General features: G+C 50.6%; 54 protein-coding genes and 4 tRNA genes. 41 read left to right on the top strand and 17 right to left on the bottom strand.

Going from position 1 to position 55,255, the window contains the following annotated elements; genetic code table 11:
* The first annotated feature begins 436 nt into the window (after nucleotides 1-436).
* On the top strand, nucleotides 437-1,000 hold the full coding sequence (ahpC, locus tag KE531_00290; protein ID MBR9952078.1) for a peroxiredoxin: 564 nt from the start codon (nucleotides 437-439) through the stop codon (nucleotides 998-1,000).
* Nucleotides 1,001-1,004: 4 nt separating this feature from the next.
* Nucleotides 1,005-2,645 (top strand): FAD-dependent oxidoreductase, encoded by a 1,641-nt coding sequence (locus KE531_00285; protein ID MBR9952077.1) that lies wholly within the window; start codon nucleotides 1,005-1,007, stop codon nucleotides 2,643-2,645.
* A gap of 138 nt (nucleotides 2,646-2,783) precedes the next feature.
* On the opposite strand, the gene KE531_00280 is transcribed toward KE531_00285, so the two are convergent.
* Nucleotides 2,784-3,290 (bottom strand): hypothetical protein, encoded by a 507-nt coding sequence (locus KE531_00280; protein ID MBR9952076.1) that lies wholly within the window; start codon nucleotides 3,288-3,290, stop codon nucleotides 2,784-2,786.
* 126 nt (nucleotides 3,291-3,416) lie between these two features.
* Between KE531_00280 and KE531_00275 the strand changes: the two genes are divergently transcribed.
* The 3 genes from KE531_00275 to KE531_00265 all read left to right on the top strand — a co-directional run bounded on the left by KE531_00275 (nucleotide 3,417) and on the right by KE531_00265 (nucleotide 7,280).
* Complete coding sequence (locus tag KE531_00275; protein MBR9952075.1) at nucleotides 3,417-4,421, top strand: aspartate--ammonia ligase; 1,005 nt, start codon at nucleotides 3,417-3,419, stop codon at nucleotides 4,419-4,421.
* A gap of 85 nt (nucleotides 4,422-4,506) precedes the next feature.
* Nucleotides 4,507-6,306: an aminopeptidase P family protein gene (locus KE531_00270; protein ID MBR9952074.1), complete on the top strand. Its 1,800-nt coding sequence runs from the start codon at nucleotides 4,507-4,509 to the stop codon at nucleotides 6,304-6,306.
* Nucleotides 6,306-7,280: a D-2-hydroxyacid dehydrogenase gene (locus KE531_00265; GenBank protein MBR9952073.1), complete on the top strand. Its 975-nt coding sequence runs from the start codon at nucleotides 6,306-6,308 to the stop codon at nucleotides 7,278-7,280. The genes KE531_00270 and KE531_00265 overlap by 1 nt, the downstream gene beginning before the upstream one ends.
* Before the next feature lie 97 nt (nucleotides 7,281-7,377).
* On the opposite strand, the gene KE531_00260 is transcribed toward KE531_00265, so the two are convergent.
* The gene (locus KE531_00260; GenBank protein ID MBR9952072.1) at nucleotides 7,378-8,034 is read right to left on the bottom strand and encodes a phosphoesterase; all 657 of its coding nucleotides are present in this window, start codon (nucleotides 8,032-8,034) and stop codon (nucleotides 7,378-7,380) included.
* Nucleotides 8,035-8,313: 279 nt separating this feature from the next.
* Here KE531_00260 and KE531_00255 point away from each other — a divergent pair, with 279 nt between their 5' ends.
* The 5 genes from KE531_00255 (at nucleotide 8,314) to KE531_00235 (ending at nucleotide 12,987) form a co-directional block, all read left to right on the top strand.
* Nucleotides 8,314-8,922: a cyclodeaminase/cyclohydrolase family protein gene (locus KE531_00255; protein MBR9952071.1), complete on the top strand. Its 609-nt coding sequence runs from the start codon at nucleotides 8,314-8,316 to the stop codon at nucleotides 8,920-8,922.
* A gap of 19 nt (nucleotides 8,923-8,941) precedes the next feature.
* Complete coding sequence (locus tag KE531_00250; protein ID MBR9952070.1) at nucleotides 8,942-9,808, top strand: bifunctional 5,10-methylenetetrahydrofolate dehydrogenase/5,10-methenyltetrahydrofolate cyclohydrolase; 867 nt, start codon at nucleotides 8,942-8,944, stop codon at nucleotides 9,806-9,808.
* Nucleotides 9,805-10,428 (top strand): formate/nitrite transporter family protein, encoded by a 624-nt coding sequence (locus KE531_00245; GenBank protein MBR9952069.1) that lies wholly within the window; start codon nucleotides 9,805-9,807, stop codon nucleotides 10,426-10,428. The genes KE531_00250 and KE531_00245 overlap by 4 nt, the downstream gene beginning before the upstream one ends.
* Before the next feature lie 288 nt (nucleotides 10,429-10,716).
* Nucleotides 10,717-11,769 carry an L-threonine 3-dehydrogenase gene (tdh, locus tag KE531_00240; GenBank protein MBR9952068.1) on the top strand — a complete coding sequence of 351 codons (1,053 nt, stop codon included), beginning with the start codon at nucleotides 10,717-10,719 and terminating at the stop codon, nucleotides 11,767-11,769.
* Nucleotides 11,770-11,781: 12 nt separating this feature from the next.
* Nucleotides 11,782-12,987, top strand: a complete 1,206-nt coding sequence (locus tag KE531_00235; GenBank protein ID MBR9952067.1) for a glycine C-acetyltransferase — start codon at nucleotides 11,782-11,784, stop codon at nucleotides 12,985-12,987.
* Nucleotides 12,988-13,088: 101 nt separating this feature from the next.
* On the opposite strand, the gene mutM is transcribed toward KE531_00235, so the two are convergent.
* From mutM to KE531_00215, 4 genes are all read right to left on the bottom strand, one after another.
* Complete coding sequence (mutM, locus tag KE531_00230; GenBank protein MBR9952066.1) at nucleotides 13,089-13,922, bottom strand: bifunctional DNA-formamidopyrimidine glycosylase/DNA-(apurinic or apyrimidinic site) lyase; 834 nt, start codon at nucleotides 13,920-13,922, stop codon at nucleotides 13,089-13,091.
* A gap of 5 nt (nucleotides 13,923-13,927) precedes the next feature.
* The gene (locus KE531_00225; GenBank protein ID MBR9952065.1) at nucleotides 13,928-14,812 is read right to left on the bottom strand and encodes a radical SAM mobile pair protein B; all 885 of its coding nucleotides are present in this window, start codon (nucleotides 14,810-14,812) and stop codon (nucleotides 13,928-13,930) included.
* A gap of 18 nt (nucleotides 14,813-14,830) precedes the next feature.
* Entirely contained in the window at nucleotides 14,831-15,763 is a 933-nt protein-coding gene (locus KE531_00220) for a DUF1848 domain-containing protein (protein ID MBR9952064.1), read from the bottom strand.
* Nucleotides 15,764-16,219: 456 nt separating this feature from the next.
* The gene (locus KE531_00215; protein MBR9952063.1) at nucleotides 16,220-17,047 is read right to left on the bottom strand and encodes a hypothetical protein; all 828 of its coding nucleotides are present in this window, start codon (nucleotides 17,045-17,047) and stop codon (nucleotides 16,220-16,222) included.
* Between the two features lie 110 nt (nucleotides 17,048-17,157).
* Here KE531_00215 and KE531_00210 point away from each other — a divergent pair, with 110 nt between their 5' ends.
* The 6 genes from KE531_00210 to KE531_00185 all read left to right on the top strand — a co-directional run bounded on the left by KE531_00210 (nucleotide 17,158) and on the right by KE531_00185 (nucleotide 22,030).
* Nucleotides 17,158-17,313, top strand: a complete 156-nt coding sequence (locus tag KE531_00210) for a toxin-antitoxin system protein (GenBank protein ID MBR9952062.1) — start codon at nucleotides 17,158-17,160, stop codon at nucleotides 17,311-17,313.
* 394 nt (nucleotides 17,314-17,707) lie between these two features.
* Nucleotides 17,708-17,959 (top strand): hypothetical protein, encoded by a 252-nt coding sequence (locus KE531_00205; GenBank protein ID MBR9952061.1) that lies wholly within the window; start codon nucleotides 17,708-17,710, stop codon nucleotides 17,957-17,959.
* Nucleotides 17,960-18,013: 54 nt separating this feature from the next.
* On the top strand, nucleotides 18,014-18,757 hold the full coding sequence (locus tag KE531_00200; GenBank protein ID MBR9952060.1) for a hypothetical protein: 744 nt from the start codon (nucleotides 18,014-18,016) through the stop codon (nucleotides 18,755-18,757).
* Nucleotides 18,758-18,759: 2 nt separating this feature from the next.
* Nucleotides 18,760-19,470, top strand: coding sequence for a DUF87 domain-containing protein (locus KE531_00195; GenBank protein MBR9952059.1), 711 nt, complete (start codon nucleotides 18,760-18,762; stop codon nucleotides 19,468-19,470).
* A gap of 371 nt (nucleotides 19,471-19,841) precedes the next feature.
* Entirely contained in the window at nucleotides 19,842-20,501 is a 660-nt protein-coding gene (locus KE531_00190; protein MBR9952058.1) for a hypothetical protein, read from the top strand.
* Nucleotides 20,502-20,716: 215 nt separating this feature from the next.
* Complete coding sequence (locus KE531_00185; protein MBR9952057.1) at nucleotides 20,717-22,030, top strand: tyrosine-type recombinase/integrase; 1,314 nt, start codon at nucleotides 20,717-20,719, stop codon at nucleotides 22,028-22,030.
* 63 nt (nucleotides 22,031-22,093) lie between these two features.
* Here the strand turns inward: KE531_00185 and KE531_00180 are convergent.
* The 5 genes from KE531_00180 to KE531_00160 form a co-directional block, all read right to left on the bottom strand.
* Nucleotides 22,094-22,167, bottom strand: a tRNA-Met gene (locus KE531_00180).
* A gap of 284 nt (nucleotides 22,168-22,451) precedes the next feature.
* Nucleotides 22,452-23,987, bottom strand: a complete 1,536-nt coding sequence (locus KE531_00175) for an IS1182 family transposase (GenBank protein MBR9952056.1) — start codon at nucleotides 23,985-23,987, stop codon at nucleotides 22,452-22,454.
* A 142-nt stretch (nucleotides 23,988-24,129) separates the two neighbouring features.
* Nucleotides 24,130-24,324, bottom strand: a complete 195-nt coding sequence (locus KE531_00170; protein ID MBR9952055.1) for a hypothetical protein — start codon at nucleotides 24,322-24,324, stop codon at nucleotides 24,130-24,132.
* Nucleotides 24,325-24,328: 4 nt separating this feature from the next.
* Nucleotides 24,329-24,763 carry a zinc ribbon domain-containing protein gene (locus KE531_00165; protein MBR9952054.1) on the bottom strand — a complete coding sequence of 145 codons (435 nt, stop codon included), beginning with the start codon at nucleotides 24,761-24,763 and terminating at the stop codon, nucleotides 24,329-24,331.
* Nucleotides 24,763-25,284: a hypothetical protein gene (locus KE531_00160; GenBank protein ID MBR9952053.1), complete on the bottom strand. Its 522-nt coding sequence runs from the start codon at nucleotides 25,282-25,284 to the stop codon at nucleotides 24,763-24,765. The genes KE531_00165 and KE531_00160 overlap by 1 nt, the downstream gene beginning before the upstream one ends.
* Nucleotides 25,285-25,425: 141 nt before the next feature.
* Between KE531_00160 and KE531_00155 the strand changes: the two genes are divergently transcribed.
* The gene (locus KE531_00155; protein MBR9952052.1) at nucleotides 25,426-25,668 is read left to right on the top strand and encodes a helix-turn-helix transcriptional regulator; all 243 of its coding nucleotides are present in this window, start codon (nucleotides 25,426-25,428) and stop codon (nucleotides 25,666-25,668) included.
* Nucleotides 25,669-25,749: 81 nt separating this feature from the next.
* Here the strand turns inward: KE531_00155 and KE531_00150 are convergent.
* Nucleotides 25,750-25,823: transfer RNA gene (locus KE531_00150), tRNA-Met, on the bottom strand.
* Between the two features lie 23 nt (nucleotides 25,824-25,846).
* A tRNA-Val gene (locus tag KE531_00145) sits at nucleotides 25,847-25,919 on the bottom strand.
* 159 nt (nucleotides 25,920-26,078) lie between these two features.
* On the opposite strand from KE531_00145, the gene KE531_00140 reads away from it, so the two are divergent.
* The 5 genes from KE531_00140 to rlmB are packed head-to-tail and all read left to right on the top strand — an operon-like array spanning nucleotide 26,079 to nucleotide 30,197.
* Nucleotides 26,079-27,014, top strand: coding sequence for a diacylglycerol kinase family lipid kinase (locus KE531_00140; GenBank protein ID MBR9952051.1), 936 nt, complete (start codon nucleotides 26,079-26,081; stop codon nucleotides 27,012-27,014).
* Between the two features lie 20 nt (nucleotides 27,015-27,034).
* Complete coding sequence (locus KE531_00135; GenBank protein MBR9952050.1) at nucleotides 27,035-27,580, top strand: 2-C-methyl-D-erythritol 2,4-cyclodiphosphate synthase; 546 nt, start codon at nucleotides 27,035-27,037, stop codon at nucleotides 27,578-27,580.
* A 37-nt stretch (nucleotides 27,581-27,617) separates the two neighbouring features.
* A complete protein-coding gene (gene cysS, locus KE531_00130) occupies nucleotides 27,618-29,027 on the top strand; it encodes a cysteine--tRNA ligase (protein MBR9952049.1) in 1,410 nt (469 codons plus the stop codon).
* Nucleotides 29,012-29,464, top strand: a complete 453-nt coding sequence (locus KE531_00125) for a ribonuclease III (protein ID MBR9952048.1) — start codon at nucleotides 29,012-29,014, stop codon at nucleotides 29,462-29,464. The genes cysS and KE531_00125 overlap by 16 nt, the downstream gene beginning before the upstream one ends.
* Nucleotides 29,454-30,197: a 23S rRNA (guanosine(2251)-2'-O)-methyltransferase RlmB gene (rlmB, locus tag KE531_00120; protein MBR9952047.1), complete on the top strand. Its 744-nt coding sequence runs from the start codon at nucleotides 29,454-29,456 to the stop codon at nucleotides 30,195-30,197. Before KE531_00125 ends, rlmB begins: the two co-directional genes overlap by 11 nt.
* 133 nt (nucleotides 30,198-30,330) lie before the next feature.
* Here the strand turns inward: rlmB and KE531_00115 are convergent, their stop codons facing one another.
* Nucleotides 30,331-31,257, bottom strand: coding sequence for a DUF4397 domain-containing protein (locus KE531_00115; protein MBR9952046.1), 927 nt, complete (start codon nucleotides 31,255-31,257; stop codon nucleotides 30,331-30,333).
* A 107-nt stretch (nucleotides 31,258-31,364) separates the two neighbouring features.
* Between KE531_00115 and KE531_00110 the strand changes: the two genes are divergently transcribed.
* A tRNA-Thr gene (locus KE531_00110) sits at nucleotides 31,365-31,437 on the top strand.
* A 159-nt stretch (nucleotides 31,438-31,596) separates the two neighbouring features.
* Here KE531_00110 and KE531_00105 read toward each other — a convergent pair.
* On the bottom strand, nucleotides 31,597-33,201 hold the full coding sequence (locus KE531_00105; GenBank protein ID MBR9952045.1) for an IS1182 family transposase: 1,605 nt from the start codon (nucleotides 33,199-33,201) through the stop codon (nucleotides 31,597-31,599).
* Nucleotides 33,202-33,356: 155 nt separating this feature from the next.
* Between KE531_00105 and KE531_00100 the strand changes: the two genes are divergently transcribed.
* Nucleotides 33,357-34,706: an MATE family efflux transporter gene (locus KE531_00100; GenBank protein ID MBR9952044.1), complete on the top strand. Its 1,350-nt coding sequence runs from the start codon at nucleotides 33,357-33,359 to the stop codon at nucleotides 34,704-34,706.
* A gap of 99 nt (nucleotides 34,707-34,805) precedes the next feature.
* On the opposite strand, the gene KE531_00095 is transcribed toward KE531_00100, so the two are convergent.
* Entirely contained in the window at nucleotides 34,806-35,735 is a 930-nt protein-coding gene (locus KE531_00095) for an IS3 family transposase (protein ID MBR9952043.1), read from the bottom strand.
* Complete coding sequence (locus KE531_00090; protein MBR9952042.1) at nucleotides 35,705-36,376, bottom strand: transposase; 672 nt, start codon at nucleotides 36,374-36,376, stop codon at nucleotides 35,705-35,707. The genes KE531_00095 and KE531_00090 overlap by 31 nt, the downstream gene beginning before the upstream one ends.
* Before the next feature lie 157 nt (nucleotides 36,377-36,533).
* Between KE531_00090 and KE531_00085 the strand changes: the two genes are divergently transcribed.
* From KE531_00085 to KE531_00005, 17 genes are all read left to right on the top strand, one after another.
* A complete protein-coding gene (locus KE531_00085) occupies nucleotides 36,534-37,034 on the top strand; it encodes a MarR family transcriptional regulator (protein ID MBR9952041.1) in 501 nt (166 codons plus the stop codon).
* Nucleotides 37,031-38,797, top strand: a complete 1,767-nt coding sequence (locus KE531_00080) for an ABC transporter ATP-binding protein (GenBank protein ID MBR9952040.1) — start codon at nucleotides 37,031-37,033, stop codon at nucleotides 38,795-38,797. The genes KE531_00085 and KE531_00080 overlap by 4 nt, the downstream gene beginning before the upstream one ends.
* Nucleotides 38,794-40,671 carry an ABC transporter ATP-binding protein gene (locus KE531_00075; protein MBR9952039.1) on the top strand — a complete coding sequence of 626 codons (1,878 nt, stop codon included), beginning with the start codon at nucleotides 38,794-38,796 and terminating at the stop codon, nucleotides 40,669-40,671. The genes KE531_00080 and KE531_00075 overlap by 4 nt, the downstream gene beginning before the upstream one ends.
* Before the next feature lie 207 nt (nucleotides 40,672-40,878).
* Complete coding sequence (rsxC, locus tag KE531_00070; GenBank protein ID MBR9952038.1) at nucleotides 40,879-42,207, top strand: electron transport complex subunit RsxC; 1,329 nt, start codon at nucleotides 40,879-40,881, stop codon at nucleotides 42,205-42,207.
* Between the two features lie 12 nt (nucleotides 42,208-42,219).
* Nucleotides 42,220-43,164, top strand: coding sequence for an RnfABCDGE type electron transport complex subunit D (locus KE531_00065; GenBank protein MBR9952037.1), 945 nt, complete (start codon nucleotides 42,220-42,222; stop codon nucleotides 43,162-43,164).
* Complete coding sequence (locus tag KE531_00060; GenBank protein MBR9952036.1) at nucleotides 43,151-43,774, top strand: RnfABCDGE type electron transport complex subunit G; 624 nt, start codon at nucleotides 43,151-43,153, stop codon at nucleotides 43,772-43,774. Before KE531_00065 ends, KE531_00060 begins: the two co-directional genes overlap by 14 nt.
* A 14-nt stretch (nucleotides 43,775-43,788) precedes the next feature.
* Complete coding sequence (locus KE531_00055) at nucleotides 43,789-44,595, top strand: electron transport complex subunit E (GenBank protein MBR9952035.1); 807 nt, start codon at nucleotides 43,789-43,791, stop codon at nucleotides 44,593-44,595.
* A gap of 15 nt (nucleotides 44,596-44,610) precedes the next feature.
* Nucleotides 44,611-45,204, top strand: coding sequence for an electron transport complex subunit RsxA (gene rsxA / locus KE531_00050; GenBank protein ID MBR9952034.1), 594 nt, complete (start codon nucleotides 44,611-44,613; stop codon nucleotides 45,202-45,204).
* Nucleotides 45,205-45,219: 15 nt separating this feature from the next.
* On the top strand, nucleotides 45,220-46,011 hold the full coding sequence (locus KE531_00045) for an RnfABCDGE type electron transport complex subunit B (protein ID MBR9952033.1): 792 nt from the start codon (nucleotides 45,220-45,222) through the stop codon (nucleotides 46,009-46,011).
* Between the two features lie 12 nt (nucleotides 46,012-46,023).
* Nucleotides 46,024-46,503: a hypothetical protein gene (locus KE531_00040; GenBank protein ID MBR9952032.1), complete on the top strand. Its 480-nt coding sequence runs from the start codon at nucleotides 46,024-46,026 to the stop codon at nucleotides 46,501-46,503.
* Between the two features lie 221 nt (nucleotides 46,504-46,724).
* Nucleotides 46,725-47,456, top strand: a complete 732-nt coding sequence (gene rpsB, locus KE531_00035; GenBank protein ID MBR9952031.1) for a 30S ribosomal protein S2 — start codon at nucleotides 46,725-46,727, stop codon at nucleotides 47,454-47,456.
* Between the two features lie 70 nt (nucleotides 47,457-47,526).
* Entirely contained in the window at nucleotides 47,527-48,465 is a 939-nt protein-coding gene (locus KE531_00030; GenBank protein ID MBR9952030.1) for an elongation factor Ts, read from the top strand.
* A 96-nt stretch (nucleotides 48,466-48,561) separates the two neighbouring features.
* Nucleotides 48,562-49,233, top strand: coding sequence for a transposase (locus KE531_00025; GenBank protein MBR9952029.1), 672 nt, complete (start codon nucleotides 48,562-48,564; stop codon nucleotides 49,231-49,233).
* Nucleotides 49,203-50,132, top strand: coding sequence for an IS3 family transposase (locus tag KE531_00020; protein ID MBR9952028.1), 930 nt, complete (start codon nucleotides 49,203-49,205; stop codon nucleotides 50,130-50,132). The genes KE531_00025 and KE531_00020 overlap by 31 nt, the downstream gene beginning before the upstream one ends.
* A gap of 268 nt (nucleotides 50,133-50,400) precedes the next feature.
* Entirely contained in the window at nucleotides 50,401-51,225 is an 825-nt protein-coding gene (locus KE531_00015) for an EFR1 family ferrodoxin (GenBank protein MBR9952027.1), read from the top strand.
* A gap of 210 nt (nucleotides 51,226-51,435) precedes the next feature.
* Complete coding sequence (locus tag KE531_00010; GenBank protein MBR9952026.1) at nucleotides 51,436-53,058, top strand: recombinase family protein; 1,623 nt, start codon at nucleotides 51,436-51,438, stop codon at nucleotides 53,056-53,058.
* Nucleotides 53,051-55,126 (top strand): recombinase family protein, encoded by a 2,076-nt coding sequence (locus tag KE531_00005; GenBank protein MBR9952025.1) that lies wholly within the window; start codon nucleotides 53,051-53,053, stop codon nucleotides 55,124-55,126. The genes KE531_00010 and KE531_00005 overlap by 8 nt, the downstream gene beginning before the upstream one ends.
* Nucleotides 55,127-55,255 lie beyond the last annotated feature (129 nt).

Raw genomic sequence — 55,255 nt, 5'->3', positions numbered from 1 at the left:
CCTACTGCTGTGCCTGGGGTATAATCTGAATAAATTGCATGCTAAGATCCAAAATGGCCGGACAGGAAGCCATCTGTTTGAAGTAAAAACTGCATAGAAAAATCATAAAACCGAAAGGTTTTATTAAAGTACGGCAAAAATCCGGCGATCTGCTCTGAAACCATAGGGAGCGCCGGATTTTTTGCTGTAACAAGCAGAAGTGCCGCTCAATCATCTATTTTGATGATTTTGCGACACTCCCTTTTGCCGTATTTTAAAAACTTTTTTGCAGGAATGTTAAAAATTACCATGCATAAAATATGGACTTGCTGATGATAATAATAAAAATTATCAATATCATTTCTTGACTTTTCTTCCTGTCAGATGGTATGATAACACACAAGTTAGAATTAACTAACTCAAAAACAGGAAGATATCATTTAAGGAGGAACCAAGCATGTCCATGATTAACAAAGAAGTCAGTGATTTTACCGTACAGGCCTTTCAAGACGGCGCCTTTCAGACTGTGACAAAGAGCGATATCCTCGGAAAATGGAGCGTATTCTTTTTCTACCCGGCCGATTTCACCTTTGTGTGCCCGACGGAGTTAGAGGATCTGGCTGATAAATATGAAGAATTCCAGGCAGCAGGCTGTGAAATCTACTCCGTGTCCTGCGATTCCCATTTCGTCCACAAGGCATGGCACGATGTCTCCGACAGGATCAAAAAGCTGAAATTCCCGATGTTAGCCGATCCGACCCATGCGCTTTCCAAAGATTTTGAGGTTTATATTGAGGCCGACGGCATGTCGGAGCGGGGAAGCTTCATTGTGAATCCGGAGGGAAAGATCGTAGCGTATGAGGTGACGGCAGGCAACGTGGGGCGCAACGCCGACGAGCTGTTCCGCAGGCTCCAGGCCAGCCAGTTCGTCCATGAGCACGGCGACGAGGTTTGCCCGGCCAAGTGGAAACCGGGCGAGAAGACGTTAAAACCGAGCCTTGACCTGGTGGGGCAGTTATAAGCCTATGGAAGGGGCAAAGATGGAAAACCTCTACGACGCAGTGGTGATCGGCGGCGGCCCGGCAGGGCTGACTGCCGCGCTGTACCTGGCGAGGGCCCGCTACCGTGTTGTCGTCGTGGAGAAGGAGCGGTTCGGCGGGCAGATTACGATTACCTCGGAGGTCGTCAATTATCCCGGCGTCGGGGCGACGAACGGCGCAGAGCTGACGGAAACCATGAGGCGGCAGGCGCAGGCCTTCGGCGCGGAGTTCCTTTCGGCGGAGGTCACAGGCCTCTCCATGGAGGGGGACATCAAATCCGTGGAGACAAGCCGCGGGACGCTTTCCTGCTTCGGCGTCCTTCTGGCGTCCGGTGCCCATCCCAGGATGGTGGGATTCCGGGGCGAAAAAGAGTTCCGCGGCCACGGCGTCGCCTACTGTGCCACATGTGACGGCGAGTTTTTCACGGGCATGGACGTATTTGTGGTCGGCGGCGGCTTTGCCGCGGCGGAAGAGAGCGTGTTCCTGACGAAATATGCGAGGCATGTGACAATCCTGATCCGCGGAGAAGATTTCACCTGTGCGAAGGCGTCGGCAGACCCGGCGAGAAACAACGAAAAAATCACGATTCTCACCAACACCGAGGTGGTGGAGGCCGACGGCGATTCGGCCCTGCGGCTTCTCCGCTATAAAAACCGCATCACCGGCGAGGTCACGGAGTACCGGCCGCCGGAAGGCGAGACCTTCGGCATTTTCGTGTTTGCAGGCTATGAGCCGGCCACGGAGCTTGTGAAGGGGCTGGCCGAATTGGATGAGCACGGCTATGTGATCACAGACCGGGGACAGAAGACGAGTGTGGACGGGCTGTACGCCGCCGGCGATATCTGTGTGAAAAACCTGCGCCAGGTGGTGACGGCCGTGGGAGACGGCGCCGTTGCGGCCACGGAGCTGGAGCGGTATGCGGCAGGCCTCCAGAAGAAGACCGGCCTGCGGCCGAAGCAGCCGGTAACGCGGCTTCCCAAAGTTCAAAAGGAACAAGAAGAAAAAGAAGGAAAACAGCAGGAAGGCCTGTTTTCGGAAGAAATGCTGTCCCAGCTCCATACGGTTTTTGAAAAAATGGCACAGCCGCTGGTTTTAAAGCTGTTCCTCGATGGCCGCCCGGTATCGGAGGAGCTTAAGGAATATATGGAAGCCCTGGCCGGCCTTACGGATAAGCTTTCCGTGGAAGTCCACATGGAGGACGGCGCGGAGGCGCCCTGCGTAAGCATCTGCAAACAGGACGGAAGCGAGACGGGGCTCGCCTTTCACGGCGTTCCCGGCGGTCACGAATTTACGTCGTTTATCCTCGGCCTCTACAACGCGGCCGGGCCGGGACAGGCCATCGACGAAGACGTGCGGGAGCGGATTGCCGCCATGGAAACGCCGGTGGATATGAAAATCCTGGTGTCTTTATCCTGCACCATGTGCCCGGAGCTTGTGACGGCCGCCCAGCGGATTGCTGCGGAACGCCAGTCTGTGACGGCAGAGGTCTACGACTTGAACCATTTCCCGGCGTATAAAGATAAATACCAGGTCATGAGCGTCCCCTGCCTTCTGATAAACGGGAAACAGCCAAGCTTTGGGAAAAAGAACATCCGCCAGATCCTCGACCTCATCGGACAGTCATAAAAGAAAGGCCCATCGGTCAAAAAAGACCAGGGCCTTTTTTCAGCGCAAAAACATGGAATGCGGCCGTGTACGATGATCGGGCAGGGAAATGTTCCCCTGCCCGGCGGCATGGACGCGCCGTCCGCGTCTGCGGTTCGGTTATGTGTCCTGCATATCCTGGCAGAACACGACGATCTGTTCCGGCGTCGTCTGGGCCGGAATGCTGCGCGTCGAGGAGGTATAGAGGACGAGCAGCGTCTTTCCTGCCAGATAGCCGACGAAAAGCTGGCCGTTTGGAAGGACAGTCTTAGTGGTTTTGGAGGACATGTTTAAGCGGATCGTCCCATCAGAATTGGTGAGCTGATTGTTAAAGGTGTCCAGGACGGCAGTCGTCCCGGCTGGCGTATGTGCGGCGGCAACGGCCCGGTAAAGGGGCGGGTAAATGAGCGGGACTGCGACATTGTTTTCGTAAAAGCAGGTGATCCGGTCGCCGACGGCAAACTGCCTGGCGTTCAGCACATAGGCCGAGGAGGGCAGGGTGAAGTTCACGATCCCCTGATCCCCGGTCTGGAGCGTGAGCGTCATGGTACAGCCCATGGAGGCCCGGCTGCCTTCGGGCCAGCTTATGCGGGTCAGCGTCCCGGTTACGGGAATATACATTGGCATGGCATCTCCTGTATCAGGTTCTTATCACTATTACCATATGAAATCCCACTGGAAAAATTCCTGTTTACATTTAAAAGGAAAAGTGGTATAGTTGTCTAATTATTAAATAGAAAGGTGGGATCTGACATGAAATTTTACGTTCCGGCAGGGTATGAGCCCAAAATTGATCTTCGGGAAACCCAGACTGCAATCAAAATTGTCAAAGATTTTTTTCAGAAAGAGCTGACAAGACAGTTAAATCTGACGCGTGTTTCGGCGCCGCTTTTTGTCACTCCGGAGTCTGGCCTCAACGACAACTTAAACGGCGTGGAGCGGCCGGTGGGATTTGATATCAAGGAAGGAAGCCGTCAGGCGGAGATCGTCCATTCTCTCGCAAAATGGAAACGGTACGCGTTAAAGAAGTACGGTTTTGTTCCGGGAGAAGGGCTATATACGGACATGAACGCAGTACGCAGGGACGAAGACACCGACAACCTCCACTCCATCTATGTGGATCAGTGGGACTGGGAAAAGATCATCACCAGAGAAGAGAGGAACCGGGAGACGCTTGAGAACACGGTGAAAGCGGTTTACAAGGCCTTAAAAGTCACCGAGGACTACATGGCATATGAGTACGACTACATAGGGCGCGTGCTTCCGGATCACATTGAATTCATCACGTCGCAGGAGCTGGAAGACATGTATCCCGACTGCACGCCGAAGGAGCGGGAGAACAGGATTGCGAAGCTCCATAAGGCCGTATTCATCGAGCAGATCGGTGATAAGCTGAGATCTGGGGAACCACACGACGGACGGGCGCCGGACTACGACGACTGGAAGTTAAACGGAGATATCATCGTCTACTATCCGGTTCTTGACAGTGCCTTTGAGATCAGCTCCATGGGTATCCGCGTGGACGAAGAATCTTTGCGCCGCCAGCTAAAGGCGGCCGGCTGTGAAGAGCGGATGGAACTGGACTTCCACAAGGCGCTCTTAAACGGGGAGCTTCCGCTTACCATCGGCGGCGGCATCGGCCAGTCCAGAATTTGTATGTTTTTCTTAAGAAAAGCCCATATCGGCGAGATCCAGGCGTCCATATGGCCGGAAGAGGTTATGAAGGCAGCAAAGGAGGCGGGAATCCCGCTGCTTTAATTATAGAAGATATGCTGGGTCAAACCACCTTTTGGCCCAGCATCTTTATAGAAGAAAAAGGTATAGAAACGGGGGTAACAAAATAATGGCAAACGAAAGACTGAGAAAGCTCAGGGAGCAGATGGAGACGCACGGCATGGATGCGTATTACGTCCCGTCCTCGGATTTCCATGATTCCGAGGACGTGGAGGCGTATTTTAAGTGCCGGGAATTCCTCTCCGGCTTCACAGGTTCTGCGGGAACCATGGTGGTTACGAAGGACTTTTCCAGGCTCTGGACCGACGGCCGCTACTTTGTACAGGCGGCACACCAGTTGGAAGGCCAGGAGACGGAGCTCATGAAAATGGGGCAGGAGGGAGTTCCCACCATCGAAGCGTATCTGGCGGAGACGCTCCCGGAAAACGGGATCCTGGGCTTTGACGGCCGCGTTGTCAATGCAGAGACAGGCCTTAAGCTTGAGGCTCTGATGAAGAAGAAACACGTGACGCTTTCGACGGATTCTGATCTGGCGGGCGCCGTGTGGGAAAGCCGTCCGGCACTTTCCTCTCCGGAGGTGTGGGTGCTTTCTGAGCAGTACGCAGGAAAGAGTGCGAAGGAGAAGCTCTCCGATGTGAGAAAGGCCATGGAGGACTGCGGCGCAGACGTCCATGTGCTCTCAAGCCTCGATGACATTGCCTGGCTTTTAAATATCCGGAAGAACCCGGAGGACGGGAATCCGCTTCCGGCAGCCCATATGATCCTCACGGGAGAGACGGCGAAGCTTTTTATGGATCAGAGCCGCCTTTCTGCGGAAGTGAAGGCATATTTTGAGGAAAACGGCGTCGAGCTTCTCCCCTATGAGGGAATTTACGGCGCAGCAGCCGGACTCCGCAGCCAGTCGGTGCTTTTAGAGCCGGCAAAAGTGAACTTTGCCCTCTACCGCGCCATTGACGGAAGCTGCCGCCTCATTGAGGCCATGAATCCCACGTCCATGATGAAGGCCGTGAAGAACCGCACGGAGATGGAAAACATGAGGAAAGCCCACATCAAAGACGGCGTCGCCCTCACGAAGTTCATCTTCTGGTTAAAGAAGAATGCAGGAAAGATGCGGATCACGGAGACTGAGGCAGCAGAATATCTGGAGAGCCTCAGAAAAGAGCAGGAGGGCTACCTTTGCCCCAGCTTCCCGACCATTTCCGCTTACGGCGCCAACGCCGCCATGTGCCATTATCATGCCGCGAAGGGGGCGGAATCGGAAATCGAAGCCAGAGGCCTTTATCTCGTGGACTCCGGCGGACAGTATTATGAGGGGACGACGGATGTGACGAGAACCATCGCCCTCGGAGAGCTGACCCACGAGGAGAAGCTTCACTACACGCTGGTGCTCATGGGAATGCTGAGGCTTTCCGACGCAAAATTCCTCTACGGCTGCCGCGGCATCAATCTGGACTACCTGGCCAGAGGCCCCCTCTGGAAGCTTGGCCTGGATTTCAACCACGGAACCGGCCACGGCGTCGGCTTCCTCTCCAACGTCCATGAGCGGCCCAACGGTTTCCGCTGGAGAATCGTCCCGGAGCGCCAGGATAGCTGTATCCTGGAGGAAGGCATGGTGACGTCCAACGAGCCGGGGCTTTATATCGAAGGAAGCCATGGAATCCGGACGGAAAACCTGATTCTCTGCCGGAAAGCTGAAAAGAATCTGTACGGCCAGTTCATGCAGTTTGAGACGCTGACGTTTGCGCCCATCGACACGGAAGCCATTGACATTTCCGTCATGGAGCCGTCGGACATCCACCTGTTAAACGAGTACCACAAGCAGGTCTATGAAAAGCTTTCTCCGTATCTGGACGGAGAAGAGAAGGAATGGCTCCGTGAGGCCACGAAGGAGATCGGAGGGCAGGCGTAATGGAATATGAGAGAAAACAGATCCTTGTGACGATTCCCGTCACGGAAGAGCACAAGGCGTATCTGGAAAAGAAAGCCGCGGACGGAAGGTTCCACTGCTGCTTCCAGTACGTCCCAGGTTCCCAGGCCGGAGAGGAGTTAATCGAGGGTGCCGACGCCATCATCGGCAATCTCCCGCCGGAAAAGGTGTCTAAGGCAAAGAAGCTGGAGTGGTTCCAGCTTAACTCGGCCGGAGCCGACGCCTATGTAAAGCCGGGCGTGCTTTCGGACAGCACGATCCTCACAAACTCGGCCGGCGCTTACGGGCTTGCCGTATCGGAGCACATGCTGGCGCTGACCTTTATGCTGATCCGCCGCCTGCACCAGTACCGCGACAACCAGAAAAGCCATGAGTGGAAGGCTATGGGCCCCATCATTTCCGTTGAGGGCGCCACGGTGCTCGTTCTGGGACTCGGCGACATCGGAGGCGATTATGCCAGGAAGATGAAGGCGCTGGGCGCCTATGTCATCGGCATCCGCCGGACGGAAAAGGAAAAGCCGGAGTATCTGGACGAGCAGTACACCATGGAGAAGCTGGACGAAGTTTTGGGTCGTGCCGACATTGTGGCCATGATCCTTCCCGGCGGCGACGCTACCGATCATCTGATGGATGAAAGGCGGCTGCGCGCCATGAAAAAAGGTGCGTTCTTAATCAACGCGGGGCGCGGGAATGCCATCGACCCGGAGGCACTTTTTAAGGTGCTGGAGGAAGAGCACCTCGGCGGCTGCGGGCTTGATGTGACGGAGCCGGAGCCCCTTCCGGCAGAAAATCGCCTTTGGGAAGCGAAAAATCTTGTGATTACGCCCCATGTGGCCGGAAATTTCTGGCTTTCCGAGACCTTTGAGCGGGTGGTGAGGATCGCAGGTGAGAACCTTGAGGCATGGACGAAGGGAACGCCCATGAGAAATCTGGTGGACAGAACGGCCGGATATTGATGAAATTTTAAATGAAATAAAGAAAGAACCGGAGCGTTTCCGCGGTTTTCATACCGTGGAACACCGGTTCTTTATCTTTCGTAAGGGTACGCAGGCATCAGAGATTGAAGGTCTCTCCTGCGTATTTTCTTTTTCGCAGCGATTCCGGCGCATAGGCAATCGGGTAAATCACGGCTGTCATTAACAGGGAGCCGACGCCGTCGATGACGGAATGCTGTTTTAAAAATACGGTCGCCATGCAGATTAAAACCATCAGGATCCCGGAGCCGATCACCAGCGGCCTGTTTTTCTTTAAAAGCTCGCTGTGACAGACGGCAATGTGTACACCGATGGAGTTGTACACATGGATGCTCGGAAAGACGTTGATGCACGGATCAATCTTCCAGAGCACCGACACCAGGTAGCAGAAGATGTTCTTGTCCGGGTCGATGGCCGGGCGGAAATCCGTTCCGTTGGGGAAGAGGGTACAGACTAAGAGGCTGATGGTCATTCCGGTAAAGAGGAAGGTGCACAGCCTGTAATAGTCTTCCTTGCTTCGGAAAAAGAAGTATGCAATCGTACCGCCTACATAGAGGAACCATAAGAGATAGGGGACGATGAAATACTCGTTGAACGGAATATAGTCATCCAGGCCGACGTGCATGACATTGTAAGGCTTTCCGACGTTTTCCTGGAGCCTGGCGAACCAGGGCAGGTAAATAAGTCCGTAGGACAGGATCCAGACATGACCGTACTTTTTAATGAACTGTTTCATAAGGATGCCTCCTTCCACTCGGATAAGGATGGACCAATACGCTTATTATTATTAACAACTTGCCTGAATTATAACACAACAGAGAAGGTGTTTCAATATGCTTAAAAGAATGTTAATAAAACGTAACACTTTTGATACAAAAAGTTTATTTTCTTTATAGAAGCCTACTGGAGGGGGAGCGGCGTTCCCGTGCGAATGCAGTTGCAGGCGCCGTGGCGTTGGGGTATAATGGAAGCATCAGAAACTGATTGTAAGTGTTTCACAGAGGGGATGAAGACGATGATGCTGGAAAAGAAAACGACGGGATTTCTGGAGGAGCTTTCCTCCTCCCAGCCGGTGCCGGGCGGCGGCGGCGCCTGTGCGGCCGTGGGGGCATTTGCTGCGGCGCTCGGCATGATGGTGGCAAATCTGACCGTCGGGAAGAAAAAATACGCCGGCGCAGAGGAAGAGATCAAGGCGGCCAGGAGCCGGCTGGAGGAGATCCGAAACCGGCTCGTGGAGCTGACGGACAAGGACGCGGAGGCCTTCGAGCCGCTCTCAAAGGCTTACGGGCTTCCGAAGGAGGAGCGGGGAGAGATTTTGGAGCAGGCTCTTTACGGCGCCAGCGTCGTCCCGCTTGAAATCATGGAAACCGTTCTGGAGGCCATGGATTTCCTCTCCGTCGTGGAAGAGAAGGGAAGCCGTCTGGCCGTCAGCGATGCCGGTGTCGGCGCCCTGTTTGCCGAGGCGGCGTTGGAAGGCGCTTCCTTAAACGTGTTCATCAATACGAAGCTCATGGCAGACCGGGAAAAGGCGGAAATGCTTAATGAAAAGGCGGACCGCCTGATAAAAGAGGGCAGAAAGAAAAAGGAAGAGATTTACGGGAACGCATTGAAAAAAATCCGCTGAGGAAAGGATGGTGGAATACATGAGCGGAGTCATGAAGGGCGCCGAAACGGCGAAGGCCATGAAGGAAAGCATGGAGGAACAGGTGCATGCTTTGAAGGAAAAAGGGATTGTGCCATGCCTTGCCATTGTGCGTGTGGGGGCCAGGCCGGATGACCTGGCATACGAGCGCGGGGCAAAGAAACGGATGGAGATGGTTGGAGGCGAGTGCCGCGTCCATGAGCTTCCGGAAACCATTGGCCAGGCAGAACTGGAGCAGGAATTCCAGGCGGTAAACGAGGATCCGTCGGTTCACGGGATTCTTTTGTTCCGGCCGCTTCCGAAGCACCTGGATGAAGAGCCGTTAAAGGCCATGATCAACCCGTTAAAGGATGTGGACTGCATGAGCCCGGTCAACATCGCCAAGGTATTTTCCGGGGACGAGAGCGGCTTTGCGCCGTGTACGGCAGAAGCAGTTATGAAGCTTTTCGAGCATTACGGCGTGGAGCTTTCCGGGAAGCGGGTGACGGTGGTCGGAAGAAGCATGGTGGTTGGAAAGCCTCTTGCCATGCTGCTTTTAAAGGCCAATGCCACGGTGACTGTCTGTCACACACGGACAAAAGACCTTAAGGAGGCCTGCCGCAGCGCTGAAATTTTAGCGGCGGCAGCCGGGAAGGCGAAAATGATAACGGCAGACATGATCGCAGACGGAGCCGTCGTGGCCGATGTGGGGATCAATGTGGATGAGGACGGTGCGCTCTGCGGCGACGTGGATTTTGAGGCTGTGTCTGCGAAGGCCTCCCTCATAAGCCCGGTGCCGGGCGGCGTCGGAAGCGTGACGTCCTCCGTGCTGGCATCCCATGTGATCCGGAGCGCCGGATACCTGAACGGAATGAGGGATGTGCGATGAAAAACCGCGTGTGGATTTTTTTGTCGGCGGCAGCGGCCGGGCTTTCCATTGCCATCGGCGGCACCGTGTATCTTTCCGTGGAAAATACGACGGCGGGAGCCCTGCTCTTTGCCGTGGGGCTTTATGTCATTGTGTTAAACGGGCTTCATCTTTATACCGGCAAGGTGGGATATCTGATCGGGCAGGAGGATAAGGCCGGCTACGGCCTGCTTCTCGCTCTTACATGGGCCGGGAACCTGGCAGGTACGGGACTTGGCGCCGCCTGCGTCCTCATGTCCAGGATCAGCGGCATAAGCGCCAGGGCCGGGGAAATCGCCGCGGTAAAGCTTTCCGATACGCCGGCCAGCATTTTCCTTCTGTCGGTGTTCTGCGGGTTTTTGATGTACGCGGCCGTGGACGGCTTCAAAAAGAAAGGGAACCCGCTGATTTTATTTGTCTGCGTCAGCGTCTTTATCCTCTGCGGGTTTGAACACTGCGTGGCAAACATGTTTTATTTTTCCCTTGCCGGCGTCTGGTCGGGGAAGGCAGTCCTTTACCTGCTTCTCATGACGCTTGGAAACAGCGCAGGCGGCCTGCTCATCCCGGCGTTAGAGGCATTCGGGAAATCGGAAACAAAATAAAAACCAGGAAATCCCGGGGCAGAGGCTTCCGGGATTTTTTATGTGCGCCAGGTTCTTTGCTGCACTGAAGCATGGTGAAAAAGTGCACAAAATTTAAACAATTTCCTTTTGTTTTTCCGTAAAAGACAACTGTACATGTACGCCGCACAAATACATGCCAGGCAAAAATGTTCGCCTGAGACGGAAAAAAGAGCTTGCTATTTTTCCGTTCCGCGTTTATGATGGTAGTATAAAGGCGCCGCGGACGACGGTTCCCGGGCCAAAATCCATGTACAAGGAGGAAAAGTCATGCAGGATAATTTAATGTGGGCTTTAGTAAAGGAAAAACCGGAGGAAGGTCTCTGGATGAAACGTGTGCCGATCCCGGAGGTAGGCCCCAACGACGTGAAGATTAAGATCCACAAGACGGCCATCTGCGGTACGGACGTACATATTTACCAGTGGAACGACTGGGCACAGCACACAATCCCGATTGGCCTGACGGCAGGCCATGAGTATGTGGGCGAGATCGTGGAGGTCGGACCTGGTGTCCAGGGCTTCAAGGTCGGCGATCTCGTATCCGGCGAGGGCCATATCACATGCGGAAAGTGCAGAAACTGCCTGGAAGGCCATAAGGAAAACTGCAAGGACGCAAAGGGCGTCGGCGTAAACAGGAACGGCGCGTTCGCGGAATACCTGGTAATCCCGTCCTCCAACGTATGGCCGTGCAATCCCAACATCCCGGAGGAAATGTACGCGATCTTCGATCCGTTCGGAAACGCAACCCATACGGCCCTTTCCTATGATGTCCTGGGTGAGGACGTGTTAATTACGGGCGCAGGCCCCATCGGCATCATGGCAGCCGCCATCGTGAAGTTTGCAGGCGCGCGCCACGTTGTCATCACAGACTTTAACGATTACCGCCTTGACCTGGCAAAGAAGCTGGGTGCCACAAGGACCGTAAACCTGGCAAATGAGAAGCTGACAGACGTGATGAAGAGCATCGGCATGACCGAGGGCTTTGATATCGGACTGGAAATGTCCGGAAGCCCGGCAGGACTTGCAGACATGATCCACAACATGAAGCACGGCGGAAAGATTGCGCTCCTTGGCCTTCAGGGAACGGAGTGCAAGGTCGATCTTGAGACGGTGATCTTCAACGGACTGAACCTGCGCGGAATTTACGGAAGAAAGGTTTGGGATACCTGGTACAAGATGACGACGATGCTTCAGGCAGGCCTGGATATTTCCGAGATCATCACCCATCATTTCGATATCCGCGACTATGAGAAGGGCTTTGAGGCAATGATTTCCGGCCAGTCCGGCAAGGTAATCCTGGACTGGGCTCATATCAATGATTAAAGGAGATGCAGTATGGAACGCAAAAATGATATTTTAAGTATTTATGCAAAAGAGGTTGAGGACATCAAGGCTGCCGGCCTGTTTAAGGGCGAGGCTCCCATTGCTTCCGCACAGGGTGCGAGAGTAAAGCTGGAGGACGGACGCGAGGTTCTCAACATGTGTGCCAACAACTACCTTGGTCTTGGCGACAACCAGAGGCTGATCGATGCTGCAAAGAGGACATACGACGAGAGAGGCTACGGCTGCGCTTCCGTCCGTTTCATCTGCGGCACCCAGGATATCCACAAACAGCTGGAGAAGAAGATTTCCGAGTTCCTCGGAACGGATGACACGATCCTTTACTCCTCCTGCTTCGATGCCAACGGCGGCCTTTTCGAGACGATCCTCACCGAGCAGGATGCCGTCATCAGCGACGAGTTAAACCACGCATCCATCATCGACGGCGTCCGCCTCTGCAAGGCAAAACGCTATCGTTATAAAAACAACAACATGGAAGACCTGGAGAAGCAGCTTCAGGAAGCAGACGCGGCAGGCGCCAGAATCAAGTTAATCGCTACCGACGGCGTTTTCTCCATGGATGGCATCATCTGCAACTTAAAGGGCGTCTGTGACCTGGCTGACAAGTACCATGCGCTCGTTATGGTGGACGACAGCCATGCCGTAGGCTTTGTCGGAAAGACAGGCCGCGGAACGCCGGAGCATAACGGCGTCGAAGGCCGTGTGGACATCATCACCGGTACCCTCGGAAAAGCCCTCGGCGGAGCGTCCGGCGGCTACACCTCCGGCCGCAAGGAGATCATCGACCTGCTTCGTCAGAGAAGCCGTCCATACCTGTTCTCCAACACTCTGGCACCGGCCATCGTAGGCGCAAGCCTTGAGCTTTTTGACATGCTTCAGGAGAGCACGGCATTAAGAGATCATCTGGAAGAGGTTACGGCATATTACAGAAAGCTTCTTGTTGACAACGGCTTTGATATCATTCCGGGAACGCATCCCTGCGTGCCTGTCATGCTCTACGACGAGAGACTGGCCGGCGAATTTGCAAAGAGGATGATGGAAAAGGGCGTTTACGTCGTTGCTTTCTCCTATCCGGTTGTACCGAAGGGAAAAGCCAGAATCCGTACCCAGGTTTGTGCAAGCCATACGAAAGAGGACATCGATTTCATCGTGAAGTGCTTCAAGGAAGTACGGGAAGAGATGGGTCTGGAAACGAAATAAAGAATATGCGTAAGAAAGAGGGACGCTGCCGGAGGAAAAACCGGCGGCGTCCCTTTTTTATGGCCGGCAGGCAGAAGAAGCTGGCGGCGCATGCGTTTGCTTTAAGAGCGCTCCTTCTGGCAGTTGGGGCAGAAGGTGCTGGTGCGGCCGCCGATGGCGCTTTTGCAGAGAAGCCTGCCGCAGACCGGGCACGGCTTTCCGGCCTGGCCGTAAACCTGAAGATAAGGCGCATTGCGGTAATCTTTCCCTTTTGTCTCCAGATATTCTTCCGGCGTGAGCCGGTCTTTTTCGATAAAGTAGGAGAGGCGCTCCGGGATGAGAACGGCCAGCCGCTCCCAGTCCTCTTCTTTCAGGCGGCCGGCAGGGCAGCCGGGGGAGATGCCGGCCGAAAAAAGGATTTCGTCGGAGTAGATGTTTCCGATGCCGGCGATGACAGACTGGTCCATCAGGCATTCTTTTATGGCTTTTTTCCTGCTCCCCAGCCGGCTTTTTAGGTACAAAACAGTAAAGCCATCGGAAAATGGCTCCAGCCCGAGATTTTCTGCGCCGCTGTATGAGTCGGCCTCGCCCTCGTCAAAGAGCCAGAAGCGGCCGAACCGGCGCGTGTCGGAAAAGAGCAGCTTTTTTTCGCCGCTTAGCCGGAATACGAGATGTGTGTGCTTTTCCTCGGGATAATCCGCCGGCGCGAGAAGTATGCAGCCGGTCATGCGGAGATGGAGAAGGATGCGGCTTTTGTTTTCCATATGGAAAATCAGATATTTTCCGCGCCGTCCCATGGAGGAAAAGGTCTGGCCCAAAAGGCGGCGGCAGAAATCCTCGTCAGAGGGATGGGCGATCACCTCCGGCCGGTTTGCGAGGATGCTTTCAATGGTGAGCCCGCGAAGCTGCGGCTCAAGGATTTGTTTCATGGTTTCGACTTCGGGAAGTTCCGGCATGACGCTCACTCCTTTCTGGCTGATTTTCTGATTTGTTCATGGTAAAAATAGTTGACGACGACGGGAGGCGCTTCAAAGGGGCGTTCCATGCTGTCGTCGTTTGTCTTATAGTCCAGGCCTTCCCTGGCGGCAAAGGATTTGAGCTCTGCATCGAGGTTTATCCAGTAATTCCTGTTCTGGTGGGTATAAATTTCCTCATACAGAGAAACTAGGTCGGGATACTTATTGCGGATATAGTCCAGGATGACTGGTTTAAAGCTTCCGCGCAGGTTGAGGTTTTCCAGCCAGATCAGGTTGCAGCAGCCTTTTGCGCGGCGGATGATGGCTTTTACGTCCGTGATGCCTGGGAAAATCGGGGAGATGAAGCAGGTGGTGCGGATTCCGGCCTGGTGGAAAGCTTCCATAGCGGAAAGCCGCCGCTTTATGGATACTGCGTCATCCATGTCGTTTTTAAAGACTTCGTCCAGGGTGTTGATGGACCAGGATACGCGTGCGCCGGGGAAGGTCTTTATGAGCTCCAGATCCCGCAGGATTAAGTCGCTTTTTGTGGCGATGCTTATTTTGGCGCCGCTTCCCTTTAACTCGAGAAGAAGTTCACGCGTGCGCCCGAAGACTTCCTCCTGGGGATTATAGGGATCGGTGACGGAGCCGATGAACAGCTCTTTTCCTGCATATTTTCCTGGATTTTTGATTTTTGGCCAGTATTTTACGTCTAAAAAGGTGCCCCAGGGCTCCGGATGGCCGGTGAACCGCTTCATGAAGGAGGCGTAGCAGTATTTGCAGCCGTGGGTGCAGCCGACGTATGGATTGACGGAATATTCACATACCGGCAGATTGGATTTGGAGAGAATGCTTTTGACGTTCACTTCCTGAATGATCGGGGAATTCATGGCGATGTACCTCCGGTTCTATGTTCTGTCAGGCATTTCCTTTGCCAGAAAGCTTTTCTGCGCGCCCCGGATGATGGTGTCTTCCGGCCTTAGATGGCCCAACAGCAGAGGCGAGGCGGGATCGTGGAGCGGGAAGTTGTCCCGCGCCTTTTTGGGGCTTTTGTTTGCATAACAGTATTTGCAGCCGTTTAAGCAGGTGTCATAGGCGCCGATGTCGCGGCTTTCGATGCAGTGACAGCCCTGGCGCATGCCTTTGTGCTTTAAGTTTTTAAAGGAGATTCCGTTTGCCTGTCCTAAAATGTCGAGGGTCATGCAGCCGGAGGCGTGGATGCCGTAACGGGAATAATCTCCGTTTGTGCCGCAGGTCTGGAGATAAATCCCGTGTTTTCCCGCGATGGCGCCCAGCCCCTCGGCCAGTTCGTCCCTATCCTTTTCCGATAAGGGGATCAGCTCGGGCATGTTGGTTTCCAGCTTTTTGTACATTTCCACGAAGCTGAAAATGCAGCGGTCTATGTAGGGCGCCAGGACGCCTGCCATCGCTTCAAAGGTTTCCAGATGTCGGGAGATGGTATAGGTTTTTGTGAGAAGAACCGGGTCGTACCGCCACGCAACGCGCTCCCTTCCCACCTGGCGGGAGAGGGCGATGAGCGTCTCCATGCTTTCCTCGATGGAGGGCACGCCGGGTTCCAAGTCTTTTCCGTAGGCGGTGATGGTGTAGTGGAAATAGGTGTGGAAACGGCCGGTAATCTCCTTAAGGCGCGGGAGAATCGGCCGGTAGTTTTTGGAACAGAAGACGACGCAGTCCACTGTTTCGGGCGTCAGCTCGTAACGCGTAACCTTGTTTGGAAAGAGGGGATTGCGCGAGAGGGCATACCCCTCCGAGAAGCGGTTAAGGAGCCATTCGCTGTAATACTGTACTGTGTCGGTTCGTCCGCCTGTATTGATAATCATGTGGGCACCTCCTGTTTTTCTGCGTGTATCAGGGAAATGTGTTTAATGGTAAAATAATTGATAGTCTATTCCTTGACTTTTATTATAGGATGGAATGATAGATTTTGCAAGAGTTTTTTGGGGAAGAAAAAGAAACACGAAAAAAAGGCACAGGTCAAATCACTGATCTGTGCCGTTTCGTAGCGGAAGGGAGATTTGAACTCTCCGGGCTACCCTCAAATACTTAGAAAAGAAAGGATTTGCGCGTCCTCAAATGCAAAGGTACTCAAATAGGTACTCAACCAATTCTGCAAGGCATAGTGGGGAGGAAAGAAACCTGTCAAGAATCCATGAAAGGGACGATAGCTTGTTCTTGACAGGTTTCAGTTGTGGCCGAGATAGTCCTCACAATGCGGGAAAGGGGTCGATAGAGCGGTTTTTCTCTATCGGCCCCTTGATTATTGATTGGACGAAACCTTATCTCTGGTAAACGGTATCAATGCGGACATTTGCCCCGTCTGGGTACATATCCTTGTCATAGCTAATGAAATTGTAACGATAAACTAAGGTATTGCTGTCAGTAAACAAAACCTCAAAGTTCTCGTCAGTGGTCGGGACAAAGATTCCATTAAATGAAATTCCGCTTAAATACCAGCTGTCCCCATTTTTTGTATATTCGTCATATGCGTCGGAACCTCCGATATTTCCATTGTTACCATGCCAGCGGAATGTGGACTCTGTATTTTCAGTAATCGTCATTCTGGTGGCAAAATCCCAAGGCATACCAAGAGGCCATCTTTCTTCAAATGCTCTTGAATAAGCGCCATCATCCTGGGCTCCAGAAGTGACAAGTTCATCAATATAAATAATTTCAGAGTGTTCAGGAGTTTTCATAAATAAATTGTATTCTCCTGTGCTTGCGTCAAGTATATACGCAGCCGTATATTTGTAATTGTATGTTCCAACCAGAGAATCATTCTGCTGAGAGGTTGTATCTTGCTGGCTTTGGGTTTTCACGTTCCCATTCTCTACCCACGCGCCGTTCTCATTTACCTGGTAGCCATCCGGCGTTGTGGTATCTGCCAACATCCAGCCATCAGCGTCAAAATAATAGCACTCTGCCGTGCCATCGTTGTTGCCATCAATCCATTGCCAGCCGTTATTAGCAAAGGTGCCGTTATCGTTGTCATACCACCAACGGTTTTGATTTGGCTCGGCTCCGGTTCTCCATGTGCCGGCAAATGCGGTTGTTGCCATAATTGATGAAATGGCAATAGTGGATAATAGTAATTTTTTGAGTTGCATATATATATCCTCCTGTATAAAAATTATAATCCTACTTTATCCTACTTTATCTTACTTGTCAATAATTAATACGAGGGAATGATATATTGTAGGAAAAAGGAGTATTATCTATGAAACCATTAAAAACAAAGGTTAGCATAACCTTAGACTCCACGGTCATAGAAATTATTAAAGATTTAGCGGAAAAGGACGACCGGTCATTTTCACAATATGTAAATTTGATTTTAAAAGAATATTTGCAGAAAAATAATATTTTAATAGACTAATGAACTCTAAAGTCTTAATTTTTTTGTAAAAAAAAGTTAATTGACTAGTTGGACAGTGTTTGCTAGAATGTTTATAAGTAACGCAATGATGATGCGTTATGATATTGAGTGAAGAAAAGAGTTTGTTAAAAAATTTGTGAAGAAGTTTATGTTATGCGGGTTTAGGTTGCGATTGTTGAAAGGATTTCGCGTACTCGTAAATCGTGCATAAACGAACACAAATATAATAATGGGCGGATTTTCTCGTATGTAGTTTTTGGTCGAATGCCAGATTTTTAGTTGGCTAGACATTTATAAGAAATTACATTCGAGGAGATCCGCCTTTTGTGGCTTACCTTGGATGGATTTCTTTAAGGTAAGCTTTTTTATTAAATTTAAATGAAGGAGGCCAGACATGGTTTTTAAAGCGACAATTAATGTTATTGGAAAAGACCGACAGAGTTATCTCGACGTGAATGGAATGAGTAAAAATTTGTTTGTTGTAAATATTTCACAGGAGAATGGAAGAATAATTGAGTCCCTTCACGTTTCAGAGGAACAATTTAATATTTTGGAGCCCGGAAAGGAGTTCGTGCTTGAAATGGTATCCAAAAGTGGACGCAATGGTTTATATCTGAGAACAACAGCTGTATATCCCACAAAATGATAAAACACAAGAAGGGGGAGGGAAGGCTCTCTCTCCCCCCGGAAAGGATATTAAATGAAATTATACAAATTATTTGAACAATATGTTCAACATTGCTATGAACTCTATCAGGAAAGGAAATGGGGAAAATTTGCGTTACATATTATATTTGACTTTATTGGGCTTGTATCGGTAAGTTTACTATTGTCCAACATAATTTTATATATTTATTATAACTTTGAAATGTTGGCAAAAATTGTCGGCGGAATTTTCTTGCTTATCATCACGGTCGCTTATATGCTCCCCAAGAAAAAGGCAGAGTTACCGGCTATTCCAGAAGATTCCCCTGGTTATGACCCTGTTTTTTTAAACGAAACTTATAATCTTTTGCGGCGTAATCTAGTTTCAATTTGTGCGGAAACGGCAGAAATACTCGGACTCCGCGTACCAACAACCCCAAGCCAAATAGATTCGCCGGTGCATTTCGATATTATCAGCGGTGCGGCAATTTTCCACTTCCTATGTGGGAAACAGGATTTTGCAAGCCCGATTGATTCTTATGAGGCCATTGGAACATTGCAAAACACGCTGGAACGCCGTCTGAACAATAATGAACTCATGGGAATTTCGCAGGCGGCCATCCTCCATAACGGTGTAGCCTATCCTGCAATCATGATCGACAATGTTCTGGACATGGGGCGTTATATCCAGATTGACATTGCCATCACAAATGCCAACTATCTACGTTATCGCAAAAACCGCTTGTATAACAGTATGAACGCTGAAAACTACACAACTCCCCGCGACAGGAATTTTTAACGATGTATATTGAACTTTTTCTCAATGAAAACTTCCTGAAATACCACATAGAAAAATACATCCTTTGGAACCCGGATATAGCCCCTCACGGGGCTATCTTCGGGGCCACTGGGAGCGGAAAAACCTATGCGGAAAAACTTTTGCTCGCCCGCGTTTCGCTCAAATGTCCAGATAGTCAATATTATATTTGCGACTTTAAAGGAGATTCGGATTTTTCGTTCCTCACCGGCGAAACAAGATTTTACCGTTATGGCGAATGTCAAAAGGGACTGGAAGATTTTTACGCCCATTTTTTGGCTCGCCAATCAGGGAAAGAATCTGCCCGAAACTTTTTACTTCTTGTTTGGGATGAATGGGCCAGCTATATCTTGAGTCTGGACAAGAAAACCGCAGAGGAAGAAAAGAAGAAATTAGCCGTTTTGCTCATGCTTGGACGCTCCTTCAATGTCCATGTGCTGTTGTGTATGCAACGCTTGGATGTAGCCTATATTCAGGCTAGGGATTGTATTGGGCTGGTAATTGCTACTGGCAATCTGTCGGAAGAAGGAAAGGAAATGATGTTTCACGATTACAAAAAGAAAATGGAGCCAAACAGAAAGCGCGGAACCGGCTATATGCTGGTAAACGGCACAGATTTTACCCCGTTTGTTGTTCCAGAAGTAACAGACCCGGAACTGTTAAATTTTTATATTCAGCAGGCAGTCAAACGCTGACAGCCGCCTGCGTGCGGAGCGTAAGCAAGGCGGCGTGGTGGGCGGCTTTGCCGCCCGCCTTACTTGACTTAATATCATAAAGTGACGAAAGGCAGGGATGAAACATAAAAAAAGATACGTTTCAACCTATATATGACGGAGTAACCGCTTATCAGACAAATGTAGCGATTTTAAAAGACTACAACGGACAACGGAAAAAACTGACATACTGTTATCAGGTACGGCAAAAAGGAATCTGTAAGGACTGGGAATCTTCGTCCAAAAAGAACACAGTCAACGAGAAGAAACTGCAAAACAATTTGATAAGGGCGCGGAACAATGTCTATGAACTGGCATTGTGTAATGAATGGGAATGGTTTCTGACGATAACATTGAATCCAGAAAAATATGACCGGGACAATCTCGGAAAATTCCGAAAAGATTTTTCGAGGTTTGTCCGTGATTATGGAAAGAAACATGGTTTGCATATTCAATATCTGGTTATTCCCGAACAGCACAAAAAAGGCGGTTGGCATATGCACGGTTTTTTAAAAGGCATTCCGCCAGACCATCTTAGACCGTTTTCCACAGGAGAAAAATTACCACGTTATTTACACACAAAGGTAAAGAAAGGTATGGCGATTTACGATTGGACGGCATATCGAGAAAAATTTGGATTCTGCGATATTGAACCAATAAGGAATTTACAAGCGGCCGCGGCTTATGTGACGAAATATATTACAAAAGGTTTTGGCTCTGGTGTTCAGGCTCTGGGAAATCATTTGTACTATGCCTCGCAGGGATTAAAACGAGCAAAAATAATCAAAAAAGGGGCAATCAATCCCGATTCCTTTTACTGGGATTTTGAAAATGAGTACGTTAAAATTAAATGGTATGACGGCGGGCAGAATCCTGAAAGTTTAATCATGGAGGACAACCATATTAAAAAACTCCGCGAACAGCGGGACAAGCTTTATGAGATTCAGAAGTGGCAATCTGAATTTGACACGGAAACTGGAGAAATATTTTTTGAATCTCCGTTTGATGACTAAAACAGAATATGGTGTAAGGCTTCACCAAAAAAATAAATATAAACATAACGAATCCTATTAAATAAATCATCCATAAAAACGAATATACATATTTTTAGCAATTATATAAAATATTTTATCACATAGAAAATATCTTTAAATTCAAGAATAACATCTAAACAAACTATCCCAATAAAAACAGTAATGGAACCTTACACCACCCCAAAGGTGGCGTAATGAATAAAGTAAATTTAACTGACTTGGCAATCTTGCAAGACGCATTGCTCAATGGTATAATCAACGTCGAGGACGTGCGACGGGCGTTGACAATGAAGAAAGAAGAATATTATTTATCGTTGCACAAATATGAAATTTATCAGGGAAAGGACGGGAAATGGTACACTTATTTGCCGGATAGCCGTCAAAAGCAGGGAAGACGAAAATTAAAACGTACTTCGGAAATGGCGATCCGGCAGGCGGTCATTGACTTTTACAAAGAGCAGGAGAAACGGGAGCAGGGAAAAGAAATAACTCTGCGGGAATTATATCCAATCTGGATTGAATGGAAAGGCGCTCATACACGCGCTACAACGTCCATACGGCGTTTTAACTGTGATTGGAAGAAATTCTATATTCCTTATCCAAAACTCATAGATAAGCCCATTGTAGAGCTTACTGTGAACGAATTGGATATATGGGCGCATAGGCTTATTAAACAGTACAACATGACGAAAACCTGCTACTATACTATGACAATCCTAATTCGGCAAATGCTGGACTATGCTGTGGAGCCTCTTGGGATTATTCCCGTAAATCCATTCCGGCAAATTAAGCTGCAAAAGAAAATGCTCCGAAAACCGGCAAAGAAAAATGATGAATCCCAGGTATTCCTTTTGGATGAAACACCCAGGATAATAGAAACGGCCTTGGCGGATTTTAACAGCAATCCTCTGAATACTGCCCCTTTGACCGTTCCTCTAGGATTCTTGACCGGTTTGCGTCTGGGCGAAATGGCGGCAATTAAAGAATCGGATATTGTAGGCAATGTGCTTTACGTTCAGCGAATGGAAGAAGAAGTCTATGATTACTCTGACTTGGAACATATCCGGCTAATTGAGCGGGCTGTGGTGGAGAACACAAAGACAGAGGCCGGCGTCCGGGAAGTTCCGTTAGTTCCGCAGGCACTCAAAATTATTGAGGCCGTCAAACTGTCAAACCGTATGAATGGCTGGCCGGAAAATGGATTTCTCTTTCTGAACAAAGGCCAGCGAATGACTACCCGTACAATCAAATATCGAATTTCAAAATACTGTAAGCAATGCGACATCATGGAAAAGAGTTTCCACAAAGTACGAAAGACTTATATTTCCGCATTGATTGACAGCGGTATCAATATCAATGAAATTCGGAAAGCGGTAGGCCATACGGATGAGCGCACTACATTTTCTAATTACTGTTATAACCGTGTGGGAAAGCAGGAGACAACGGCTCTCTTTGAAAATGCTTTAGTCAATGAAAACGGAATATCGGATTGCAGAATTGCGATTTGAGAGGTACTCAAAGGTACTCAAACGGAAAATAGAAAAACCCTTGAAAACTCAAGGGTTTTAAAGTAGCGGAAGGGAGATTTGAACTCTCGACACCACGGGTATGAACCGTGTGCTCTAGCCAACTGAGCTATTCCGCCATAGGTATTTTTAAGACTTCTATACTTTACTACACTTTCCAGGATTTGTCAAGAAGAAGTTGTACTAAAAAAATATAATTTTTAGACAGTTTGGACAATGTTCCTGTTACATAAATCATGCAAATGATTTTATTATCGGAAAAATAGATTTGTGTAGCATACTGTTGCCGAAATAAGAAGAACGAGGGTGTCCCAAAACTATGATTGATTAAAAATCATAGAGAGGGGCATCCTCTTCTTATATTGCTGAAAAGGGCTTTTACATGAAAAACAGCACTGGATGTTCATCTCTCCAGCGCCATCTTTGTGATGTTATGGGCGATTGCTAACAGTCCCCACTCTATTTTTACCTTATCCGCTCCGCGCAAGTGAAAACGACGGAACGACCAACAGCCTTTGATCCTCCCAAAGACCTGTTCCACTTCCACAACCCTTTGTGAACGCAGTACCAGTCCTTTTTCGGAACAAAGGTTCTCGTTTGCTTTTCTTTTCAGTTCATTCAACCGGTGGGATACCCGGACCGTGCGGTTCTTTTCCGTATGCTTACATTCTGATGCATAGTGGCAGCCGCTGCAGTCTTCACACCGGTAATAATCCCGCCTAGTTTCATAGCCGGCTTCTGTTACATATTTTCGGTTTCCCACATGCACCAGCCGTTTCCCATTTCTGCAGACAAAGCTGTCTGATTCCGGCAGATAGGGCAGATTCTCCGCCAGATAAGGGTTCTCCCGGTTTTTCTTTTTCTTCTCCCAGTGAAATTTGTTGTATTTTACATAACAGCCTACCTTCTTTTCTTCTAAATATTCATAATTCTCTTCGCTCCCATATCCTGCATCCGCGATCACGTTTTCCGGTAAACACCCCAGTTTTTCTTCCAGGTGCCTTAGGTGCGGGATCATTGTTTTCGTATCGGTTGGGTTGGGATGTATGGTAAAGCCCACGATATATCGGTTCTCTGTCCCGATCTGGATGTTATAGCCAGGTTTTAGCTGGCCGTTTAACATGGCATCTTCTTTCATCCTCATAAAAGTGGCACCCTGGTCTGTTTTTGAATAGCTGTTCCTTCCACGAAAGGTTTCCAGGGATTTTTCGTATTTCTGTTTCCTGGGAAGGATATCCTTTTTAAATTCTTTGGATTTTTTCTTCAGCTGTTTATTTCCTGGCTCTTGTTCCAACTTTTTGTCGATGCTCTCCACAACAGCTGCCACCTGTTCTGCGGTGATCTGGGTATGCTCCCCCTTTTCCTCCAGGTCTTCTTCCAGATAAATCTGATTTTCTTCCGCCACAATCCGGTCGATCTCCCGGAGATGGTTCTTGATCTTTTCATCTAGTTTCCGGTCATAATTACGGACGGACTTGTTCCATACGAAAGAATACTTATTGGCGTTAGCCTCGATCTTTGTGCCATCCAAAAAGTAATTCTGAAGCTTGATATAGTTTTTCTCGATCAGGAGTTTGACCACTTCAAAGAACACATCCTCGATGATGTCTTTCATGTGAAGGCGAAAGCGATTGACGGTACGAAAATCCGGTTGATTTCCACCAGCGATCCACATGAAATTAACATTTTCACGAAGAGCTTTTGCGATCATGCGGGAGGAATAAACTTTCTGAGAATAAGAATAGATCATAACCTTCAGCATCATCCGTGGGTGATAAGCAGGGCATCCGCCCTCTTTGTATCTGCCGTAGAGTGAAGACAGGTCCAAACTGTCCACGATGGTATTTACGACCCGCACCAGATGATTTTCCGGTATAAAATCTTCAAAAGATAGTGGTAATTGTAATTGATCCGTAGTATAATCTTTAAATGTGAGCATACCTTATTATATCACATAATAAGGGGAAATGGAGAACGGCGTGGTAACCGTTCTCTATTTTTTCAGAAAAAGAGGGTATCCCCTCAAGTCACTTCATGACTTTTGGGACACCCTCGTTCAAACTTATAGCATGAAGAAATTGTCATTTAATGATATCCATGATTCCGTTGACTACATCTTCTACTGCATCGGCTCCTTGATTTATATAATAATGTTTTTTGCAAAGTCCCTCTTTGTATATTTCATTTTCGCATCCTTCTATACTACAATGCTTTGTGCATGCTGCCGTAAATACCACAGTGCTCATGATAATAAGAAACAGGGTGATTTTTTTCATGAGTTTATTCTCCTTTTGTATGCTGAGCGGAAAGCTGCTTTAAAAGTGCCAGCTGATTTTCCTGTGCTTTTTGGATATAGGCGAACTGATTTGTCATTTTCTCTATATTCATTGCCATGGAGCCAAATACCATAGAGATGGTTACGGTATATAGAATTGCAACAAAGACGGATAATCCTATGAAGAAGATCATGGTTTCCCCTTCGTTAATTGCAATAGTTAAACCAACGATCAGGATCAATATGGCAAAAATGAGAATAACACCTGTCATGGCCATAAATAATCGAATCCAAAAGAAACCGGATGCTTTTGTAAATGTAGGATTTTTGGGTTCGTTTGAAGCAGGAACCGACCGATGGATTTCTTTTCCGCATTCCGGACAGAAAGTGTTCCCTTCTTCAACTAAACTGCCACATTCTGGACAAAACATTTTTTTCATTATTCTTTTTCCTCCTCTAGAAGTGATTTTCCACATGAAATGCAGAATTTTGCGCTTTGGCTGTTGGTTGCTCCACAGCTACATATTTTTTTGGTGCCACATTTTGGATTAGAAGAAAAATCTGGTAAAAGAGCACCACAATGGACACAGAACTTACCGCCCATTGTGTTTGTTGCGCCGCAAACAGGGCAGCTGGCAGAGGACTTTTCTGCCTGCATATTTGCTTCTCTAAGAACTCTGCTGCGTTCCGCTTCCAAGTGCTCTATTTCTTTCTGGTATGTGTCTAAAGTAAGTTCTTTGCCCTGGACTCTTTCACAAATACTATTGATTACAGTGGGATCAAAATGATCAGCTTTCCATAACTCATAGACTTGTTTTCCTAATTCGCTAAATAGTTGTTTGATTTCAGATTTTTCTTTTTCTGCCTTTCCTTTGATCTTTTCGATTTCAAAAAAAGTACTGGAATTGACGCTGGCAGATAACAGGCCTTTATTTATGCTTCCCTTGATTTTTTCCAGCATTTTTCTCCTCCCTTTCTGCATTTTCATTTAGTTATCATATCATATTTTAACAATATACGCAAGTGCGTACACGCTGTCGCGTATAAAAATATATTCTTTCTTCAATGATACTTAAGAAATAAACAGAAGAGAGGATAAAATATGAATGTGAAACAAGCAGCGGCAAAAAGAATTGAATTACTTTGTAAGGAAAGGGGAATGGCCTATAATGAACTGGCAAATGTCTGTGGAGTAACGCCATCGACTATTTATAGTATCTTTGATGATACTAGAAAAAATATTACCCTTTCGACCGTGAAAAAAATCTGTGATGGCTTTGAGATCAGTCTAGGAGATTTTTTTACACACCCCATTTTTGAAATGCTGGAGCAGGAGATACAATAATTCTGAAAATTAAGTTTAACAGAAATGTTACAAAAAGAAAACCCGGGAATTCGTTATGGAGAATTCCCGGTTTCACGAAAGTAGCGGAAGGGAGATTTGAACTCTCGACACCACGGGTATGAACCGTGTGCTCTAGCCAACTGAGCTATTCCGCCATATATAAATTTAGGAAAATAAGTGGGGCGTATAGGGCTCGAACCTATGACCCTCTGCTTGTAAGGCAGATGCTCTCCCAGCTGAGCTAACACCCCGTATAAAGCGGTAAGTTGTCTCAACCGCGATTGCTTGAGTAGTATAACCTGAATCGCAAAAAATGTCAATAGTTTTTTTATAGAAATTTTCTTATCTTTTTTCGCTATTCTGTGTTATACTATCTTAGATAAGAACAGGGTATGCAATCGGAGGGTTCCATGTATCAGTTTATCGTAAATCCCAGCGCAGGCGCGGGAAGGGGCTATCTTATATGGAAAAGACTGGAATGGCAGCTTGAGAAGGAACGGCAGGAGTACCGTGTCTTTTTTACGGAGAATCAGGGGGATGCTGCGGAAATCGCAAGGAAGCTGACGGCCGATAAAGCCAGTGCCAAGATCCTTGTGGTGGTAGGCGGGGAGGGGACGTACAACGAAGTATTGAATGGCGTTTCCTTTCAGGGGCCGCTGACCCTGGGGTATGTGCCGGCCGGTTTCCGCAATGCGCTTTCCAAAGGCTTCCAGTCCTTCCGCCAGGTGAAACGGCAGATCCGGCGGATCCTGCACCCGAAATATTACCGGATGCTGGATTACGGCGTGCTGACCTGCGGCGGCGACGATGCTATCTTCAACCGAAGGTTTGCCGGCCGGTGCGGGATTGGCCTGGATGCGGCCATCTGCCATAATTTTCTCTGCTGCTCTGCGAGAAAGCAGATGTGCCGGTTCCGCCTGACGCGGTTCCTCTACTTCTTCCTCGGCTTAAAGCAGCTCATCCTGGCAAAGCCGACGAAGGGCTATATTCTGCTGGATGGGTATAAAAAGGTAGAGTTTAACCATATCTATTTCATGACGTTCAAGATCCACAGGGAGGAAGGCAAGCGGAAAAAGGTGCCTGAAAACGCGGAAGTAGACGACGGCCTTCTTACGGTATATGTGGGGAATTCCTCGAAGAAGCGGAAGATGATCCCGATCCTTTTGGATGTGATTGTCGGAATTAAAAAGCGGGAGCGGGGCGTTCGGATCTTTGAGTGCCGGGAGGCCTCGGTGCGTCTTGCAAAGCCCATGGCTGTCCATGTGGACGGCGAGAGCTGCCTCTGCCAGCAGGATATTGAGGTGCGGTGCATCGGGAAGAAGATCCGGATGATTGGAATGAGCTAAAAAATGTGAAAGGAGTCCTTATGCGAATCGGACAGGGATATGACGTACACCGTCTTTCAGAGGGACGGCGGCTTATCATCGGCGGGGTAGACATCCCGTATGAAAAAGGCCTTTTGGGCCATTCCGACGCGGACGTGCTGCTCCATGCAGTTATGGACGCTCTCCTGGGCGCCGCGGCGCTCGGCGATATCGGCCGCCACTTCCCGGACACAGACGAGAAATATAAAGGCATTTCCAGCATGGAGCTTCTGCGGCACGTGGCCGTGCTCCTTCAGGAAAACGGTTTCCTGGTGGAAAACATCGACGCGACGGTCATCGCCCAGAGGCCAAAGCTTTTTCCGTACCGGGAACAGATGGTGACAAACATCGCTTCAGCCCTCGGGATCGAGGAAAACCAGGTGAACATCAAGGCCACCACAGAAGAGGGCCTTGGCTTTACCGGCGCCGGTGAGGGCATTGCGGCCCAGGCCGTCACGCTTCTTTCCACGGTGGCGGATTACAGCCTGGAGGACCGGCTTCCACGTGGCTGCGGCGGCTGTCAGGGCTGTCATGGGACGGAAAGCTGATGCTGTTTTATAAAAATGCAGGAAAAAAGGAGCAGATATGAAAATTTATAATACTCTTTCAAAAAGGAAAGAAGAGTTTGTGCCGGTGGAGCCGGGCAAAGTAAAAATGTATGTGTGCGGCCCGACCGTGTATAATTTAATCCATATCGGGAACGCAAGGCCGATGATCGTCTTTGACACGGTCAGACGGTATTTTGAGTATAAGGGCTATGAGGTGAACTACGTCTCCAACTTCACGGACGTGGACGATAAAATCATCAAAAAAGCCATCGAGGAAGGCGTCGATGCCGACACTGTTTCGAGGCGCTATATCGAGGAATGCAAAAAGGACATGGACGCCATGAACATAAAGCCGGCCACGAAGAACCCGAAGGCCACCGAGGAGATCTGCGGCATGCTGGAGATGATCGGGACGCTGATTGAAAAGGGCTATGCCTATGTGGCAAAGGACGGCACGGTTTATTTCCGTGTGCGGAAATTTAAGGACTACGGAAAGCTGTCCCATAAGAACCTGGACGATCTCCAGTCGGGCTTTCGGGAGCTTAAGGTGACGGGCGAAGAGGATAAGGAGGACAGCAACGATTTCGTGCTCTGGAAGCCGAAAAAGGAAGGCGAGCCTTTCTGGGAGTCCCCCTGGTGCGAGGGCCGTCCCGGCTGGCATATTGAGTGCTCGGTTATGGCGAAGCGCTACCTGGGCGAGGAAATCGACATCCACGCAGGCGGCGAGGATCTGATTTTCCCGCATCATGAAAATGAGATTGCCCAGAGCGAGGCGGCCAACGGAAAGACCTTCGCAAAATACTGGATGCACAACGGATTTTTAAATATTGACAATAAGAAGATGTCCAAGTCCCTCGGAAACTTCTTTACGGTGCGGGAGATCAGCGAAAAATACGATCTCCAGGTGCTCCGCTTCTTCATGTTAAGCGCCCACTACCGCAGCCCGTTAAACTTCAGCGCCGAGCTCATGGAGGCGTCGAAAAACGGCCTTGAGCGGATCCTCACAGGCGTTGAGAAGTTAAAGGACCTGCTTTTAAAGGCTGAGGGCACTGAGCTGACGGCAGGAGAACTGGAAAATAAGAAAACAGGCGAGGAGCTGGTTGCCAAATACGAGGCGGCCATGGACGACGACTTCAACACGGCTGACGCCATTTCCGCCGTCTTTGAGCTTGTGAAGCTTGCAAACTCCACGGCGAATGAGAACAGCACGGCGGCGTATGTGTCCTGGCTTAAGGAGACTATCGAGAAGCTCTGCGATATCATGGGCATCATCACGGAGAAGAAGGAAGAAATCCTGGACTCCGAGATTGAGGAGCTGATTGCAAAGCGGCAGGCGGCAAGGAAGGAGAAGAACTTTGCACTGGCCGATGAGATCCGCGGACAGCTTCTTGAGAGGGGAATTGTCTTAGAGGATACGAGAGAGGGCGTAAAATGGAAGAGAGCCTGATCCGTTTTAAGGAAGCGTTTCATTTAAAGGACGTGGAGGCGGGCCAGTATTCGCCTTTAGTCCTGGCGTACATCGGGGACGCCGTCTACGAGCTGATCGTCAGGACGAAGGTCGTAAACGGCGGGAATGCCCAGGTGAACAAGCTCCATAAGAAAAGTGCGGGTCTTGTGCGGGCGCCGTTCCAGGCGGCCATGGTTCTGGCTCTTAAGGAGGAGCTGACGCCGGAGGAGCTTTCCGTCTACAAGCGGGGCAGGAACGCCAGGTCGGCTACCATGGCGAAAAATGCCACCATGACGGAGTACAGGACGGCCACAGGCTTTGAGGCGTTGGTGGGCTGGCTGTACCTTTCCGAACAGTATGGGCGGCTTTTTGAACTGGTGAGCCGCGGGCTGGTTCTTATGGGGGAAATGAGCGAGGAGAATACCGATGAGATATGAAGAACTGACGATTGAAGGCCGCAATGCCGTTTTGGAGGCCTTCCGGGCCGGGAAGACCATTGACCGGCTGTTTGTGCTGGACGGATGCCAGGACGGGCCGGTGAGGACGATTGTCCGTGAGGCCAAAAAGCATGACACGATTATCACCTTTACGGCCAAGGAGCGTCTCGACCAGATGTCGGAGACGGGCCACCATCAGGGCGTCATCGCCTATGCGGCGGCTTATGAATACGCAGAGGTGAGCGAAATCCTGGAGGCTGCGAAAAAGAAGGGGGAACCGCCGTTTCTCTTCCTTCTTGACGGCATAGAAGATCCTCACAACCTCGGCGCCATCATCCGGACGGCGAACCTGGCCGGTGCCCACGGTGTCATCATCCCCAAGCGTCGTGCCGCCGGTCTTACGGCCACGGTGGCGCGGACGTCTGCCGGGGCTTTAAACTATACGCCGGTGGCGAAGGTGACGAATCTGGCGTCCACCATTGAGGAGCTGAAAAAAGAAGGGCTTTGGTTCGTCTGCGCTGACATGGGCGGCGAGTCCATGTACCGGCTGAACCTGACGGGGCCCATCGGCCTTGTGATCGGGAACGAGGGCGAAGGCGTCAGCCGTCTTGTAAAGGAAAAGTGCGATATGACGGCGTCGATTCCCATGAAGGGTGACATTGATTCCCTCAATGCGTCGGTGGCGGCCGGCGTTCTGGCGTATGAGATTGTGCGGCAGAGGCTTAACGGCTAAAGAACAGACGGACAGATGAAACAGCGTGCGGCCAGGAAAAGGGCTGCACGCTGTTTTTGGCCAGTGGGCCAGGGAAACGTGCGGGACAGCACAGCTTCCGGCCGTGCCGCCCCGCAGTTTGACGGTTCTCCTGTCAGCTTTCGAGGGTGAAAACCCGGTACATGTTGGACCAGGGATTTCCGATAATATAGCTGGTATATGCCTTGCCGGCCTCGACGCTTACATTGAACGTGAGAAGCGGATTGTTCACGGTGCAGGAGGTGCAGCCGGAACCGATGATGGCCGACAGGACGAGGATGGGAAGCTCCCGGATGGCAGTAAAGGAGATCTGTGAGCTTGTCACAAAGAAGCTGTAATTCCCGGCTGCCGTCTGTTTAAAGGAGGTAACTTCCCGGAAGCCGACGCCTGAGAAGGCCACCTGGTTGTTGAAGGTACGGACATCGTAGTTGGAGCCGTTGTAGGACATGTTGGCGACCCGCAGGCAGCCGTAGCCCGAAGGAATATTGGTGCAGCCCATGTCGGAGACGCGCGCCAGGCTCACGCCGTTTGCAGCATCCAGGATTACCATCGTCATCCGCTCGCCGGCGACAAAGGCCTGGGTCTGCTGGAACAAAGTCTGCCCGGAGGTCTGGCGGATGGTAATGGTGTGGAAACCGTCGGTGACGGTGATGTACACGGACACGGTGGCAAAGGTGGAGCCGGAAAGGACATTCCGGTTATCAATGAATACCTCCAGCGTGGATCCGTTTGTGGTGGCATTTAGGAAGCGCACCTGGCTTGTGAGGCCCGAGGACGGGAACGTGGGTACCGGGAACGGAAAGTTCGGCCAGAATCCCCAGTCGCCCGGGAGCGGGGCCACAGGCGGTGTGTTGGTGGCAATGGGTGTCGTCGGAATCCCTGCGATGTCATCGCCGGGAAGGGGAGCCACAGGCGGCGTATTGGTGGCAATGGGTGTTGTGGGAATGCCTGAGATATCCGGCCAGGTGGGCATGCAGCCCGCACAGGTCTGGTCGGCAGTCTGGTTTCCCATGCTGCCGGCGTTGGTGGTTGAATCAGCCATAAAACACCTCAGTATTTTTTTAATATATATATGCGAAAAAAAATAAAAGTTTCTTGTTGACAAATGGAAAAATCCATGATAATATATCCAAGGTTTCAAAAACACCTGCTGCCTTGGCTCAGTTGGTAGAGCGTCGCCTTGGTAAGGCGGAGGTCGGCGGTTCAAATCCGCTAGGCAGCTTTTGTTGAGCCGGAAGGGAGTGTCGCAAAATCATCAAAATAGATGATTGAGCGGCACTTCCGCTCGTTACAGCAAAAAATCCGGCGCTCCCTATGGTTTCAGAGCAGATCGCCGGATTTTTGCCGTACTTTAATAAAACCTTTCGGTTTTATGATTTTTCTATGCAGTTTTTACTTCAAACAGATGGCTTCCTGTCCGGCCATTTTGGATCTTAGCATGCAATTTATTCAGATTATACCCCAGGCACAGCAGAAGGATCTCCAGTTTTACCTTCGTTTTCCCTCTCAGCAGAAATCTCTGGAATTCATAATCGTTTTTCAACACCCCAAAGGCTCCTTCTACTTGAATCGAACGGTTTGTCCGATACTGGATCCCTTTTTCGCTTATGATGTTCTCATAAGATTCCCGACGCTTTTTCAAAAAGTTTTTGGAAAGATACAGCCTCTTATTTCCCTTTGCCCTCGTACATTTTTTCTTATACGGACATCCGCCGCAATCCTCACATTCATATACTGTTACCTCGGACGGATAGCCGCTTTTGCTTTTCTGCTTCTTTTTAAACACTTCTCTCAGTGTTTTTCCTGCATGGCAGGTGTAGGTGTCTGTCTCTTCCTTATACGCCATATTTTCCCGTTTGCTGATGTCTTTCTTAAAACTTCTCTTTTTCCATTTTTCGTAGGTCTGCGGTTTGATGTAAGGGATCTGACCCTGGCTTTTCAGATATTCATAAGCCTCTTCGCTTTCATACCCCGAATCCGCAGTCACACTGGGATATCGAAATCCCAGGTTCACTTCCATGTTTTTCAGAAACGGCACCAGTGTCCATACATCATTCCGATCCTGAAAAATCCCAGCTGCCACAATGTATTCGCTGTCCACTGCGATCTGGACGTTATATCCAGGTTTCAGCTGGGCATTCCTCATATGATCATCCTTCATGTGCATAAAAGTGGCATCCGGATCCGTCTTGCAGTAGTTATTCCGGCCCTGGAAACTAGCTGTATGCCAGTCATAGATCGTCTGGCGTTCCAGAAACCGGCGGAACAGTTCCAGATATTTTTGATTCCGGCTTTTGCGTTTTCCTCTTCCATGTACCAAAATCGTCCCATCCAGACGGCATCGTTCTTCCAGAAACCGGCAGATTTCCTGAAGATCCTGGGTACGGCTTTCCTCTCCCACATGGAACCCGCAGATATAATCCTGGTTCAGAAGACAGACTGCCTCCTGAATCCGTTCGTACATCTTTGCTTCCCATTTCCCCACCGATTTCTTCCAGACGAAGGTATATTTATTGGCACAGGCTTCCAGTTTTGTCCCATCAATAAATACGGTTTCTTTTGATAATTCTCCGCTTGCTTCCAGGCGGCAGACCATCTGGTAGAACAGATTTTCACAGGCATCTGCCAGAAAACCGGTTCGGAAACGGGCAATGGTGCTGTGATCCGGTGCTTTTTGTCCGGCAAGCAGCCACATAAAGTTGATGTCGCGTCTGCATGCGGTTTCAATTTTTCTGGATGAATAGATGTTCTGGGAATAGGCATAAGTCAGGATCTTGAACATGGTCTTTGGGTCCACTGCCGGATTTCTGCCTTTGGCAGAGTAAGCCTGATACAGCAAGCTGTAATCTAAATCCTCCAATTCGTGGCTCAGCAGTCGAACAGAATCATCATCAGGAACCAAACCTTCCAAATTTAATGGCAAAACCAGTTGATAAGGCTCACCGAATTCGGTATAATTTTTATGGTATTTTAATTTACTGGTCATATCTTATTATACCATGGATTACGGGCTCTTCAGGGTCCGTTTTCTGTTTTCAGGGCATAAAAAAGGAGCCGCTGCTCCATAGATGATTACTCATCTATTTTGCAACGGCTCCTTTGTTGCATATGGGGAAAAATTTGGGGAAAGGGTAGAGAAAAATGAAAAAATCCTATGAGATCGATATGGTCAACGGCCCAATCCTGGGCAAAATCCTGGTGTACTCCATTCCGCTCATGCTGTCAGGTATTCTCCAGCTTTTGTTTAACGCGGCGGACGTGATTGTCGTCGGCCGGTACGCCGGGAGCCAGTCTCTGGCGGCGGTGGGCTCCACCAGCGCCTTAATCAACCTTCTCGTGAATGTCTTCATCGGCCTTTCCGTGGGCGTCAACGTCATGGTAGCGCGGTACTACGGCGCCAGGCGGGAGACAGCCGTCAACGAGACGATCCACACGGCCGTGGCTTTAAGCCTCGTGAGCGGCCTGTTTTTAGTGGTAATCGGTCTGCTTCTTGCACGGCCCCTTCTGGAGCTTATGGGAACGCCGGACGACGTGCTGGGCAAAGCGGCTCTTTACATGCGGATTTATTTTGCAGGAATGCCGGTGACGATGCTCTATAACTTCGGCGCAGCCGTCCTGCGGGCCGTCGGCGATACGAGGCGGCCGCTTTACTTCCTGACCTTTGCAGGAATCGTCAACGTGGTTCTGAACCTGTTTTTCGTCATCGCCCTGAATATGGACGTGGCGGGCGTTGCCCTGGCGACGGTGATTTCCCAGTGTATTTCCGCCGGCCTTGTGGTGCGCTGCCTGATGAAAAGCGAGGGCTGCCTCAAATTACATATTAAGAAGCTGCGGATCCGGCGGCTCCTTCTCATTAAAATCATGCGGATCGGCCTTCCGGCCGGTCTCCAGGGCGCAGTGTTCTCCGTGTCCAACGTGCTGATCCAGTCGTCGGTTAACTCCTTCGGCTCCGTCGTCATGGCCGGGAACACGGCTTCCTCGAATATTGAGGGCTTTATCTACAACGCCATGAACGCGGTCTACCAGACGAACTTAAGCTTTACAAGCCAGAACTTCGGCGCGAAGAAATACGGCCGCATCAATAAAATCATGGTGACATGCATCGCCGTCGTGGCGGCTGTCGGGATCAGTCTCGGAATGGCGGCTTTTGCGGCGGGGGATTTCCTTCTTGGCATCTATTCGTCGGATGCAGAAGTGCTGAAGTACGGAATGATCCGTCTTTCGATCATCGGCACCACGTATTTCCTCTGCGGGATCATGGATACCATGGTGGGCAGCATCCGCGGCATCGGCTATTCGGTGATGCCGATGCTTGTCTCCTTAACGGGCGCCTGCGGCCTCAGGATCCTCTGGATCTTTACGATTTTCCAGTGGCACCGCACGCTGATGACGCTCTATATTTCTTATCCTGTCACATGGATCGTCACGGCCGCGGCCCACTTCATCTGCTTTATGATTGTGCGGAAGCGGCTTCCGAAAGAAGATTATTAAAGCGAAAATCCCCCTTGCCTTTGAACTGCTTCCCGTCAAGTAGACAATCAAAAAAATATAATTTTTTTCTGCCAGTAGGTATCACCTGCTGGCAGATTTTTACGCTGCCTGTAAATATTTTTCGTGTTTCTCCATTGGTGTTACTATACCAAGCTTCCTCTGCAAACGTCTGTTGTTATAGTAATTGATATATTTCTCTATCATGACCACCAGTGATTCTCTGTCCATAAATCGTTTACCATAATAACGCTCCCGTTTTAGAATTCCCCAGAATCCTTCCATTGGTCCATTATCGATACACTTTGCTACTCTGGACATGCTCTGCATCATCCCTGCTGCTTCAAGTTTTGCATGAAAGGCTCTATTGGTGTATTGAAAGCCTCTGTCACTGTGAAACATCGGATGTGCATCAGGATTATCTTTGACTGCATCATCAAAGGTATCAAACACTAATGCATTACTATTACTGTCTCCAATACGGTAGGATACGATTCTTCGGTCATACAGGTCAAGAATTGCACTTAAATATACCTTGTGCTTTTCATTTCCGATATAGTAATGAAATTCCGTTACATCGGTCAACCACTTTTCATTCGGAGCTTCTGCCGTAAATTCACGATTCAGGATATTTTCGGCTATGTACTGTGGATTTGCAGCCTGTCTTGTACAGCTATCGTTTGCATATTTAATGGTGGATTTGATACCAAGTTTCCGGCAGATGCGCAAAACACGTTTATCATTTACATCAATGTCATGGTAACGCTCCAACTCATCACGGATTCTGCGATAACCCTTATCAGGTGATTCTATGTGGATTTTTTCTATCAGTTCCGCAATTTTTCGGTTTTCCTGTTCATTCTCTGACATTTCATGGTTCAGCCATTTGTAATAAGCCGCCCTTGAAACACCGCCAATCTTACAAAGCGCCTGTATCGGATAATCGTGTTCTTCCTGTTCTTCTTTGACAGCCTGATAGATATGCTCGTGGCGGATCAGGCTCAGCCCCGCCTCCTTTCGATTTCCTCTAATTTTTTTAAGAATGATAACTCCATTTCTGCACGTTGCCGTTTGGCTTTTTCCAGTTTCAACTCCGCTTGAAGCTTTTCCACCTCTGTAAGAGAATCTTCCGATTTTCTTTTGCCGCGGTTATCCTGTAATGCAGGAACTCCGCCTGTTTCGTATTTGATAGTGTAATTTCGTGCCTGCTGATAGGACACCTTAAAGTTTTCTGATGTTTCAGCATAGTTATGGCCATGGGAAATGCAGTAGGATGCAATTTCCACTCTTTCTTCAAACGTTGTTTTTCTTCCTTTGGTCATAAGACTACATCCTCCTGTTCTGGAAGCCTTCAGTTCCTTATGACCATTATACAGCGCAATCCATTGCCTGAGTGTACGAGTACTGGAAATTTTATATTTTTTACAAATATCACGTAGTGAACCAAGACCAGAAAGATACTCTTGTACGGCAATCTCTTTCTCGGCAGAAGTTCTTTTGGTCCATCCTTTGTTGTAAAAGGTTTCTGAACCCATAGACTGATAATTACGAATCCATTCTTCTAAAGTAGTAGGATGAATTCCTTCGCCTGTTGATACAGATGTAATACTATGTTTAGCTTCCAAAATAAGCTTTACCATTCGTAATTTATCTTCAGCAGAATATTTACGCATAAGAAATGCTCCCTCCTTGATAAACAGTTTTATTATTTCAACTGTCTACCTAGAAGGGAGCATATCACTTTTTGGGCATGGGGGATTATAATATGCCGTATGCTTAACTAGCTAATTATTAACTGGCTAATGATAGAGGAAAGAGAGGAGGAAGACTATGAAACCAGGAACGCAGGAAGAACGCGGCGGCCTGTGCATCGACAGCAGGGAGCACCGGCTTGTGGAGACCTATATCCGCACCAACAAGCTGCATAAGCGCGTGCTGGAGCGCCATCTCAACAAAACCGGCGTTTACAGGAGCCAGCATCAGCTTTTGATGTATGTGTTCCGCCATCCGGAGGCGTCCCAGAAGGAGCTTGCCAGGCTTTACAACGTCTCGACGGCCGCCATAGCCGTTTCTTTAAAGAAGTTAGAAAAGGGCGGCTATATCAGGCGGCTTGTGGACGAGGACGACAACAGGTTCAATAAGATTTTGATTACGGAAAAAGGCCGCAGCGTGGTGGCGGAAAGCGTGGATTTTTTTAAGAAGGTGGAGGCCAGGATGTTTGCCGGTTTTTCGGCAGACGAGGAGGAGACGTTTTACACCTGTGTCTGCCGCATCCATGAAAACCTGAGCGCCATGCTGGAGGAAGAGGAAAGAGAGGGACAGAAACCATGAAACGGTACCGGAAATATATTGCGCCGTATCTCAGCTCGTTCATCATCGGCCCGCTCATGATGCTGACGGAGGTGGCCGGCGAGGTGTTCTTGCCGAAGCTCATGTCGATGATTATCAACAACGGCGTCGCAAACCGTGATATGGGCTATATTGCAAGAACCGGCGGCCTGATGCTTTTAGCCGTCGTCTTCATGGCCGCAGGCGGGATTCTGGGCGCTTATTTTTCATCGAAGGCAGCCATCTGCTTTACGAGCGATCTGCGGAGCGACGTGTTTAAGAAGGTGCAGCAGTTTTCTTTTGCGAACATTGACGAATTCAGCACCGGTTCCCTGGTGACACGGCTTACCAACGACATCCAGCAGGTGCAGAACGTGCTGATGATGGCGCTGCGGATGGCCCTGCGGTCGCCGGGCATGTTCATCGGGGCGTTAATTATGGCATTTACGATGAATGCCAGACTGGCACTCGTGATTCTGATTGTGATCCCTGTGCTTATTTTGAGCATCGGGCTGATTTTAAAGACGGCTTATCCGCGGTTTGAAATGCTTCAGAAAAAGCTGGACCGCTTAAACTCCGGGATCCAGGAGGCGCTCACCAACGTCCGCGTCGTCAAATCCTTTGTCCGTGAAGACTTTGAGATCCAAAAGTTTTCTGCTCTCAACGAAGACTTAAAGGACAGCAGCTTAAGGGCCATGAGAATCGTTATCATGACGATGCCGGTCATGATGCTCATGATGAATATCACGACGCTAGCCGTCGTCTGGTACGGCGGGAACCTGATTATTGCCGGAAGCATGCCGGTGGGCGATTTGACGGCATTTACGACTTACATTGTCCAGATTCTGATGTCGCTTATGATGCTCTCCATGATTTTTCTCCAGAGCTCCCGTGCCAGGGCGTCCTTGCGGCGTATCAACGAGGTCATGGATACGCCCATCGACTTAAACGATGATGAGGCGGCATATAAGGAGAAAAAGGTGGAGTCCGGCCGCGTGGAATTTAAGGATGTGAGTTTCGGCTACGGGAAAGGGGACGGCAGAAACGACCTGGTGCTCGAGCATATTTCCTTTTCGGCGGAGTCCGGCCAGACCATCGGCATCATCGGCTCCACGGGAAGCGGGAAGACGTCGCTTGTCCAGTTAATTCCCAGGCTCTATGACGCCGCAGGCGGTGAAGTGCTTGTGGACGGCGTCAATGTGCGGGATTATTCCTTAAAAAATCTCCGGGAGGGCGTCGGCATGGTGCTCCAGAAGAACGTGCTGTTTTCCGGCACCATCGAGGAGAACCTGCGCTGGGGAAACGAGGATGCACCCATGGAGGAAATCGTGGAGGCGGCAAAGAGCGCCCAGGCAGACGGCTTTGTCCGTTCCTTCCAGTTCGAGTACGGCACGGAGATGGGCCAGGGCGGCGTTAATGTCTCCGGCGGCCAGAAGCAGCGGCTCTGTATCGCCAGGGCGCTTCTTAAGAAGCCGAAAATCCTGATTCTCGACGATTCCACCAGCGCCGTGGATACGGCGACGGAAGCTAGGATCCGGGAGAGCTTCCAAAACGAGCTAAAGGACACGACAAAGATCATCATCGCCCAGAGGATCAGCTCCGTGAAAGACGCCGACCTGATTTTAGTCCTCGAGGACGGGCAGATCATCGGAAAGGGCACCCACGCAGAGCTTCTTGAAAGCTGCGAGGCATACAATGAAATTTACACGACCCAGATGGGAAGCTCGAAAATGGGCAGTGTGACGGGACAGGAGGTGACGGCATGACAGAGAGCGAGAGAGCGAAAAGCTTAAGGCGCCGCTACGGGAACCGGATGGCGGAGGCGCCGAGAAGGCGCGGGCCAGGCGGCCCGGGAAGAGGCCCGGGCGGGCCGAGAGGCGGCGGACAGCCGAAAAACATGAGGCCCACCATCGGCCGTCTGATGAAATATCTGGAGCAGGATCGGTTAAAGCTTGCGCTGGCCTTTGTCTGCGTCATCGTCAATACGGTGGCTTCCCTGGCCGGATCGTACCTTTTGAGACCGATTATCAATACCTATATTGCGCCGGCAGACGGCAGCCGCGGGAGCGTGTCCGGCCTTTTCGGCGGCCTTATGGTGATGGCCTGTGTTTACATCGTCGGTGTGGCAGCCAACTATTTCCAGGCGCGGATCATGCTGACCGTGGCCCAGGATGCGCTGCTTCGGATCCGCACCGACTTGTTTGCGAAGATGCAGGCGCTTCCCGTGCGGTTTTATGACACCAACGCAAACGGCGATCTGATGAGCCGGTTCACCAACGACGTGGACACCATCGGGAACATGCTGAGCAGCACGCTGGTGCAGCTTTTTGCAGGGGCTTTAAGCATCATCGGCACTCTGGGGCTCATGATTTATACGAATCTTTACCTGACGGTGATTACTTTGGTGCTGATCCCGTTAATGCTGAAGGCCGGCGGCGCCGTCGCAAGCCGCAGCCAGAAGTTTTTCAACGCCCAGCAGTCGGCTCTCGGCGCTTTAAACGGCTATATCGAGGAGACGATCACCGGGCAGAAGGTGGTGAAGGTGTTCTGCCATGAAGAGATCGCGGAGGAGGAATTTGACATCCTCAATAAGGATCTCAGGAACAAACAGATCAAGGCCCAGTTTTTGGGCGGCATGATGGGGCCGGTCATGAACAATCTGAGCCAGGTCAATTACTCCCTGACTGCCTGCATCGGCGGCCTGCTCTGTGTGCTCAGGGGCTTTGACGTCGGCGGGCTGACCGTATTTTTAAACTTTTCCAGGCAGTTTTCCAGGCCCATCAACGAGATTTCCATGCAGGTCTCCAACGTCTTTTCGGCGCTCGCAGGCGCGGAACGTGTCTTTGCTGTCATGGACGAGGAGCCGGAGCCGGCCGACGATGAAGATGCCGTGGCCTTTAAGGACATGCGCGGCAACGTGGTTCTCGACCATGTGACCTTCGGCTATACGCCGGATAAGGTGATTTTAAAGGACATCAGCCTCTATGCAAAGCCGGGGCAGAAGATCGCCTTTGTCGGCTCCACCGGCGCAGGAAAGACGACGATTACCAACTTAATCAACAGGTTTTACGACATCCAGTCGGGCTCCATCACCATCGACGGCGTGGACATCCGCCATATCAAGCGGGAGGAGCTGCGGAAAAACATCGCCATGGTGCTCCAGGATACCCACCTTTTTACGGGGACGGTCATGGAGAACATCCGCTACGGGCGCCTTGACGCCACCGACGAGGAGGTCATCCAGGCGGCAAAGACGGCGTCGGCCCATTCCTTTATCATGCGGCTGCCCCACGGCTATGATACGATGTTAGAGAGCGACGGCGCCAATTTGAGCCAGGGGCAGAGGCAGCTTCTTAATATTGCCAGGGCGGCCGTCTCCAAAGCGCCGATTTTAATTCTGGACGAGGCCACCAGCTCCGTCGATACGAGGACGGAAAAGCACATCGAGGAGGGCATGGACCGGCTGATGGCAGACAGGACGACGTTCGTGATTGCCCACCGGCTTTCCACCGTAAGAAACGCCAACGCCATCATGGTTCTGGAGAACGGCGAGATCATCGAGCGCGGCGACCACGACGATCTGCTGGCCCAGAAGGGGCGGTACTATGAGCTCTACACGGGAATTTCCGAGCTGGATTAGATAAGTTTCTTTTCTTTTTTGAAGACGCGGCCCTGGTTTATTTTTCAAAGCCGGGCCGCGTCAAATTTGTATTTTTTTAAGTACACGGACGAAAACATAAAGATTCTGTTAAAAAGTTATCCATTTACTAATTGTGCTGAAGTGACAAGTATGCTATACTATGTTTCGGCAGTACTATTGAATATTTACAGAAAGAAGGTTTGTTTCATGGGTCTGAGGACATTTATTGGCGGCGTTCATCCCTATGAGGGGAAAGAGCTGTCCGAAGATAAGCCGATTCAGGTCATCCAGCCCAAAGGCGAGCTGGTATTCCCGCTGTCTCAGCACATCGGCGCCCCGGCCAAGCCCCTTGTCGCAAAAGGCGATCAGGTGCTGGTGGGACAGAAGATTGCTGAAGCCGGCGGTTTTATTTCGGCAAACGTCATCTGTTCCGTCTCGGGAACGGTAAAGGCCATCGAACCGAGGCTTGTGGCAAACGGCAGCATGGTTTCCTCCATTATCGTGGAAAACGACGGGGAATATAAGGCCGTGGAGGGCTTCGGCGTGCCGCGGGATTATACGGAGCTTTCCAAGCAGGAGATCCGCGACATTGTGAAGGAGGCCGGGATTGTAGGCCTCGGCGGCGCCGGTTTCCCGACGAACGTAAAGCTGACGCCAAAGGATGAAAACGCCATCGACTATGTAATCGTCAATGCGGCAGAGTGTGAGCCGTATCTGACCTCCGATTACCGCGTGATGATGGAACAGCCGGAGAAGCTCGTCGGCGGTCTGAAGGTGATTTTAAAGCTTTTCGACAAGGCGAAGGGCGTCATCGGTATCGAGGAGAACAAGCCGCAGGCCATCGAAAAACTGACGGCGCTTGTAAAGGACGAGCCGCGGATTGAGGTTTGCCCGTTAAAGACGAAGTATCCGCAGGGAGGCGAGCGTTTCTTAATCTATGCCGTGACCGGCGGCAGAGAGATCAACTCCACCATGCTCCCGGCCGACGCCGGCTGTATCGTGGACAACGTGGATACGGTTGTCTCGATTTATAATGCAGTCTGTGAGAATATTCCGTTAATCCGCAGGATTATCACTGTGACCGGTGATGCTGTTGCGAATCCGCAGAATTTCGAGGTACGCCTCGGAACGAATTACAGAGAACTTTTAGAAGCTGCCGGCGGCTTTAAGACCGAGCCGGAAAAGATGATCTCCGGCGGCCCGATGATGGGGCAGGCGCTGTTCTCTCTGGATATCCCGGTGATGAAGACCTCCTCGGCCCTGACCTGCTTTACGAAGGATGAGGTTTCCGCAAACGCCGAGACGGCCTGCATCCGCTGCGGACGCTGCGTCGAGGTATGTCCCGGCCACGTTGTGCCGGTGCTTATGATGGCGGCGGCAGAGCGGAGCGATCTGGCTTTGTTTGAGAAACTGAACGGTATGGAATGCTGCGAATGCGGAAGCTGTACCTATATCTGTCCGGCCCACCGTCCACTGACCCAGGCATTCAAGGAAATGCGGAAGGCTGTGATGGCGGCCAGAAGAAAGAAAGCGTAGGAGGCGGAAAAAATGAGTAATTTATTTCATGTATCATCCTCACCTCATGTACGCAGCAAGGTTGCCACGAAGAACCTGATGTACGATGTGGCGATTGCCATGCTTCCGGCGACAGCCTGGGGTGTGATACAGTTTGGGGTTTATTCCCTGTTTGTTGTTGTTGCAACGGTTCTGGCATGCGTCCTCAGCGAGTATGTCTTTGAATCCCTCATGGGAAAACCGATTACGATCAGTGACGGCAGTGCCGTCGTGACGGGCATGATCCTGGGCCTTAACATGCCGCCGACCATCCCGATCTGGATCCCGGTTTTAGGCGGCGTCTTTGCGATCATCATCGTAAAGCAGCTTTACGGCGGCCTCGGACAGAACTGGATGAACCCGGCGCTTGCGGCCAGGTGTTTCCTTTTGATTTCCTTTGCAGGCCCGATGACACGGTTCTATGACCCGTCCATCGACGCTGTTGCAAGTGCGACGCCTCTTGCTGCGATGAAGGCAGGCGGCGAGTATGACCTGATGGCCATGTTCCTTGGAAAGATTCCGGGAACCATCGGCGAGGTTTCCACGGTGGCTCTTTTGATCGGTGCGGCTTACCTTTTATATAAGAAGGTTATAAGCATCAAGATCCCGGCAGCCTACATACTGACCTTTGCCGTGTTCGCGTTTATTTTCGGCCGGCAGGATCTTTCCTATGTGGCGGCTGAGGTCTGCGGCGGCGGCCTTATTTTCGGCGCCTTCTTCATGGCGACGGACTATGTCACAAGCCCGATTACTCCTGGCGGCCAGCTTGTTTTCGGCGTGATTTTGGGACTCCTTACGGGGCTTTTCCGTATTTTCGGCGGCAGCGCAGAGGGCGTTTCCTATGCGATCATCATCTGCAACATGCTTGTGCCGTTAATTGAAAAGGCCACGCTTCCAACAGCATTCGGAAAAGGGGGTAAGAAAAATGGCAGCAAGTAAATCCAGTTTTATGAAAGACGCCCTGATCCTGTTTGCCATCACGCTGGTTTCCGGCCTCTGCCTCGGCTTCGTCTATGAACTGACGAAGGATCCCATTGCGCAGGCCACCATCGAGGCCAACAACAGGACGTACCGGGAGGTTCTCCCTGCCGCTTCCGAATTCACGGCGGTGGAGGGCTCCGAGGAACAGATCGCTGTCATGGAGGCTTCCGGCGAGCTTTCCGGCCTGAATCTCGGCGGCATCGCCGTTGAGTCGGCGTTAGAGGGAAAGGACGCTTCCGGAAACACGGTCGGCTATGTGTTAAACTCGTTATCCAACGACAGCTACGGCGGCGCCGTGAAGATTTCCGTTGGCTTTGACGCAGACGGCACGATCACAGGCGTCGGCATCCGCGAGATCAGCGATACGCCAGGCCTCGGCCTTAAGGCGAAGGAAGATGATTTCAAGGGCCAGTATATCGGAAAGAATGCCGATAAGCTGACGGTGACAAAGAACGGTGCGTCGGCGGATACGGAAATCGACGCCATCAGCGGCGCGACGATCACGTCCAACGCGGTGACAAATGCGGTGAATGCAGCTCTCTATTACCTGCATACCTATATTAACTGAGGAGGTGGGATATCATGAACAAATGTACAGAACGCTTGTATAACGGTATTATCAAAGAGAATCCGACCTTCATCCTGATGCTCGGAATGTGTCCGACTCTTGCGACGACGACATCTGCCATCAACGGCCTTGGCATGGGACTTTCCACCACAGCCGTCCTGATGTTTTCCAACCTGCTGATCTCGGCTCTTCGGAATATCATCCCTGACCGGGTGAGGATCCCGGCCTTTATCGTCGTTGTAGCCAGCCTGGTTACAATCGTACAGCTTTTGATCCAGGGCTATGTCTCGTCCCTTTACGATGCTCTGGGAATCTATATCCCGTTAATCGTTGTAAACTGCATCATCCTCGGCCGTGCCGAGGCGTATGCGTCGAAAAACGGCCCGGTGGAGTCTTTCTTTGACGGACTCGGCATGGGACTCGGATTTACCTGTTCCTTAACGATCATCGGTATTTTCCGTGAGATCCTCGGCGCAGGCGCATTCTTCGGCCATACGATCATCCCGGAGAGCTTCCATATCTCCATCATGATCCTGGCTCCCGGCGCACTTTTAACGCTGGCCATGCTGGCGGCGATCCAGAACAAGTTAAAGCTTCCGTCTGCCACCAACGGCGACGCTCCGAGATCGGAGTTGGCCTGCGGCGGGAACTGCCTGACCTGTTCCGGCTCCGCATGTGCGGCGAACCATGCTGTCCTGGCAGAGAAGAAGGCTGAGGCAGCGGCGAAAGCGGCTGCGGAAAAGAAGGCGGCGGCTGAGAAGGCGCTGGCAGCAAAAAAGGCTGCCGAGGCGGCAAAGGCTGCTGAAAACAAAGCAGAATAAGGAGGAGACGGGAGAATGAAAGAATTATTACTGATTGCCATCGGCTCTGCCCTGGTAAACAACGTCGTTTTAAGCCAGTTCCTTGGCCTCTGCCCGTTCCTCGGCGTGTCCAAGAAAACAGAGACGGCGGCCGGCATGGGTATTGCGGTTATTTTCGTTATCACCATCGCAAGCGCCTGCACAAGCCTCGTCTACCAGTTCTTCCTGGATCCGAAGACGAGCCTCATCGGCGTGGATCTGACGTACCTTCAGACCATTGTCTTTATCCTGGTAATTGCGGCCCTCGTACAGTTCGTGGAGATGTTCTTGAAGAAGAACATGGTTTCCCTGTATCAGTCCCTGGGCGTTTATCTTCCGCTTATTACCACCAACTGCGCCGTTCTCGGTGTTGCCCTGACGAATGTGCAGAAGGAATACAACTTTATCGAGAGCGTCGTCAACGGCATCGGTATTTCCGTAGGCTTTACCATCGCCATCGTCCTGTTGGCCGGCATCCGTGAAAAGATCGAGTACAACGATGTGCCACGTTCCTTCCAGGGATCCCCGATTGTCTTAATTACGGCCGGCCTGATGTCGATTGCCTTCTTCGGATTTTCCGGCCTGATTTAAAGGAGGAGACGAAGGATGAATATGACAGGTGTAATCATCGCGGCGGTTCTCGTCGGTGCGGTCGGCATCATCATCGGCGTGCTTTTGGGAATTGCCAGCGAGAAGTTTAAGGTTGAAGTAGATGAAAAGGAAATCCTCGTCCGCGAGGAGCTTCCCGGAAATAACTGCGGCGGCTGCGGCTTTGCAGGCTGTGATGCGCTGGCTAAGGCCATCGCAGAGGGGAAAGCCCCGGTAAACGCATGTCCGGTTGGCGGCGCGCCGGTGGCCGACAAGATTGCGGCCATCATGGGCGTAGAGGCCGGAAGCGCAGAGAAAATGGTGGCGTTCGTGAAGTGCAAGGGCACCTGCGACAAGGCCAATGTGCAGTACAGCTATTACGGCATCGAGGACTGCAATAAGATTACGGTCGTTCCCGGCGCCGGCGACAAGGCCTGCGCTTACGGCTGCCTCGGCTCCGGAAGCTGCGTGAAGGCCTGCCAGTTTGACGCCATTCACGTGGTGGACGGCGTGGCTGTCGTGGATAAGGAAAAGTGCGTGGCCTGCGGAAAGTGTACGGAGGCCTGCCCGAGACATTTGATCGAGCTTGTGCCGTACAAGGCAGAGCACCTTGTCCAGTGCAGCTCCCACGACAAGGGCGCCGACGTGAAGAAAAAATGCGACGCCGGCTGTATCGGCTGTACGCTCTGCACCAAGCAGTGCGAGTTCGATGCGATCCATATGGACAATAACGTCGCCGTGATCGACTATTCCAAGTGCACCAACTGCGGCAAGTGCGCGGCAAAGTGCCCGGCGAAGGTGATTTTGTAGGAGAATTGAAGATTGGTGAAAACGCTGCGGGCAGCCAGGAAGATGGGGCTGTCTGCGGCGCTTTTTGCTTACGGAGACAGGGATGGGGAGCAAAACATGAAGAACTATAAAAGGCTGTTTCTTGTGGATGGAGACAGTTTCATCTATAAGGCATTGAATGGAATGCAGCGGCTTGGAGAGGGCGATCAAGTCCTGATTTTTGTTACGACGGAAGGATTGAGACGGCGATTAAGAGTAAAAGGTTATGTCCGTTCTCATGTCGGAGTAATCCTGGTTGAGCCGGGGAAGGAAGCTGTGGACAACAGAATCAAGGGATTTTTGGGGAATACGGTAAACAGAGAAGATCATGGGCAGATTTTTATTATCAGTCATGATCATGGGTATTATCAGCTGGTTCATCGTTATAGGAGAAAGTATGGAATATTGCCGGAAGATCTGGATTTGAAAAAGTCCATCCAGGCTGCGCTGACGGGAAAAGCAAAGCCTGCATGACGAAATTCCTGTCAGGAGACAGCATTTTGTCATAGCTGTTTTCTTGGTGAAATTGGTGCGAAAATTTTGGAAAAAATCCCTTGCACGTCTGCGATTCTTGTGATATAGTAGAAAAGCTGATAATATGCACGTCTGTGGATTCTGAGAATGGTGCTCTGCCTGGCAGGGTCTTTGAGGGAGCTTAATGCAGACGGAAGAAAAACCAAATGGAGGAAAAGAAAATGAGCGTTATTTCTATGAAGCAGCTTCTGGAAGCCGGCGTACACTTCGGCCACCAGACAAGAAGATGGAACCCGAAAATGGCTCCGTACATCTATACGGAGAGAAATGGTATCTATATCATCGACCTTCAGAAGTCCGTAGGCAAGGTTGACGAGGCTTACAAGGCCGTTTCCGATATCGCAAAGGACGGCGGCACCATCCTGTTCGTAGGTACCAAGAAGCAGGCACAGGATGCCATCAAGACGGAAGCAGAGCGCTGCGGAATGTACTATGTAAATGAGAGATGGCTCGGCGGCATGCTGACCAACTTCAAGACCATCCAGTCCAGAATCGCAAGACTGAAAGCCATCGAGAAAATGGCTGAGGATGGAACTTTCGACGTTCTTCCGAAGAAGGAAGTCATCGCTCTTAAGAAAGAGTGGGAGAAGTTAGAGAAGAACCTTGGCGGAATCAAGGAAATGAAGAAGATTCCGGATGCCATTTTTGTTGTGGATCCGAAGAAGGAGAGAATCTGCGTACAGGAAGCTCACACTCTGGGAGTTACCCTGATCGGTATTGCTGATACCAACTGCGATCCGGAAGAGCTGGATTACGTGATCCCGGGCAACGATGATGCAATCAGAGCCGTAAAACTGATCGTTTCCAAGATGGCAGACGCTGTTGTGGAGGCAAATCAGGGCGAGGCTGAGGCCGTAGAAGAGGTTTCTGAGGAAGAAGCAGCTGAGGCTTAATTTCAGACGGAGCTGGCAGCCGCCTGCTCTTTGCAGGCGGCATGACTTTTATATATCGGAGGAATAGAACATGGCAGCAGTAACAGCAGCAATGGTGAAAGAATTAAGAGAAATGACAGGCGCCGGAATGATGGACTGCAAGAAGGCTCTTGCGGCTACGGACGGCGATATGGACAAGGCAGTTGATTTCCTGCGTGAAAAGGGACTTGCCGGTGCAGCAAAGAAGGCTGGCCGTATTGCAGCAGAGGGAATCGTGGATACGGTTGTTTCCGCTGACGAGAAGAAGGCAGTTGCCGTTGAGGTAAACGCTGAGACTGACTTCGTTGCAAAGAACGAGAAGTTCCGCAGCTATGTTGCAGATGTTGCAGCTCAGGCGCTCAACACGACGGCAGCAGACATCGACGCTTTCATGAACGAGAAGTGGGAGAAGGATCCGTCCATGACCGTGGCTGAGGCTCTTTCCACCCAGATTTCCATCATCGGTGAGAACATGCACATCAGAAGATTCGCTCAGCTTGAGGAGCCGAACGGATTTGTTGCTTCCTATATTCATGCAGGCGGAAAGATCGGCGTTCTCGTTGACGTGGAGACAGACGTTGTCAACGACGAGATCAAGGAGATGGCAAAGAACGTCGCTATGCAGGCAGCAGCTTTAAAGCCGCTCTACACAAACGAGAGCGAAGTAGATGCTGAATACATCGAGAGAGAGAAAGAGATCCTTACGGCGGCTGCCAAGAACGAGAAGCCGGATGCTAATGATAAGATTATCAGCGGCATGGTAATGGGCCGTATTAAGAAAGAGTTAAAGGAAATCTGCCTGATGGATCAGGTTTATGTAAAGGCAGAGGACGGAAAGCAGTCTGTTGCTCAGTACGTTGCTGAGGTTGCCAAGAAGAACGGCGCTAAGATTGCAATCAAGAAGTTCATCCGTTTCGAGACCGGCGAGGGTATCGAGAAGAAGGAAGAGAACTTTGCTGAGGAAGTTGCTAAGCAGATGGCTGGCAAATAAACCAGAACATGTGTTTTCGGAGGCTCCGGTGATATGCTCCCTTCTAGGTAGACAGTTGAAATAATAAAACTGTTTATCAAGGAGGGAGCATTTCTTATGCGTAAATATTCTGCTGAAGATAAATTACGAATGGTAAAGCTTATTTTGGAAGCTAAACATAGTATTACATCTGTATCAACAGGAGAAGGAATTCATCCTACTACTTTAGAAGAATGGATTCGTAATTATCAGTCTATGGGTTCAGAAACCTTTTACAACAAAGGATGGACCAAAAGAACTTCCGCCGAGAAAGAGATTGCTGTACAAGAGTATCTTTCTGGTCTTGGTTCACTACGTGATATTTGTAAAAAACATAAAATTTCCAGTACTCGTACACTCAGGAAATGGATTGCGCTGTATAATGGTCATAAGGAGCTAAAGGCTTCCAGAACAGGAGGATGTAGTCTTATGACCAAAGGAAGAAAAACAACGTTTGAAGAAAGAGTGGAAATTGCATCCTACTGCATTTCCCATGGCCATAACTATGCTGAAACATCAGAAAACTTTAAGGTGTCCTATCAGCAGGCACGAAATTACACTATCAAATACGAAACAGGCGGAGTTCCTGCATTACAGGATAACCGCGGCAAAAGAAAATCGGAAGATTCTCTTACAGAGGTGGAAAAGCTTCAAGCGGAGTTGAAACTGGAAAAAGCCAAACGGCAACGTGAAGAAATGGAGTTATCATTCTTAAAAAAATTAGAGGAAATCGAAAGGAGGCGGGGCTGAGCCTGATCCGCCACGAGCATATCTATCAGGCTGTCAAAGAAGAACAGGAAGAACACGATTATCCGATACAGGAGCTTTGTAAGATTGGCGGTGTTTCAAGGGCGGCTTATTACAAATGGCTGAACCATGAAATGTCAGAGAATGAACAGGAAAACCGAAAAATTGCGGAACTGATAGAAAAAATCCACATAGAATCACCTGATAAGGGTTATCGCAGAATCCGTGATGAGTTGGAGCGTTACCATGACATTGATGTAAATGATAAACGTGTTTTGCGCATCTGCCGGAAACTTGGTATCAAATCCACTATCAAATATGCAAACGATAGCTGTACAAGACAGGCTGCAAATCCACAGTACATAGCCGAAAATATCCTGAATCGTGAATTCACGGCAGAAGCTCCGAATGAAAAGTGGTTGACCGATGTAACGGAATTTCATTACTATATCGGAATTGAAAAGCACAAGGTATATTTAAGTGCAATTCTTGACCTGTATGACCGAAGAATCGTATCCTACCGTATTGGCGACAGTAATAGTAATGCATTAGTGTTTGATACCTTTGATGATGCAGTCAAAGATAATCCTGAAGCACATCCAATGTTTCACAGTGACAGAGGCTTTCAATACACCAATAGAGCCTTTCATGCAAAACTTGAAGCAGCAGGGATGATGCAGAGCATGTCCAGAGTAGCAAAGTGTATCGATAATGGACCAATGGAAGGATTCTGGGGAATTCTAAAACGGGAGCGTTATTATGGTAAACGATTTATGGACAGAGAATCACTGGTGGTCATGATAGAGAAATATATCAATTACTATAACAACAGACGTTTGCAGAGGAAGCTTGGTATAGTAACACCAATGGAGAAACACGAAAAATATTTACAGGCAGCGTAAAAATCTGCCAGCAGGTGATACCTACTGGCAGAAAAAAATTATATTTTTTTGATTGTCTACTTGACGGGAAGCAGTTCACGGGCGTTTGCCCGGGGCCTTTTTTATATTTGCGGCAGCAGGCAAGCCATGCCGATATGAGTGGGGAAGTGCCGTGTTAAAAGGGCGAAGGCCGCGGCACCTGCGGTGCCTGACAAAATGGCGTTGACAAACCGTTTGGGGAGAGGTAGGATGGTTTATGTAGAATTTTTCTGTCAATGGGAGGACGAAGATGGATATTAAGAGAATCTGGGCTGTGTATTTCAGCCCGACAGGAGGAACGAAGAAGGCGGTGACGGCCATTGCCGGAGGGCTTTCGGAGGAACTGAGACTGGAGCTTCAGGAGATTGATTTTACACTGCCGGAAAGCCGGGAAAAGATATATGCCTTCGGGAAGGAGGATCTGGCGGTTATCGGTACGCCGGTCTATGCAGGGCGTGTGCCCAACAAGCTTCTTCCGGATGTGGAGCGCTGCTTTACGGCTGCCGGAGCTTATGCGATTCCTGTCAGCGTGTATGGAAACAGAAGCTTTGATGACGGACTCATGGAGCTGAAACTGGTTCTGGAGAGTCATGGCTTTCGGACGGCTGCGGCTGCGGCAATTGTGAGCCAGCATGCATTTTCCAGGACATTGGCTGTTGGAAGGCCGGATGCCGAAGATTTGGAGGAGATCCGCGGCTTTGCAAAGCGTGTTGCCGATAAAATCAAGGCAGGGGAGCTTCCGGAGCATGTGTCCGTCAAGGGGAATGAGCCGGTTGGCCCGTATTATACGCCGCTTGCAGAAGACGGAACGCCGGCCAAGTTTTTGAAGGCGAAGCCGCTTACGGACGCGGACAAGTGCGACCGGTGCGGAATCTGCGCGCAGGTATGTCCCATGGGCAGTATTGACAGGGAGAACGTGACGCAGGTGACGGGTATCTGCATCAAGTGCCAGGCCTGTGTGAAGAAGTGCCCGAGGCAGGCAAAGTATTTTGTGGACGAGCAGTTTTTGTCCCATGTGCGGATGCTGGAGAAAAACTATACGGCAAGGGCATGCAATTCTTTTTTTGAAAATTGATTCCGGAAGCAGCCGGAGAGTATTTTTGGAAAGCCGGGGCGGCGTATTGCCCTGGCTTTTTCTTTTTATGTTTAATGTCGAAAAATGTCTTTTTTGGTTCGGCGGGCAGTGAGCCAGGCGCGCAGGGATGTTTTTGGGGCGGCCTGGGAGAGGCCAAATTTGCCGGAAATCTGACGGAAGATGGAAATTTACAAAGGAGGAAGCAGTGTGATGACACAAAGGAAAAGGGAAGTGAGTGATGGCGGAAGGCGGAAGCTTCGGACGGCCGCATATATCCGGGTTTCTGAGGATGGAAGCGGGCAGGAGGAGTCTTATGAGCTCCAGGAGCGTTATTTCAGGAAGGTTCTTTTGGAGGATCCCGGGATTGAGCCGGCAGGAATTTATGCGGACTATGGGAGATCTGGCGTGCAGGGGAAAAAGAGGCCGGGATTCCAGCGGCTCCTCAGGCATTGCAGGGCCGGGTACATTGACCGGATTATCTGCAAATCTATTTCGCGGTTTGCCAGGAATACGGCGGATTTTCTCGAGGCGCTTCAGGTCATAAGGGAGAGCGGCGCCTCGATTTTTTTTGAGAAGGAGAATCTGGATACCGGTGCCATGGCCGGGGAGTTTGTGCTTACGGCGCTGGGAGCCATTGCACAGGAGGAGAGCCAGTCGGTTTCAGCCAATGTGCGGTGGGGCTTTCAGAAGCGGTACCCGAAGGGGGAGGCGAAGAATCTTGCGATTTATGGCTATCGATATTCCGGGGAGACGGAGGTGACCGCGGACGGCTACCGGCTTCGGAGCCTTGAAGTGGTGGAGAAGGAAGCTGCCGTTGTGAGGCGGATTTTTGAGGAAGCAGCGGCCGGGCATTCGTTCCGCCGGATTGCAGCGCAGTTAAATCTGGAGGGGGTTCCGGCCCCGGAGCATGTCTGGACGGAAAAGCACAGGCGGCAGCGCGAGGGGCGGCAGGCGCCGAAGGGGGCTCTGCGCGACGGGCTGTACGAGGGCTGGACGGGGCGTTATGTGGGGCAGATGATCCGGCTGGAGCGGTATGCCGGCGATGTGCTTCTCCAGAAGTCGTATTCGACTGGCTTCCTTCCGCGGGAATCCAGGAAGAACCGCGGCGAGGAGCCTCAGTTTTTCGTCAGCGGCCATCATCCGGCCATTGTGAGCCGGGAGTTGTTTTTAAAGGCAAAGGAGGCGGCAGACAGGAATTCGGAGCTGTTTTCCAATAAGAGCGGTGTGAGGAACTGCTATCCATTTTCCGGCAGGCTTGTCTGCGGCTTTTGCGGCCGTTTTTTTCATTCGAGAAACAGGAAGCACAGGCCCATCTGGTTCTGCCCGACGGCGGAGCTTCATAATGGAAGGAATGTGTGCCGGGCTGGCTGGGTGTATGAAGAAGAGATGGAAGCGGCACTCAGGCGGGCGGCCATGACGCGGTTCGGTGCATGGCTGGAGGACGGCTTCATCCGCCGCATGACGGAATGGCTGGAGACGGCCATGAGGACAGCATTTTCCGGCAGGGAGGCCATGTTTCTGGAACGGCAGATTTCCATGGCCGAAGGCGGCGACAGGGAGAGGCTTTTGAAGCAGAGGGAGAGGCTGGAACAGTACAGCGAGGAATTTGAGGCAGATCTTTTGTGCCGGGAGTCTGCGCTTTCATGGCTCCGGACGCTTCCGCGAAAGAGAGGCGGATTGCAGGCGTTTTTTGGCGGGCTCTGCGGGGAGTTTTTGAAGGCATTTGTTTTTTCTATTGAGATTTTGCCGGCAGGACGGTGCCGTGTGCTCTGGTGTGACGGCACGGTTACGGAGACAGAAATTGGAGAAGGTGAGGAGAGAAGCAATGGGTGAGACGGAAAGAAGGCGGGAGCAGCCGCAGGTGGCAGTGATCCCGGCCACGAGACGGGCTGTCAGGGCCGGCGGTCAGATCACAGGGGCGGGGCGGCTGCGTGTGGCGGCTTACTGCCGTGTTTCTACGGGGGATGAGAGCCAGCAGACTTCGTATGTGAAGCAGAAGATTTATTATACGGAACTGATCCGGAAGAAGGCGGAATGGGAGATGGCCGGGATTTATGCGGATGAGGCGATCACGGGTACTTCCAGAGCCAGGCGGCAGCAGTTTAATCAGATGATGGAGGATGCTGCCAATGGGCGCATGGACTATATTGTGACGAAATCTATTTCCAGATTTGCGAGAAATACGCTGGATACACTGGAGTGTGTAAGAAAGCTCCGGTCACAGGATCCGCCGGTTGGAATTTATTTTGAGAAGGAAAACATTGATACGCTGGACGCGAAGGGAGAGCTGGTGCTTACGATTTTGTCGGCGTTAGCCCAGGAGGAGAGCCGGTCGATTTCGGACAACATCCGCTGGGCGTTCCAGAAGAATTTCCGGGCCGGGCGGCCGGTGATCAACCTGAACCGGATGATCGGCTATGACCCGGGGCCGGATGGGGAGTGGGTGATCAATGAAGAACAGGCGCGGGTGGTGCGGATGATTTTTTCTGAGTATCTTTGCGGCTGCACGGCAAACGGCATTGCGGGGATGCTAAATGAAAAGGGGATCACGACGGTCTGCGGGAAGAAATGGCGGGCGGATTCTGTCCTGGACGTCCTGCGGAATGAGAAGTATGTGGGGGATTGTGAGATGCAGAAAACGGTCACGACGGATTTTCTGACCCACCATTCGCAGCCGAACCGCGGGGAGGCGCCCAGGTATTATGTGCGGGACCACCATGCGGCCATTATCGACAGGATGACATGGGAAAAGACGAAGGCCATGTTAAAGGCGCGGGAGCGGCATGCGAAGGGAAACCGGAAAATGGAGAAGAAGAAGCCTGCCACAAGGCTTTCTCATTTTCGGAATCTTGTCTGCGGGGAATGCGGCGCGCCGCTTGTCAGGAAGAGCGTCACGGCGGTCGCGGCCGGCTATGCGGATGAACGCTGCCTTTCCTGGCAGGGGCTCTCGGCGGAAGGCGCCCGGGAATCGTATTCCTATGCCTGTACGGTATGGCACTGCCGGGAACAATGTGGTAGTCATAAAAGGCAGGGGCGGCTTTCCGACGGAGAAAGGGAGAAGGTAGAGACAAGGGGACGCTGTGGTTCGGCGGCGGTGTACCAGACGGCATTGGAGCAGAGTTTTATGGAGATGCTGTATGAGTTAAAGCGGGATTATGAGAAACGCGGCGAGGAGAGCTGGATTGTGAAGGAGTTTAAGCGGGCTTATGATGCGGAATGCCGGAAAGAGGGGCAGAGAGGCTGGGCCTGCGACCGCAGAGAGATTTTGGAAAGGGAGATTGCGGAGCGGGAAGCGGAGTATGGACGTGTGCACAGTGATTGGGAGAAGTGCGGCGGAGACGGCGCGGAATGGGAGTGCGCAGGGGAGACGGCAGAGGAACGGATGGAGCGCATCGGAAGGGAGATTGGTGAGCTGAGGGAAGAGTGTGATTTGTTGGAAGCCGGCGGCAGCGCAGCGGCCGGGCTTAAGAAGAATTTTGAGCTTTTCCTGGCGAGCGTCCTTTCGCTTCCGGAGGTGAACGCGGCCGGGGAACGGATTCTTGTGAACCGGGCAGACTTTGGAGGCGCAGACTGGAGAGTGCGGAAGAGAGAGGAGGATGAGCGGAAGAAGTCGGAAGATTTGGAAGGTGGCCACCAGGTCGAGGAAGATGTGGCGGCGCCGGATTTTTTGGAGTTTTCGCGGGTGCTTTATTTGAGTTTTGTGGTGAAGGGGAGTGTTTTTGGTGATGTGGCTGTGTATGAGACGAATTTTGGGGTGAAATTACGATGTTTTGGGAACAGCAGGCGGATTGAGGAGTTTTTGGGGTATCGGAAGAAGAGTGAGGATGGGAAGGTTGAAAGGTTGGAGTTTGTTTGGCAGGTGGAGGGGAGGAAGGTGAAGTATGTGAGGAAGAAGAGGTAGGAGTGGGAGATAGGGAGAGAGTGGTGGGAAGAAAATAGGAGTATGTAGAAGGTGTGAGAGTCCCTCTCATGGCTGTTGGCGGAAATTTGGCTGACGGGCGTGGGAGGGATTTTTTGTTGTGTGGGGGGA

It is taken from the genome of Eubacteriaceae bacterium Marseille-Q4139, from assembly GCA_018223415.1.
GTDB lineage: Bacteria > Bacillota > Clostridia > Lachnospirales > Lachnospiraceae > CABSIM01.
Note: the sequence above shows the minus strand (reverse complement) of the source record. Positions and strands in the feature narration are given on the sequence as shown.

Excerpts from the sequence above, each read along its gene's own strand:
- ahpC (MBR9952078.1), top strand. The coding sequence starts at position 437 with ATGTCCATGATTAACAAAGAAGTCAGTGATTTTACCGTACAGGCCTTT.
- KE531_00285 (MBR9952077.1), top strand. The coding sequence starts at position 1,005 with ATGGAAGGGGCAAAGATGGAAAACCTCTACGACGCAGTGGTGATCGGC.
- KE531_00280 (MBR9952076.1), bottom strand. The coding sequence starts at position 3,290 with ATGCCAATGTATATTCCCGTAACCGGGACGCTGACCCGCATAAGCTGG.
- KE531_00275 (MBR9952075.1), top strand. The coding sequence starts at position 3,417 with ATGAAATTTTACGTTCCGGCAGGGTATGAGCCCAAAATTGATCTTCGG.
- KE531_00270 (MBR9952074.1), top strand. The coding sequence starts at position 4,507 with ATGGCAAACGAAAGACTGAGAAAGCTCAGGGAGCAGATGGAGACGCAC.
- KE531_00265 (MBR9952073.1), top strand. The coding sequence starts at position 6,306 with ATGGAATATGAGAGAAAACAGATCCTTGTGACGATTCCCGTCACGGAA.
- KE531_00260 (MBR9952072.1), bottom strand. The coding sequence starts at position 8,034 with ATGAAACAGTTCATTAAAAAGTACGGTCATGTCTGGATCCTGTCCTAC.
- KE531_00255 (MBR9952071.1), top strand. The coding sequence starts at position 8,314 with ATGATGCTGGAAAAGAAAACGACGGGATTTCTGGAGGAGCTTTCCTCC.
- KE531_00250 (MBR9952070.1), top strand. The coding sequence starts at position 8,942 with ATGAGCGGAGTCATGAAGGGCGCCGAAACGGCGAAGGCCATGAAGGAA.
- KE531_00245 (MBR9952069.1), top strand. The coding sequence starts at position 9,805 with ATGAAAAACCGCGTGTGGATTTTTTTGTCGGCGGCAGCGGCCGGGCTT.
- tdh (MBR9952068.1), top strand. The coding sequence starts at position 10,717 with ATGCAGGATAATTTAATGTGGGCTTTAGTAAAGGAAAAACCGGAGGAA.
- KE531_00235 (MBR9952067.1), top strand. The coding sequence starts at position 11,782 with ATGGAACGCAAAAATGATATTTTAAGTATTTATGCAAAAGAGGTTGAG.
- mutM (MBR9952066.1), bottom strand. The coding sequence starts at position 13,922 with ATGCCGGAACTTCCCGAAGTCGAAACCATGAAACAAATCCTTGAGCCG.
- KE531_00225 (MBR9952065.1), bottom strand. The coding sequence starts at position 14,812 with ATGAATTCCCCGATCATTCAGGAAGTGAACGTCAAAAGCATTCTCTCC.
- KE531_00220 (MBR9952064.1), bottom strand. The coding sequence starts at position 15,763 with ATGATTATCAATACAGGCGGACGAACCGACACAGTACAGTATTACAGC.
- KE531_00215 (MBR9952063.1), bottom strand. The coding sequence starts at position 17,047 with ATGCAACTCAAAAAATTACTATTATCCACTATTGCCATTTCATCAATT.
- KE531_00210 (MBR9952062.1), top strand. The coding sequence starts at position 17,158 with ATGAAACCATTAAAAACAAAGGTTAGCATAACCTTAGACTCCACGGTC.
- KE531_00205 (MBR9952061.1), top strand. The coding sequence starts at position 17,708 with ATGGTTTTTAAAGCGACAATTAATGTTATTGGAAAAGACCGACAGAGT.
- KE531_00200 (MBR9952060.1), top strand. The coding sequence starts at position 18,014 with ATGAAATTATACAAATTATTTGAACAATATGTTCAACATTGCTATGAA.
- KE531_00195 (MBR9952059.1), top strand. The coding sequence starts at position 18,760 with ATGTATATTGAACTTTTTCTCAATGAAAACTTCCTGAAATACCACATA.
- KE531_00185 (MBR9952057.1), top strand. The coding sequence starts at position 20,717 with ATGAATAAAGTAAATTTAACTGACTTGGCAATCTTGCAAGACGCATTG.
- KE531_00175 (MBR9952056.1), bottom strand. The coding sequence starts at position 23,987 with ATGCTCACATTTAAAGATTATACTACGGATCAATTACAATTACCACTA.
- KE531_00170 (MBR9952055.1), bottom strand. The coding sequence starts at position 24,324 with ATGAAAAAAATCACCCTGTTTCTTATTATCATGAGCACTGTGGTATTT.
- KE531_00165 (MBR9952054.1), bottom strand. The coding sequence starts at position 24,763 with ATGAAAAAAATGTTTTGTCCAGAATGTGGCAGTTTAGTTGAAGAAGGG.
- KE531_00160 (MBR9952053.1), bottom strand. The coding sequence starts at position 25,284 with ATGCTGGAAAAAATCAAGGGAAGCATAAATAAAGGCCTGTTATCTGCC.
- KE531_00155 (MBR9952052.1), top strand. The coding sequence starts at position 25,426 with ATGAATGTGAAACAAGCAGCGGCAAAAAGAATTGAATTACTTTGTAAG.
- KE531_00140 (MBR9952051.1), top strand. The coding sequence starts at position 26,079 with ATGTATCAGTTTATCGTAAATCCCAGCGCAGGCGCGGGAAGGGGCTAT.
- KE531_00135 (MBR9952050.1), top strand. The coding sequence starts at position 27,035 with ATGCGAATCGGACAGGGATATGACGTACACCGTCTTTCAGAGGGACGG.
- cysS (MBR9952049.1), top strand. The coding sequence starts at position 27,618 with ATGAAAATTTATAATACTCTTTCAAAAAGGAAAGAAGAGTTTGTGCCG.
- KE531_00125 (MBR9952048.1), top strand. The coding sequence starts at position 29,012 with ATGGAAGAGAGCCTGATCCGTTTTAAGGAAGCGTTTCATTTAAAGGAC.
- rlmB (MBR9952047.1), top strand. The coding sequence starts at position 29,454 with ATGAGATATGAAGAACTGACGATTGAAGGCCGCAATGCCGTTTTGGAG.
- KE531_00115 (MBR9952046.1), bottom strand. The coding sequence starts at position 31,257 with ATGGCTGATTCAACCACCAACGCCGGCAGCATGGGAAACCAGACTGCC.
- KE531_00105 (MBR9952045.1), bottom strand. The coding sequence starts at position 33,201 with ATGACCAGTAAATTAAAATACCATAAAAATTATACCGAATTCGGTGAG.
- KE531_00100 (MBR9952044.1), top strand. The coding sequence starts at position 33,357 with ATGAAAAAATCCTATGAGATCGATATGGTCAACGGCCCAATCCTGGGC.
- KE531_00090 (MBR9952042.1), bottom strand. The coding sequence starts at position 36,376 with ATGCGTAAATATTCTGCTGAAGATAAATTACGAATGGTAAAGCTTATT.
- KE531_00085 (MBR9952041.1), top strand. The coding sequence starts at position 36,534 with ATGAAACCAGGAACGCAGGAAGAACGCGGCGGCCTGTGCATCGACAGC.
- KE531_00080 (MBR9952040.1), top strand. The coding sequence starts at position 37,031 with ATGAAACGGTACCGGAAATATATTGCGCCGTATCTCAGCTCGTTCATC.
- KE531_00075 (MBR9952039.1), top strand. The coding sequence starts at position 38,794 with ATGACAGAGAGCGAGAGAGCGAAAAGCTTAAGGCGCCGCTACGGGAAC.
- rsxC (MBR9952038.1), top strand. The coding sequence starts at position 40,879 with ATGGGTCTGAGGACATTTATTGGCGGCGTTCATCCCTATGAGGGGAAA.
- KE531_00065 (MBR9952037.1), top strand. The coding sequence starts at position 42,220 with ATGAGTAATTTATTTCATGTATCATCCTCACCTCATGTACGCAGCAAG.
- KE531_00060 (MBR9952036.1), top strand. The coding sequence starts at position 43,151 with ATGGCAGCAAGTAAATCCAGTTTTATGAAAGACGCCCTGATCCTGTTT.
- KE531_00055 (MBR9952035.1), top strand. The coding sequence starts at position 43,789 with ATGAACAAATGTACAGAACGCTTGTATAACGGTATTATCAAAGAGAAT.
- rsxA (MBR9952034.1), top strand. The coding sequence starts at position 44,611 with ATGAAAGAATTATTACTGATTGCCATCGGCTCTGCCCTGGTAAACAAC.
- KE531_00045 (MBR9952033.1), top strand. The coding sequence starts at position 45,220 with ATGAATATGACAGGTGTAATCATCGCGGCGGTTCTCGTCGGTGCGGTC.
- rpsB (MBR9952031.1), top strand. The coding sequence starts at position 46,725 with ATGAGCGTTATTTCTATGAAGCAGCTTCTGGAAGCCGGCGTACACTTC.
- KE531_00030 (MBR9952030.1), top strand. The coding sequence starts at position 47,527 with ATGGCAGCAGTAACAGCAGCAATGGTGAAAGAATTAAGAGAAATGACA.
- KE531_00025 (MBR9952029.1), top strand. The coding sequence starts at position 48,562 with ATGCGTAAATATTCTGCTGAAGATAAATTACGAATGGTAAAGCTTATT.
- KE531_00015 (MBR9952027.1), top strand. The coding sequence starts at position 50,401 with ATGGATATTAAGAGAATCTGGGCTGTGTATTTCAGCCCGACAGGAGGA.
- KE531_00010 (MBR9952026.1), top strand. The coding sequence starts at position 51,436 with ATGACACAAAGGAAAAGGGAAGTGAGTGATGGCGGAAGGCGGAAGCTT.
- KE531_00005 (MBR9952025.1), top strand. The coding sequence starts at position 53,051 with ATGGGTGAGACGGAAAGAAGGCGGGAGCAGCCGCAGGTGGCAGTGATC.